At 46.8% G+C, this 57,671-nt stretch carries 46 protein-coding genes and 2 pseudogenes (1 of these 48 running past the window's edge); 35 read left to right on the top strand and 13 right to left on the bottom strand.

What is annotated here, in order from left to right; genetic code table 11:
• The 13 genes and pseudogenes from T538_RS0116175 to T538_RS0116120 form a co-directional block, all read left to right on the top strand.
• Positions 1–1,430: the 3' portion of a TonB-dependent receptor gene (locus tag T538_RS0116175; protein ID WP_031535747.1), read on the top strand. It extends 550 nt beyond the left edge of the window; the window shows 1,430 of its 1,980 coding nt (coding positions 551–1,980); its start codon lies beyond the left edge, outside the window; its stop codon occupies positions 1,428–1,430.
• 35 nt (positions 1,431–1,465) lie between these two features.
• Entirely contained in the window at positions 1,466–2,653 is a 1,188-nt protein-coding gene (locus T538_RS0116170; protein ID WP_081835058.1) for a dicarboxylate/amino acid:cation symporter, read from the top strand.
• Positions 2,654–2,666: 13 nt separating this feature from the next.
• Positions 2,667–3,842: an aminotransferase class V-fold PLP-dependent enzyme gene (locus T538_RS0116165; protein ID WP_031535743.1), complete on the top strand. Its 1,176-nt coding sequence runs from the start codon at positions 2,667–2,669 to the stop codon at positions 3,840–3,842.
• Positions 3,843–4,008: 166 nt separating this feature from the next.
• Positions 4,009–5,682, top strand: a pseudogene (locus T538_RS0116160) (Na/Pi cotransporter family protein); the annotation flags it as partial.
• Between the two features lie 3 nt (positions 5,683–5,685).
• A complete protein-coding gene (locus tag T538_RS19070; protein ID WP_231497135.1) occupies positions 5,686–6,000 on the top strand; it encodes a winged helix-turn-helix domain-containing protein in 315 nt (104 codons plus the stop codon).
• A 69-nt stretch (positions 6,001–6,069) separates the two neighbouring features.
• On the top strand, positions 6,070–7,548 hold the full coding sequence (guaB, locus tag T538_RS0116155; protein ID WP_031535741.1) for an IMP dehydrogenase: 1,479 nt from the start codon (positions 6,070–6,072) through the stop codon (positions 7,546–7,548).
• A 108-nt stretch (positions 7,549–7,656) separates the two neighbouring features.
• The gene (locus T538_RS0116150) at positions 7,657–9,339 is read left to right on the top strand and encodes a glycosyltransferase family 39 protein (protein ID WP_031535739.1); all 1,683 of its coding nucleotides are present in this window, start codon (positions 7,657–7,659) and stop codon (positions 9,337–9,339) included.
• Between the two features lie 126 nt (positions 9,340–9,465).
• The gene (locus T538_RS0116145) at positions 9,466–10,893 is read left to right on the top strand and encodes a peptidylprolyl isomerase (protein WP_031535737.1); all 1,428 of its coding nucleotides are present in this window, start codon (positions 9,466–9,468) and stop codon (positions 10,891–10,893) included.
• 54 nt (positions 10,894–10,947) lie between these two features.
• Positions 10,948–12,306, top strand: coding sequence for a peptidylprolyl isomerase (locus T538_RS0116140; protein WP_031535736.1), 1,359 nt, complete (start codon positions 10,948–10,950; stop codon positions 12,304–12,306).
• On the top strand, positions 12,306–13,991 hold the full coding sequence (locus T538_RS0116135) for an OstA-like protein (RefSeq protein ID WP_051656192.1): 1,686 nt from the start codon (positions 12,306–12,308) through the stop codon (positions 13,989–13,991). Before T538_RS0116140 ends, T538_RS0116135 begins: the two co-directional genes overlap by 1 nt.
• A 5-nt stretch (positions 13,992–13,996) precedes the next feature.
• Entirely contained in the window at positions 13,997–14,290 is a 294-nt protein-coding gene (locus T538_RS0116130) for a hypothetical protein (RefSeq protein WP_031535732.1), read from the top strand.
• A 9-nt stretch (positions 14,291–14,299) separates the two neighbouring features.
• Entirely contained in the window at positions 14,300–16,213 is a 1,914-nt protein-coding gene (gene mutL, locus T538_RS0116125; protein WP_031535730.1) for a DNA mismatch repair endonuclease MutL, read from the top strand.
• Positions 16,214–16,247: 34 nt separating this feature from the next.
• Positions 16,248–17,210 (top strand): glycosyltransferase, encoded by a 963-nt coding sequence (locus tag T538_RS0116120; RefSeq protein WP_031535728.1) that lies wholly within the window; start codon positions 16,248–16,250, stop codon positions 17,208–17,210.
• 369 nt (positions 17,211–17,579) lie between these two features.
• Here the strand turns inward: T538_RS0116120 and T538_RS0116115 are convergent, their stop codons facing one another.
• On the bottom strand, positions 17,580–19,175 hold the full coding sequence (locus tag T538_RS0116115; RefSeq protein ID WP_155993326.1) for a glycoside hydrolase family 28 protein: 1,596 nt from the start codon (positions 19,173–19,175) through the stop codon (positions 17,580–17,582).
• Positions 19,176–19,563: 388 nt separating this feature from the next.
• On the opposite strand from T538_RS0116115, the gene T538_RS0116110 reads away from it, so the two are divergent.
• From T538_RS0116110 to T538_RS0116045, 13 genes are all read left to right on the top strand, one after another.
• Positions 19,564–20,313 (top strand): NUDIX hydrolase, encoded by a 750-nt coding sequence (locus T538_RS0116110; RefSeq protein ID WP_051656191.1) that lies wholly within the window; start codon positions 19,564–19,566, stop codon positions 20,311–20,313.
• A gap of 41 nt (positions 20,314–20,354) precedes the next feature.
• Positions 20,355–21,842 (top strand): xylulokinase, encoded by a 1,488-nt coding sequence (locus T538_RS0116105; protein ID WP_031535722.1) that lies wholly within the window; start codon positions 20,355–20,357, stop codon positions 21,840–21,842.
• A gap of 51 nt (positions 21,843–21,893) precedes the next feature.
• Positions 21,894–23,210, top strand: coding sequence for a xylose isomerase (gene xylA / locus T538_RS0116100; protein ID WP_155993324.1), 1,317 nt, complete (start codon positions 21,894–21,896; stop codon positions 23,208–23,210).
• Positions 23,211–23,252: 42 nt separating this feature from the next.
• Positions 23,253–24,722, top strand: a complete 1,470-nt coding sequence (xylE, locus tag T538_RS0116095) for a D-xylose transporter XylE (RefSeq protein ID WP_031535718.1) — start codon at positions 23,253–23,255, stop codon at positions 24,720–24,722.
• Between the two features lie 768 nt (positions 24,723–25,490).
• Positions 25,491–25,712, top strand: coding sequence for a DUF6140 family protein (locus T538_RS0116085; RefSeq protein ID WP_031535714.1), 222 nt, complete (start codon positions 25,491–25,493; stop codon positions 25,710–25,712).
• 98 nt (positions 25,713–25,810) lie between these two features.
• A complete protein-coding gene (locus T538_RS0116080) occupies positions 25,811–26,233 on the top strand; it encodes a hypothetical protein (RefSeq protein WP_031541542.1) in 423 nt (140 codons plus the stop codon).
• A 9-nt stretch (positions 26,234–26,242) separates the two neighbouring features.
• Positions 26,243–26,587: a hypothetical protein gene (locus T538_RS0116075; RefSeq protein WP_031535710.1), complete on the top strand. Its 345-nt coding sequence runs from the start codon at positions 26,243–26,245 to the stop codon at positions 26,585–26,587.
• A 14-nt stretch (positions 26,588–26,601) separates the two neighbouring features.
• Positions 26,602–26,994, top strand: a complete 393-nt coding sequence (locus T538_RS0116070; RefSeq protein ID WP_031535708.1) for a hypothetical protein — start codon at positions 26,602–26,604, stop codon at positions 26,992–26,994.
• Position 26,995: 1 nt separating this feature from the next.
• Positions 26,996–27,274 (top strand): hypothetical protein, encoded by a 279-nt coding sequence (locus tag T538_RS0116065; RefSeq protein ID WP_031535706.1) that lies wholly within the window; start codon positions 26,996–26,998, stop codon positions 27,272–27,274.
• Positions 27,275–27,277: 3 nt separating this feature from the next.
• A complete protein-coding gene (locus T538_RS0116060; protein WP_051656190.1) occupies positions 27,278–28,606 on the top strand; it encodes an ATP-binding protein in 1,329 nt (442 codons plus the stop codon).
• Between the two features lie 34 nt (positions 28,607–28,640).
• Complete coding sequence (locus T538_RS0116055) at positions 28,641–29,048, top strand: hypothetical protein (RefSeq protein WP_155993322.1); 408 nt, start codon at positions 28,641–28,643, stop codon at positions 29,046–29,048.
• A gap of 114 nt (positions 29,049–29,162) precedes the next feature.
• Positions 29,163–29,774, top strand: coding sequence for a DUF2238 domain-containing protein (locus tag T538_RS0116050; protein WP_031535700.1), 612 nt, complete (start codon positions 29,163–29,165; stop codon positions 29,772–29,774).
• Positions 29,771–29,989 (top strand): hypothetical protein, encoded by a 219-nt coding sequence (locus T538_RS0116045; RefSeq protein WP_031535699.1) that lies wholly within the window; start codon positions 29,771–29,773, stop codon positions 29,987–29,989. Before T538_RS0116050 ends, T538_RS0116045 begins: the two co-directional genes overlap by 4 nt.
• A gap of 89 nt (positions 29,990–30,078) precedes the next feature.
• Here the strand turns inward: T538_RS0116045 and T538_RS0116035 are convergent, their stop codons facing one another.
• A complete protein-coding gene (locus T538_RS0116035) occupies positions 30,079–30,798 on the bottom strand; it encodes a TorF family putative porin (RefSeq protein ID WP_031535697.1) in 720 nt (239 codons plus the stop codon).
• A gap of 336 nt (positions 30,799–31,134) precedes the next feature.
• Here T538_RS0116035 and T538_RS17415 point away from each other — a divergent pair, with 336 nt between their 5' ends.
• Positions 31,135–32,523, top strand: coding sequence for a pectate lyase family protein (locus T538_RS17415; protein WP_081835056.1), 1,389 nt, complete (start codon positions 31,135–31,137; stop codon positions 32,521–32,523).
• On the opposite strand, the gene T538_RS0116025 is transcribed toward T538_RS17415, so the two are convergent.
• Positions 32,480–33,427: an acyltransferase family protein gene (locus T538_RS0116025; RefSeq protein ID WP_031535692.1), complete on the bottom strand. Its 948-nt coding sequence runs from the start codon at positions 33,425–33,427 to the stop codon at positions 32,480–32,482. The genes T538_RS17415 and T538_RS0116025 overlap by 44 nt on opposite strands.
• 99 nt (positions 33,428–33,526) lie before the next feature.
• Here T538_RS0116025 and T538_RS0116020 point away from each other — a divergent pair, with 99 nt between their 5' ends.
• From T538_RS0116020 to T538_RS0116005, 3 genes are all read left to right on the top strand, one after another.
• The gene (locus T538_RS0116020) at positions 33,527–35,500 is read left to right on the top strand and encodes an OPT family oligopeptide transporter (RefSeq protein WP_031535690.1); all 1,974 of its coding nucleotides are present in this window, start codon (positions 33,527–33,529) and stop codon (positions 35,498–35,500) included.
• Between the two features lie 1,158 nt (positions 35,501–36,658).
• Positions 36,659–37,444, top strand: a complete 786-nt coding sequence (locus tag T538_RS0116015; RefSeq protein WP_031535688.1) for a KilA-N domain-containing protein — start codon at positions 36,659–36,661, stop codon at positions 37,442–37,444.
• A 300-nt stretch (positions 37,445–37,744) separates the two neighbouring features.
• Positions 37,745–38,947, top strand: coding sequence for a TlpA family protein disulfide reductase (locus T538_RS0116005; RefSeq protein WP_031535686.1), 1,203 nt, complete (start codon positions 37,745–37,747; stop codon positions 38,945–38,947).
• A 133-nt stretch (positions 38,948–39,080) separates the two neighbouring features.
• Here the strand turns inward: T538_RS0116005 and T538_RS0116000 are convergent, their stop codons facing one another.
• Genes T538_RS0116000 through T538_RS0115970 form a run of 7 tightly spaced genes read right to left on the bottom strand, consistent with a single transcriptional unit; the run spans position 39,081 to position 46,624 of the window.
• Entirely contained in the window at positions 39,081–39,503 is a 423-nt protein-coding gene (locus T538_RS0116000; RefSeq protein WP_031535684.1) for an ATPase, read from the bottom strand.
• 33 nt (positions 39,504–39,536) lie between these two features.
• Positions 39,537–41,426 carry a V-type ATP synthase subunit I gene (locus T538_RS0115995; protein WP_197025810.1) on the bottom strand — a complete coding sequence of 630 codons (1,890 nt, stop codon included), beginning with the start codon at positions 41,424–41,426 and terminating at the stop codon, positions 39,537–39,539.
• A gap of 8 nt (positions 41,427–41,434) precedes the next feature.
• Entirely contained in the window at positions 41,435–42,049 is a 615-nt protein-coding gene (locus T538_RS0115990) for a V-type ATP synthase subunit D (protein WP_031535680.1), read from the bottom strand.
• A 12-nt stretch (positions 42,050–42,061) separates the two neighbouring features.
• Entirely contained in the window at positions 42,062–43,384 is a 1,323-nt protein-coding gene (locus T538_RS0115985; protein ID WP_031535678.1) for a V-type ATP synthase subunit B, read from the bottom strand.
• A gap of 1 nt (position 43,385) precedes the next feature.
• Positions 43,386–45,137 (bottom strand): V-type ATP synthase subunit A, encoded by a 1,752-nt coding sequence (locus T538_RS0115980; protein ID WP_031535676.1) that lies wholly within the window; start codon positions 45,135–45,137, stop codon positions 43,386–43,388.
• 22 nt (positions 45,138–45,159) lie between these two features.
• On the bottom strand, positions 45,160–46,029 hold the full coding sequence (locus tag T538_RS0115975; RefSeq protein WP_081835055.1) for a DUF2764 family protein: 870 nt from the start codon (positions 46,027–46,029) through the stop codon (positions 45,160–45,162).
• A 4-nt stretch (positions 46,030–46,033) separates the two neighbouring features.
• A complete protein-coding gene (locus T538_RS0115970) occupies positions 46,034–46,624 on the bottom strand; it encodes an ATP synthase subunit E (protein WP_031535671.1) in 591 nt (196 codons plus the stop codon).
• Between the two features lie 312 nt (positions 46,625–46,936).
• Here T538_RS0115970 and T538_RS17410 point away from each other — a divergent pair.
• The 3 genes and pseudogenes from T538_RS17410 to T538_RS0115955 all read left to right on the top strand — a co-directional run bounded on the left by T538_RS17410 (position 46,937) and on the right by T538_RS0115955 (position 48,949).
• Positions 46,937–47,286: pseudogene (locus T538_RS17410) on the top strand (type II toxin-antitoxin system RelE/ParE family toxin).
• Entirely contained in the window at positions 47,283–47,621 is a 339-nt protein-coding gene (locus T538_RS0115960) for a helix-turn-helix domain-containing protein (RefSeq protein WP_031535669.1), read from the top strand. Before T538_RS17410 ends, T538_RS0115960 begins: the two are co-directional and overlap by 4 nt.
• A gap of 35 nt (positions 47,622–47,656) precedes the next feature.
• Positions 47,657–48,949: a cytidylate kinase family protein gene (locus T538_RS0115955; RefSeq protein WP_031535667.1), complete on the top strand. Its 1,293-nt coding sequence runs from the start codon at positions 47,657–47,659 to the stop codon at positions 48,947–48,949.
• Between the two features lie 188 nt (positions 48,950–49,137).
• Here T538_RS0115955 and T538_RS0115950 read toward each other — a convergent pair whose 3' ends face one another.
• Genes T538_RS0115950 through dxs form a run of 3 tightly spaced genes read right to left on the bottom strand, consistent with a single transcriptional unit; the run spans position 49,138 to position 53,873 of the window.
• The gene (locus tag T538_RS0115950) at positions 49,138–50,604 is read right to left on the bottom strand and encodes a TrkH family potassium uptake protein (RefSeq protein WP_031535665.1); all 1,467 of its coding nucleotides are present in this window, start codon (positions 50,602–50,604) and stop codon (positions 49,138–49,140) included.
• Between the two features lie 3 nt (positions 50,605–50,607).
• Positions 50,608–51,957, bottom strand: coding sequence for a Trk system potassium transporter TrkA (gene trkA, locus T538_RS0115945; protein WP_031535663.1), 1,350 nt, complete (start codon positions 51,955–51,957; stop codon positions 50,608–50,610).
• Entirely contained in the window at positions 51,954–53,873 is a 1,920-nt protein-coding gene (dxs, locus tag T538_RS0115940) for a 1-deoxy-D-xylulose-5-phosphate synthase (RefSeq protein ID WP_031535662.1), read from the bottom strand. The genes trkA and dxs overlap by 4 nt, the downstream gene beginning before the upstream one ends.
• A 73-nt stretch (positions 53,874–53,946) precedes the next feature.
• Between dxs and T538_RS0115935 the strand changes: the two genes are divergently transcribed.
• Both T538_RS0115935 and T538_RS0115930 read left to right on the top strand, forming a co-directional pair.
• Positions 53,947–54,942: a GSCFA domain-containing protein gene (locus tag T538_RS0115935; RefSeq protein WP_031535660.1), complete on the top strand. Its 996-nt coding sequence runs from the start codon at positions 53,947–53,949 to the stop codon at positions 54,940–54,942.
• Entirely contained in the window at positions 54,891–57,356 is a 2,466-nt protein-coding gene (locus tag T538_RS0115930; RefSeq protein ID WP_031535658.1) for a bifunctional UDP-N-acetylmuramoyl-tripeptide:D-alanyl-D-alanine ligase/alanine racemase, read from the top strand. The genes T538_RS0115935 and T538_RS0115930 overlap by 52 nt, the downstream gene beginning before the upstream one ends.
• Positions 57,357–57,671: the final 315 nt, after the last annotated feature.

The raw sequence follows: 57,671 nt of genomic DNA, 5'->3' as shown, positions 1-57,671 counted from the left end.
ACTGGCGCGATGCCGACAACTACAAGGCCGGCGGCAAGGAGGTGCTGTACTCGCAGTTTACGAAAGTCAACCTCTTTGGCAACGTGGGCTTCAGACTGAAGGAAAAGAACATCGTCGAGGGCACGCTCATCTACGACAAGGCTACGGACGTTGGCTATCCCGCCTTGAACATGGACGTCTCGAAGGCTGAGGCTTTCATCACCTCGCTGTCGTACCGAAGGCTGTTTGGCGGAGATTTTCTCACTTCGTGGGAGACAAAGGCATACTACAATCACATAACACATATAATGGACGACACCACGCGCCCCGACGTCGAGATTCACATGGATATGCCCGGCGAGAGTTGGACGGCAGGTCTGTACAGTCTGCTCGTGGCAGGCAACAGCGTTCATGATGCGCAACTGAATTACGACTTGTACTACAACCGCCTCTTTGCCGACATGACGATGTATCCCGGAGGAGCCGCGCCAATGTACATGGTAACGTGGCCCGATGTGGGAACGCTTAACACCGGACTGGCTTTCTGCGACAGGATAACGCTCTCGGGCAAGCACGCACTCAGACTCTCGGCAAAAATAGCCTTTCAGACGCAGAAACTGAACAACGAGGAGGGCTACAAGGCGCAGAAGGTTTTCTTCCCTAAGATGACGGACGAATACAGGCAGACAACCGGAAGGGTGGCACTGGGCTACTCGTTCACGCCGAAAGACTGGCTTCTGTCGGTCGGCGCAGGGTGGGGCAGTCGCGCTCCAACGGTTACCGAGGCATACGGATATTATCTCAACAATACGTTCGACCAGTTCGACTACATCGGCAATCCGGCTCTGAAGAACGAATCGGCAGTAGAGGTGAACGCATCGGCAAAGTTCAGCGGAATAAAGCGTCTGTCGCTTCAGATTGATGCCAACGCCTTCTTCTTCAGCAACTACATCATAGGGCATTTCGAGAATCGCCTCAGTGCCATGACGATAGGCGCAAAGGGCGTTAAGGTCTACGGAAACCTGAGTGATGCGCGCATCATCAATACGAACTTTACTGCCAAGTGGCAGATTCTGAAAGAATTGGAGCTGAACGGCTCGCTAGGCTATGCCATCGGAACGGATGACAATGGCGATAACCTGCCGCTAATATCGCCTTTCAGTTACGGACTTAATCTGGCTTATATCAAGGGTGATGCCCGTGTTCAGTTTGATGTAAAGGGAAATGCACGCCAGACAAACTATGCTGCGAAGTATGGCGAGAGCGAGACTCCCGAATATGTTGTGCTTGGACTGAGCGGCTCGTATAATTTTTCGCTACGCAAAGCGTTACTAACTGTGAGGGCAGGCGTCGAGAATCTGCTCGACAAGAGATATTCGGCATTTTCAGACTGGTGCGACATTCCGCAGAAGGGACGCAACTTCTACCTTAATCTGGCATGGTCGTTATGACGTAAAGTTTAGGAAGCAAAAAACAATATAAAAGGATGAAAAATATAGTAATATGGATTGGTGCGCTCGTGTTGGGCGCAGTTCTTGGAGTTTTGGAGATTGAATGGCTCAACGCGCTGTTTAATTTCATTGCATCGTCGTTTACGCGGCTGTTTCAGTTTGTGGCCGTGCCAACCATCGCGCTTGCCGTGATAACCACGCTGGCATCGCTCGGCACAAAGAACAATGCCGGAAAGATATTCGCGCACACGCTTACTTACACGTTGCTGACAACCGTTTCGGCGGCTGCCGTTGGACTGATTCTGTACATCGTCATCGCTCCCGAAAATCTTCCCGAGGAGGTGGTGAAGATGGGAAGCGTAGACGTTCCGCAGAATCTGGAGTCGCTGTCGTACTACGACCACATCTTGAATGTTATTCCGAACAACGTACTTCAGCCGTTCATCAACGGAAACGTGCTGAGTATTCTCATCATCGCCTCTTCAGTAGGACTGGCTCTCGCCTTCATGCCGCAGAGCGAGAACAAGGAGGTGCTCGTAAAGTTCTTCTCAGCCTTGCAGGAACTTCTGTTCACCCTTATCCGTGCGCTGATATGGGCATTGCCCGTCGGAATCGTTGCGTTTGCCGCCCAACTCTCGGCTCAGATTACGGCAGGCGTAATCGTCGGCTCGCTTGGCAAGTATGTGGCGGTAATCCTTGGCGGAAACATCATACAGTTCTTCGTCGTTCTGCCGCTGTTCCTTCTGGTTCGCGGACTTAATCCTCTGAAGGTGTTCAAGGCAATGTCGCCAGCCGTACTGATGGCTCTCTTCACAAAGAGTTCGGCAGCCACTCTGCCTGTAACGATGCGTTCGGCCGAGGATAATCTGGGCGTGCGCCCCGATGTGGCGCGCTTCGTCCTGCCCATCTGTACTACGATAAACATGAACGGATGCGCCGCCTTCATCTTGGTTACATCGCTTTTCGTGATGCAGAACGGCGGAACGGTTCTCACGCTCCCAACGATGCTCTTGTGGCTTGTCATTGCGGTGATTTCTGCCATCGGCAACGCCGGAGTCCCGATGGGATGCTACTTCCTAACGCTCTCGCTGATGGCAGGCAACGGCTCGCCCGTGGGCATAATGGGAATTATCCTTCCTATTTTTACGATAATTGATATGGTTGAAACAGCAGAAAACGTGTGGAGCGATTCGTGCGTTTGTGCAATAGTTAATAAGAAATAAAAACAGTAAAGTTATGAGCAAACAGACAATAGCAACAAAGACAAACTACAGTAAAAAAGATCCATACGGCGCTTTGAGCATGCCGGTATACCATTGTGCCGCCTTCGAGTTCGACAGCGCGCAGGCAATGGCCGATGCCTTCTGCGGAAGGGTTCTCGAACCTGATTATTCGAGAGTTATGAACCCAACGGTTACTTTCTTCGAAGACAGGGTTAAGGAACTAACCGATGCGCAGAATGTCTTTGCCTTCAACTCGGGCATGGCGGCCATCTCTAACGCTCTTATAGCCGTGGCGCAGAGCGGAAGCAACATCGTAACGAGCAATCATCTGTTCGGTAACACGGTTTCGTTGATAAACAAGACTCTCGGCAGGCTTGGAGTAGACAGCAAGGCGGTAAATCTGCTCGACATTGATGCTGTTGAGGCTGCCGTAGACGAACACACCTGCTGCATCTTCCTCGAAATCGTTACTAATCCGCAGATGGAGGTTGCCGACGTTGCTGCTCTTGCCGAGGTGGCACGCAAGAACGGCATTCCGCTCATTGCCGACACAACCATGATTCCGTTTACCGAGTTCGATGCCAAGGCTTTGGGTATTGATGTTCAGGTTGTGAGCAGTACGAAGTACATTTCGGGCGGAGCAACATCGCTCGGCGGACTGATTATTGACTACGGAACGTTCGGTGTCTTTAATCAGCGCATCCGTTTCGAACTTCTGTTCAATCTGGGTGGATACATGACTCCCCATGCGGCTTACATGCAGACCCTCGGCTTGGAGTCGCTCCACGCGCGCTATGCCGTGCAGAGCCGCAACACGCTCGAACTTGCCAAGCGGCTTCGCGATGTTCCGCAGATTGTAAGCGTAAACTACATCGGCTTGGAAGATAATCCGTTCTACGAACTGGCTCAAAGGCAGTATGGCAAAACGGCTGGTGCGATGCTTACCATCGACTTGGCCGACCGCCAGTCGTGTTACAGTTTCATAAACAATCTGAAGGTGGTTCATCGTGCCACTAATCTGTTCGACAACAAGACGCTTGCCATTCATCCGTACTCAACAATCTTCGGACCTTTTAGCGGAAGTCAGAAGAAGGCTATGGATGTTAAGGACACGACAATACGTCTGAGCATCGGTCTTGAAGATGTAGATGATATTTTCGACGATATCGTTCAGGCTCTCAATGCCTGACTCTTGAATAAGCGAAGGGATTGGCTCGCGGCTTTTTTAATTAAGGCCGCGGGCCTTTCTTTTTTACGCTAATGATTATTTGTAACCGTTTTGTAACCGTGCCGATGTGGTCTTTTTCTGCATATTTTTGTAAATTTGTTGCGAAAATAAAAACAACAACTGAAAAATGACTATCGACATTATTTTTAAACTGCTCGGTTCGCTGGCTCTTCTTGTTTACGGAATGAAGATGATGAGCGATGCCTTGCAGAAAATGGCAGGCTCGAGTCTGAGACATGTTCTTGGAAGGATGACCTCGAACCGATTCAGCGGAATGCTTACCGGAACGTTTGTTACCTGCGCCGTGCAGTCGTCGTCGGCAACAACGGTCATGACGGTGTCGTTCGTTTCTGCCGGACTGCTTACCTTGGCTCAGGCAATATCCGTAATTATGGGTGCCAACATCGGAACAACTCTCACGGCGTGGATTATGTCGCTGGGATACAGCATAGACCTCACCTGCGTAGTCTTTCCTGCGTTCATTATCGGTATCTTTCTTATTTGGCAGAAGAAACATCGATTTGCCGGCGATTTTCTGTTCGGACTGGCATTCCTCTTCTGGTCGCTGGTGCTGCTTAGCGGAGTGGGCAAGAGCATGAATCTTGAGCACAATGCCGCCGTTGTAAGTTTCTTCTCTTCGTTCAATACCGACAGTTATCTCACGGTGCTCATCTTCCTTGCCGCCGGAACTGTCATCACCTGCATCGTGCAGTCATCTGCGGCGGTAATGGCAATAACCATTCTTCTCTGCTCAACTGGAGTGCTTCCTATTTATCTGGGCATCGCGCTGGTTATGGGCGAGAATATCGGAACCACGGCAACCGCCAATCTGGCCGCGCTCGGTGCCGGAACTCCTGCTCGCAGGGCGGCATTGGCGCACTTGGTTTTCAACCTCTTTGGCGTGTGCTGGATTCTGTGCGTGTTCTATCCGTTTGTCGATATGGTATGCCACATCGTGGGATATTCGGCTCACGATGGCGGTCAGCCCGAGCGTATTCCGGTTGTCCTTGCTCTCTTCCACACTTGCTTTAACGTGCTGAATACGGCTGTCCTCATCTGGTTCATTCCGCAGATTGAAAAAATCGTCTGCCGTATTCTTCCTGACAAAGCCAACGAGAAGAAAAAACTGTCGGCTCTGCATTTCATCAACGGCGGACTGATGTCAACGCCCGAGATTTCGGTATTGCAGGCGCAGAAGGAGGTTGCACACTTTGCCGAACGGATGCAGCGCATGTTCGGGTTGGTGCAGAGTCTGCTCGACGAGAAGGACAACGCTGAGTTCGACCGCCAGTACGAGCGCATCTGTAAGTACGAGGAGATTGCCGACAACATGGAGGCCGAGATTGCCGCATATCTTGGCGAGGTGAGCAACGAACGGCTTTCGGACGATACTAAGTCGAAGGTGCGCGATATGCTCAGGCAGATAGGCGAACTCGAATCGGTTGGCGATGCCTGCTCAAAGATTGCACGAACCATCAAGCAGCGCAAGGAAGGCCGCGAGGATTTCACGCCGCAGCAGTATGCCAGCCTGCATGAGATGTTCGCTCTCGTAAACGAGTCGCTTACGCAGATGATTGTGGTGATAAACGGTCGCCGTAGTGAACTCTCAATCGAAACCTCGCAAGAGATTGAACACGACATCAATGCCATGCGCGACCGCCTGAAAGCCGAGAGCATCCGGAACGTAGACGTGCAACACTATTCATATTTCATCAGTTCAAACTTCGAGGAGATTGTTTCGGACTGCGAACGTTTGGGCGACTATGTGATGAACGTCGTTGAGGCGCGCCTCGGAAAAAGACTTCTGTCGTATCGCGGACTTCAGGTAAACATCGACAAGAAGACGGTTACGGTCGATGGCGTTCAGGTTGGTTTCACCCGAACCGAGTTCGCCCTTCTCTGCAAACTTCTTGCAACCCGCGGAAATGTAGTGTCGCGCCAGCAACTTATGTCTGAAATCTGGGAGGGCGTTGTGGTTACCGAGCGCACCATAAATGTAAACATTGCGCGAATACGCAAGAAACTCGGGCAGTATTCGCAAAACGTGGTGAGCCGCCAGGGCTTCGGCTACTGTTTCGAAGAAAATCCTGAAAAGTTTAACCAAACGGAAAATATTTAGCCGGTTTATGCCATCTATTTGAAAAATTATCACTAATTTTGCGCGCAATAAATTTTATACTTACTATTTATGTCATCATTTATTGCAGATAAGATTGTAATGGATGGATTAACATTCGACGATGTTTTGTTAATCCCAGCCTATTCGGAAGTCCTTCCGAAAACAGTTGAACTTTCAACACGTTTTTCACGAAACATTGAGCTTAAGATTCCTTTCGTAACAGCCGCTATGGATACTGTTACCGAGGCTAAGATGGCTATTGCCATTGCTCGCGAGGGCGGTATCGGCGTTATCCACAAGAATATGTCTATCGAGGAGCAGGCTCGTCAGGTTGCCATTGTTAAGCGTGCTGAAAACGGTATGATTTACGACCCTGTAACCATTCAGGTGGGCGCAACCGTAAAGGATGCCCTCGACATCATGTCTGAGTATCATATCGGCGGTATTCCTGTGGTAGATGACAACAACAAACTCGTCGGAATCGTGACAAACCGCGACCTCCGCTTCGAGAAGAACCTTGACCGTCTTGTAGACGAGGTTATGTCAAAAGACAACCTTATCACAACCCATCAGCAGGCCGACATGGAGGCTGCCGCTACAATCCTTCAGGAGCATAAGATTGAGAAACTTCCTGTGGTTGACAATGATGGCAAGTTGATTGGTCTTATAACTTACAAGGACATTACAAAGGCCAAGGACAAGCCAATGGCGTGCAAGGATGCTAAAGGCCGTCTTCGCGTGGCAGCAGGCGTTGGCGTAACAGCCGATACTTTCGACCGCATGAAGGCTTTGGTTGATGCAGGTGTAGATGCAATCGTTATCGATACGGCTCACGGTCATTCAAAGTCGGTAATCGAGAAGTTGAAGGAGGCAAAGCGCTTGTTCCCAAATGTTGATATAGTAGTAGGTAACGTAGCCACAGGCGAGGCTGCCAAGTGCTTGGTAGAGGCAGGCGCCGATGGCGTTAAGGTTGGTATCGGTCCGGGTTCAATCTGTACAACCCGTGTCGTTGCCGGTGTCGGAGTTCCTCAACTTACAGCCGTTTACGACGTGGCTCAGGCTCTGAAGGGCACAGATGTTCCGTTGATTGCCGATGGCGGTCTGCGCTATTCAGGCGATATCGTCAAGGCTCTTGCAGCCGGCGGATATTGCGTAATGATTGGCTCGCTCGTTGCTGGTACAGAGGAGAGTCCGGGCGACACAATCATCTTCAACGGACGTAAGTTCAAGTCATACCGAGGCATGGGCTCGCTCGAGGCAATGGAGAACGGTTCTAAGGACCGCTACTTCCAAGGCAACGTTAAGGATGTAAAGAAACTCGTTCCAGAGGGAATCGCAGGTCGTGTTCCTTATAAGGGCACAGTTCAGGAGGTAATCTACCAGTTGATTGGCGGTCTTCGTTCGGGAATGGGCTACTGCGGTGCTGCAAACATCGAGAAACTTCACGATGCTAAGTTCACACGCATCACAAATGCTGGTATGCTCGAGAGCCATCCGCACGAGGTTATCATCACCAGCGAGGCTCCAAACTACAGCCGTCCACAGTAATAAATCTGATTGATAAAAATAGAAAAAGAGGGTGTATAAAAAGATGCATCCTCTTTTTACGCTTTATAAAACCGGAAGAATCTTTTAAATAAAAAAACAGATAAAGAAATGACGAAGTTTTTGAAAGTCCCATTGACGTTTTTTCAAGGCATTGCTGATTGCATAAACAAAAATGACAAGCTTGCGTTGCTCGTGATATTTGTTTATACAATCTGCTATAAACTTTATTTCATAACCGACGGAATTTCTGTCTTGGATTCGGCTTTTTATTTGTCATATTCGATAGACTTGGATAGTGCGATGAACTATTCGAGCTTGAAGACATCGCCATTCTATCTTACGGCTTTGATAAGCAATCTGTTTCTGAAAATGTTTTCTGCAAAATTGTTGGGACTGAGAATTTTGCAGATTCTAAACTATCTGTTTCTGTTCTATTGTGTTTTCAGGTTATTAAGAAACAAAATACCGAACATTTGTATTGTCGGTGGAACGTTGATGTCGCTGATGGTTTTGTGCAACCGTCCGATTGAGTTTTATTATGATGATTTGTCGGCTTCACTCTGTGTCTTGTCGATATTGTTGATGGTAAAGGCTGTTGAAAAAGCAAGCAAAGCATGTATTTTCTTCAGCGGCTTTGTCTTTGCCTTGAATATATTTGCTCGTGTGCCGAATGTGGTGTATCTTGCTTTTGCATCGTATGTCTTTCTGTTCTGTAATGATAAGCGTATAAGCATTCCAAAGTTCCTTGTTGTTGGTGTGTTGGGCTTCGTGGCTGGCATTCTGTCTTTCTTTTTGATAATATACACGAAAGGAGACTTGATTGAGCTTTATAACGGTTTCGTTGGCATAGCAAGACTTTCGCAGGATGCCGACGATTCGCACAATTTGTTTTCGATGTTGTCTGAGGCAGCGGTGCAGATAAAAAGCATTTTGGTTATAATGCTGAAAAATGTAGCGGTTCTTGTACTTGTGAAGTATGCCTACAAACTTAAATTTAAATGGATTGCATATCTTATAATCGTGGCATTTATTGCAAAATCTGTTCATACGTTTGTTGTAATGCCATTGACAATACGAACATATTTCTTGGCTTGGGCTTCGTTCGTTTTGTTGTATGTGGTAAAATATTCTAAACCAAACAGATTCTTGGCTTTACTATTGTTGGTGGTACTGTATGTGATGCCTTTCGGCTCAGACTATTATTTTAGAGTCTCTATTTCTTACATTTATGCAGCGGCAATAGCTCCGTTTGTATTTTATTCTTTAATACTTGTGAAAAGAAATAATGTTGCTTGTCGGCTCACTTTTTATTTATACACCGCTTCGTTGTGCGTGGCGATAGTGTATAATTGCTTTTCCTCGAACAATAATGCTTTTACCGAGTATACATCGAGAAGTGAAAGACGGTTTGAGGTCGCAAACTGCCCAATGCTGAAATACGCGTATACCGACTCGACGAAAGCCGCAGATTTCTCATACTACATTAAGGAAGTAAAGCCGTTGCTTAGTCAGAAAACAATATTGATTGGCAGCAAGTGGGACTTGATGCTTGCTGTCTCAATGGAAAAGGTTTTGTATAACAATTCTCCGAAGAACTGGGGAACTAACAGGACTGTTTATAATTCTATAATTTCAACTTACGAGAAAACAAAAGAAAAGCCCGATGTCTTGTTGAGAAAGAGCGATATGCAGGACAAAAATTGCCCTGAAATTAAGTTTATGAAAAAAGTTGGTGGCTATTCAAAAAAATGGGAAAATGAAAAATACACGATGTTCTCGCCCGTAAATTGATAGGGTGATATTTGCGCGATGTTAAAAACTTTTACTCCACAATACAAAGAAGAGAGCATTTTTATTGAATGTTCTCTTCTTATTTTTTTGTATATTTGCGCCCGAATATTGATTTAAACCTAAAAAATGACTTTGAAAAGTAGTCTTTTGTTTTTTCTTGTTCTTGTGGGCTCTGTCCATCTCTCGGCGCAAGACCCTGTGGTGATGAGGATTAACGGCAAGGATGTGCTTCGTTCGGAGTTCGAGTATTCGTTCAACAAAAATAACAACGGCGACATCCGCAGCCTTAAGGCTATTATGGATTATGTGCCGATGTTCGTCGACTACAAGCTGAAGGTGGCTGCCGCCGAAGATGCCGGCTACGATACTCTGACCACGTTCCGCAACGAATTCAGCATGTACCGAAATCAGCAGATTCGTCCGCTCATTGCCGACCAAGGCTTTGCTGAGCAGAGAGCCATTGAGTATTACAACAATCTCTATGCCGAGACCGAACCCGATGGAATGGTCAAGGTGGCTCACATCCTTCTGAGGGTAGGAGTGAACGAGCCTGAATCCAAACGAATTGCAATCAAGAACAGGGCCGATTCCATCTATCAGGCATTGCTGTGCGGAGCCGATTTCGCACAGATGGCGCGACGCTATTCGCAAGATGCGGCAAGCGCGGCAAATGGCGGCGAACTTCCGTGGTTTGGCAAGTATCGCACGCTCAAAGAGTTCGAAGAAGTGGCTTTTGCCATGACTAACGGACAACTCTCGCGCGTGTTCGTGACGCCGCTCGGTTTTCACATAGTAAAGAAGATAGGCTTCAAGCATCTTGAACCATACTCGCAACTCCGTTCGTCGCTCATAGCAAAGATGCTCGCCAGCGGACTTGCTGACCAAGGAGCCGATGCCCGCATAAATCAGATTGTTCAGGCATCGGGCTATACCCTTACTGCCGAGCAGGTTATGCAGCAACTCACCGACGAGCAGACGGCGCGCGACATCAATCTGAAATATCTTATTCAGGAGTATCGCGAAGGGCTCTTGCTCTTCGAGGCATCGCAGCGCGAAGTGTGGGACAAGGCCGCAGCCGACGAGGGTGCGCTCGACCATTTCTACCGTCTGCACGAGAGCGAGTATCTGTGGGTTTCGCCGCGATTCAAGGGCTTGGTTATACATTGCGCCGACAAGGATGTTGCAAAGCGCGTCAGGGAGGCTCTGAAGAAGCAGCCCGAAGACCTGTGGGAGAACATCATCGAGACGCAGATAAACACGCCTTCCGAAAAGTTGTGCAGGGTGGAGAAGGGCATCTTTCGGCAAGGCGACCATCAGTCGGTAGACAATGCCATCTTCAAGCAGAAAAATGCCGAACTGAAGAAGTACGAAACCTATCCCGAGGTGGTTCTCGAAGGGCGCAAGATTGCTCAGCCCGAAAGCTATCGCGATGTAAAGACTCAACTGGTAAAAGACTATCAGAAAGTGCTCGAAGAGGGCTGGATTGATGCTCTTAGAAAAAAATATCCGGTTGAAATAAAACAAGAAGCTTTAAAAACCGTTAATAATCATTGAAATAATTTTTTTTGTATTATCTTCGCACCGAAGATTTATTTATAGTAATAAAAAATGCGTAAAATATTTGACTTGAAATATTTGCTCTGCGTGGCATTGGCTTTTGCCGGCGTAACAGCAAATGCTCAAAAAAATGTAATTGATGAGGTCGTTTGGGTTGTTGGTGATGAGGCTATACTGAAATCAGACATCGAGGCAGAACGCCTCAGAGCCCAGTACGAAGGACAGAAGTGGGACGGCGCCCCAGACTGCGTGATACCTGAACAGATGGCTATCCAGAAACTATACCTGCATCAGGCGGCTATCGATAGTATCGAGGTCACAGAAAGCGAGGTTCAGCAGAGAGTTGAACAGCAGATGAACTGGTACATCCAGCAGATTGGCTCGAAGGAGAAGATGGAGGAATATTTCAATAAACCTTCTACTCAGATTCGCGAGCAATTGCACGACAACATAAAAGACGGACTCACGGTGCAGAAGATGCAGCAGCAGCTTGTGGGCGACATCAAACTTACACCAGCCGAGGTGAGACGATATTTCGCAAACATTCCGCAAGACAGCATACCTTATGTTCCTACAAGCGTTGAGGTGCAGATTATCACTCTCCAGCCGCGCATTCCGCAGACAGAGATTGACCGCATAAAGGATGAGATGAGAAGTTATACCGACCGCGTGAACAAGGGCGAGACTTCATTCTCAACTCTTGCTTTGCTTTATTCAGAAGACCAGGCATCGGCACGTCGCGGCGGCGAACTCGGTTTCATGGGACGCGGCGAACTTGTTCCTGAATATGCCAACGTGGCGTTCAACCTTACCGACCCAAAGAAGGTTTCGAAGATTGTTGAGTCTGAATTCGGATTCCACATCATACAGCTTATCGAGAAGCGAGGCGACAAAATCAATACCCGTCACATTCTGCGTAAGCCGAGGGTGGCTTCTGCCGACCTTGAGGCTGGCATCGCACGCCTCGACAGCATTGCCGATGACATCCGCAGCGAAAAGTTCCCATTCGAGGAGGCTGCAGCGGCTCTTTCTGCTGATAAGGACACACGAAACAACCGTGGTTTGATGGCAAACCAGAAAGACGGCACTCCGAAGTTCGAGATGCAAGACCTTCCTGCCGAGATTGCAAAGGTTGTTGACAAGATGCAAGTGGGCGAGATTTCGAAGGCTTTCACAATGGTAAACAGCAAGGGAAAGGAAGTCTGCGCCATCGTCAAACTCCGTCAGCGTGTAAACGGCCACAAGGCTACTCTGAAGGACGATTTCCAGCGTCTTAAGGACGTTGTTGTTGAGAAGAAGCGCGAGGAGAAACTCGAGCAGTGGATAAAGGACAAGTTGAAGAATACATACGTCAGAGTTAACGACGATTTCAAAAACTGTAACTTCAAGTATTCTGGTTGGATTAAATAATGAAATACAGAATAGACAGATATTTCTACGGGCACAGAATGCTAATTTTTGGTATTCTGTGCTTGTTTGGTATTAGTCTTCTGGCTGGCACATCGACTTTCGTGCCCAAGAAGAAAAAAACGGCGGCGCAGGGCGCAGACGACAAAAAGGTGTTTCTGATTCATTCCGACGAACTGTTTTACAACAAGTTCCAGAATCCGGAGGCACAGATTCTGCGCGGAAACGTAGCGTTCCGCCACGGCACGATGTACATGTATTGCGACAGCGCGTGCTACTACGAGGCTTCAAACTCGTTCGAGGCGTTCGGCAACGTGCGCATGAAGCAAGGCGACACGCTCTCGCTTCGCGGAAAGCATCTCTACTACGACGGAGAGGAGCAGTTGGCCCAACTTCGCGAGGACGTAAAACTTCGCCACAAGACAACGACGCTCACAACCGACAGCCTTGACTACGACCGCATATACAATCTCGGCTATTTCATGAACGGCGGAACGATGATTGACGGCGACAACGTGCTCACATCCGACTGGGGCGAGTACAACACGGGCACAAAGATGGCAACGTTCAATTATCATGTAAAACTCGTGAATCCAAAGTACACGCTTACGTCCGATACTCTGCGCTACAACACAACCAACGGAATTGCCAACATCGTTGGTCCGTCGGATATTTACAGCGACGACAATCACATTTATTCCGAACTTGGATTCTACGACACACGCAGCGACCGTGCCCGAATGTTCGGCCGCTCAAAGTTGAGCAACAACGACGGTAAGTCGCTCATCGGCGACAGCCTCTTCTACGACCGCAAGACAGGTGTGGGCAAGGCATTCCGCAATATCGTCTACACAGATACGGTTAATAAGAACGGATTCACCGGAAACTACTGCTACTACAACGAAAAGACAGGCTATGCCGTGGCATACGACAGCGCGGTGGCGATAGATTTCTCGCAAGGTCCCGATACGCTCTACATGCATGCCGATACGTTCAGACTTCAGACTTTCAACATCGAGACCGATTCGGCTTACCGTAAGATGCACGCCTATCACAAGGTCCGCGCCTTCAGAAAAGATGTTCAGGCGGTATGCGACTCGCTGGTTTTTAGTTCGAAAGACAGTTGTATGACGATGTACGACAATCCGATTGTGTGGAATAACAATCAGCAGCTTGTTGGCGAGGAAATCTCGGTTTACATGCGCGACAGCACCATCGACTGGGCTCACGTTCAGCGTCAGGCAATGAGTGTAGAGAAGATGGACAGCACGCACTACAATCAGGTTTCGGGCAAGGAGATGAAGGCTTTCTTCACCGACGGAAAGATGCATCAGGCTGATGTGCTTAACAATGTGCGCTCAATTTACTATCCGCTCGACGACGATAGTCTGATAATCGGTCTTAACTATGCCGAGACGAGCAAGTTGAGCCTCTTTATCAAGGAAAACAAACTGCAAAAGATTATAATGAGTCCGCAGTCGAACGGCGTTCTGTATCCGCTCGATCAGGCTCCCGAGAACAAACGCTATCTCGACGGGTTTGCGTGGTTCGATTATATTCGCCCTACCGACAAGGACGACATTTTTAACTGGCGCGGAAAGAAGAAAGAGCAGGAACTCGTTATTCAGAACCGACGCTCTGCACCGCTACAGAAACTGAAGAAAAAAAACAAAACTAAGGAGGAATAGAGATTATGGGATTTTTTATGTTCAACGCACGAAAGCCACGCGGCTTTCAACACAACTACATCTATGTAGACGAGCGTAAGGAGAAACTGAAGCAGATTGAGGAAAACGCCAAGCGCGACCTCGGAATGTTGCCTCCAAAGGAGTTCAAGCCAGAGGATTTGCGCGGCAAGTTCTCGGAGCATACCAAGCACTTGAAAAAGTACAAGAAACGTCACCTGAGTTTCCAGACACTTCTTGTGCTGCTTGCCATTGCTATATTCATTCTTCATTATTTGATGACCGGAAAATTTTCGTTTTAACTACACATCATGGCCGATATAATTAAGTTGCTTCCCGATTCGGTTGCTAACCAGATTGCTGCGGGAGAGGTTGTCCAGCGTCCGTCATCGGTCGTAAAGGAGCTTGTCGAGAATGCGCTCGATGCCGGAGCAACCCAGATAGATGTTTTGATTATGGATGCCGGACGCACCAGCATCCAGATTATTGATGATGGAAAGGGCATGTCTGAAACGGATGCGCGAATGTCGTTCGAGCGTCATGCCACTTCGAAGATCCGCAAGGCCGAGGATTTGTTCAACCTTCACACCATGGGATTCCGTGGCGAGGCGTTGGCATCAATTGCCGCTGTGTCGCAAGTCGAACTGAAGACGCGTCGCGCCGACGACGAACTTGGCACTCAGATAGTTATATCGGGCGGAATGCTCGAGCATCAGGAGCCGACAAACTGCGCCGAGGGCAGTAACTTCTGCGTAAGGAATCTTTTCTTTAATATTCCGGCTCGCCGTAAGTTTCTGAAAAGCAATCAGGTAGAGATGAACAACATACTTCAGGAGTTCGAGCGCATCGTCCTCGTCCATCCCGAAGTTGGATTCTCGCTCTACAGCAACGAGAGCGAGATGTACCGTCTGCCTGTCTCAACTTTCCGCCAGCGCATCACGGCTCTGTTCGGAAAGAAGATAAACCAGCAGCTGCTGCCGGTCGAGGTTGAGACATCGCTCGTAAAGATTAAAGGCTACGTCGGACTTCCCGAGGCTGCCAAGAAGAAGGGCGCGCATCAGTTCTTCTTCGTGAACGGCAGATACATGCGCCATCCGTACTTCCACAAGGCTGTTACCGAGGCTTACGAGCGTCTTGTTCCGCAAGGCGAGCAAGTGCCTTATTTCCTCGAATTCGAGGTCGAGCCGGAAAATATTGATGTGAACATTCATCCAACGAAGACCGAGATAAAATTTGAAAACGAACAGGCTATCTGGCAGATTATAGCCGCTGCCGTGAAGGAGAGTCTGGGCAAGTTCAACGCTGCGCCGAGCATAGATTTTGACCAGGAAGGCAACGTAGATATTGTTCCGCTGATGGGTAGCGATGCCGTAAGCGTTCCGACTGTTGATTTCGACCCAAACTACAATCCGTTCGATGCCATGTCAAGGCCGGCATCTGCGCCATCGTTCGGCAGTTCGCCGTCAAACCGTAAGTCTGTTCCCGACTGGGAACCACTCTACAATGGCTTCGAGAAGGGCGAGACGGTAGACCTTAATTTCGATGAGCCTCAGATGGATGCGCAGCTTTTCTCGCAAGAGGAGCAGACCTTCCGCTCGGCAATGAACGAGGAGGACGAGCCAGACACAGTCGCTTCGGTGCAGAAGGAGACGAAGAGCGAAGCCGCTTCGGCTGATTATCTTCAGATTCAGGGACAGTACATCATCACTCCAACGAGTGGCGGAATAATGATTATAGACCAGCACAGAGCCAGCGCCCGAATCATTTTCGACCATCTGATGAGCCAGTTCGAGACTCGCAAAAGTGCCACACAGAAACTCATCTTCCCCGAGATGCTTCGCGTTTCGGCATCCGAGGCGGTGGTGCTCGAAAGCATCATCGACGATATCGAGATCCTGGGCTTCGAGATAAACAATCTTGGCGGAGGCAGTTTCTCCATCGCCGGAATTCCAGCCGATATGGAAGGTCTCGATGCCGCCGGAATGATTCAGGAACTAATCCATACGGCTCTCGAAAAGAGCAAGGATGTGAAAGAGGAGGTTCGCGAGCAACTGGCTGTCAAGTTGGCAAATCGTGCGGCGATTCCGGTTGGCCAGTTCCTCACTCCGTATGAGATGCACGAACTTGTCTCAACCCTTTTCGTCTCAACAATGCCAAACCTCACGCCCGACGGCAAGCGCGTTTTGGTAATAAAGAAATGTAGCGAGATAGAGAAAATGTTTTGATATAGATTTTTGTAGAATGAATAATATTTAAAATATGTTGTTTCTGCATTATATTATCACAAGGTTTAATCTTCGTTTATTTCCTAAGGGAACAAACGGAAAATCATTAAATAATATCGACGAGGATTATTTGTCGAAAAGATTGGATTTGTTTGAACGGTATTGTTATCCTTCAATAAGAAAACAAACAAATCAGAATTTTAAGTGGTTCTTGCTGATGGATATCGATACGCCATCAGCAATAAAAAATAGAATCCAAGTGTTGGGAAACAATTATGAAAACTTGAAGATCCTGTATCTAAATTCCGAAGAATATTGTAATCGTGAAAATTGGGAGAATGAAGAAATTCAATATTATAATAAATATGCAAATCTTGTAAATCTTCCAGATTATTCAAAGATATTGTATGGTACGAAAATACAGTGTTTCGTAATGCCGAAATTCATAAACGAAATGATTGCTCGCAATTCTGAAGATACTGCAGATTATTATATTACTACTCGTATAGACAATGATGATGCTTTTCATTGCGATATGGTAGAAACTGTACAACAACAATTTCTAAAAGATAGAAAATGCTGTATGTATAATTTTCTGTATGGATATCAATATAATGTAAAAGATAACATTGTACAGAAGTATTATTATCGAAATAATCATTTTTCTTCGTTAGTTGAAAAAAATGACGGAACATTAAAGACAGTATATTATTGGGATCATAGATATGTTAAGAAGTTCATCCCTGTAATAGATATCAAGACAAAACCGTTGTGGGTTGAGTTGTTGCATGGAAATAATGTTGCAAATGCTTTTGTCGTAAGTCATAGAAATCGTTTGTTGTCGGCCGCTTTTAGTTTTAGCCCCGAAAATTTTGGATATGTTGCGTCAGAAATGAACCCTTCATTTTTGTGTGCCGTGAAGTTTTTGATTAAACCTTTTAATTTACGCGCATACCTTCGGAGTATTAAAAAGAGATTATTGTCGCAAGAAGATTAAAAGAGGGTGTGTCAAAATGCAAATGCCATTTTGAAAATCTTACAGATTGAAACATTTTAACCCAAATCGGTCGTTAGAAGTTCATAAATCCGTGGTTAAGTTTGTAAAGCCTTGAAAGTAAGGTGCTTGTAAAGTCGTTTTTCTAATGGCGGTCATTAGATAATTCAATTTGTAAAGTGTTTGTTATCAAACGGTTATGAAAGCAACCACGAAAATAGCCATCCTAATAACCGATTTGGGTTTAATAGGGAAAGCCATTTCTAAACTCATTTTATAGTCAAGAAATGGCTTTTTCCTTTACTCTTAGAGATACTCGGATTACAACTTGAAAGTAGTGAAGGCGCATTTTTGACGCACCCTCTTTTATTTCTACAAATCTTTTCCTTTCGAATCAATCTTTTTTATATTCTTGCCATTAACTTTCACGTTAGTGGCATTTTTTATCTTTATGGCAGGCGAGCCGTCTTTTGTCGTAACCGTTACATTATTTATGCTGATGTTCTCGCCTTGGCAGATTTCCGCACTTCTCTGAGCGTCGATAATCTTCACGTTGTCAAGATTGATGTTGTTGATTGGCATCTCTGGTAGACCGTTGAAGAAGAATGCGCGGTTGCCTCCGTGGCAGATGATGTTGCTGATGTATATATCGCGGAAGCAAGGCGTACCTTCGTTTACCTCAGGAATGGCCTCGTTTGTCGTTTCGCCGTTGCCTGCCGATAGCGGGTCTTTTCCGCCGTAATAAAGGTTGAAGATGATGTTCTCGCCGGCAATCTCGAACATGTTGATGTTGCGGCAATAGATGTTTCTTACCACACCGCCACGACCTCTCGTGCTCTTGAAGCGCAGACCGATGTCTGTGCCGATAAACGTGCTGTTCTCAATCAGAATGTTGTATGCACCGCCGCTCATCTCGCTGCCCACCACAAATCCGCCGTGACCGTGATAAACCGTATTGTTCTTGGCGATGACGTTCTTGCACGGAGCGTTGCGCTTGCGTCCTTCGGCATCCTTTCCTGATTTTATGCAGATGGCATCGTCGCCGGCATCGAAGGTGCTGTTCAGAATAAGCGCGCGGTCGCACGATTCAAGATCGAGCGCGTCGCCGTTCTGAGCGTTCCACGGATTGTAGACTGTAACATTGTTCAGAATCACATCTTGGCACATCATTGGGTGCAGACACCAACTTGGTGAGTTTCTGAACGTCGCGTCTTGGAAGAGAACGCGCTTGCAGCCTACAAAATCTACCAAAACAGGGCGCAGCCAGTCTCTAATGGCCTCCCATTCAGCCTTTGTCTTCAGACCGTCTGGATTGTTGAAGTTTGTACACATCTTATATCCCTTGTACGAAGCCTCGCTCGGAAACCACTGGCGGTCTTCCTGAATGTAGCCATATTTTCTCGCCTTGATTTTCTTCCATTCGCTCTCGGTGAGTTTGCTTTTCTTTACGGCTCTCCAAGTCCAGCCGTTGCCGTCGAATATTCCTTTGCCAGTTATGGCTATGTTCTCGGCATCTTTGGCAAAGATAGGCGACTGGCAGCGGAAGGTCTTTATTCCTTCGAAAATCGTCTCAACCACCTCGTATTTTGTGTGGTCGCCGGTAAACAGAACCATCGCGTTCTGCTCGGTGTAGAGATTTACGTTGCTAAGCATCTCGATAGGGCCGGTGAGCCACATTCCGGTAGGGATCACCACCACGCCGCCGCCATGCTTGTTTACGTCTCTTATGGCTTTGTTTATCGCCTCGGTGCAGAGAGTCGTTCCGTCTGCCACCGCTCCAAAATCCTTGATGTTTACTTTGTAATCGGGGAACGAAACGGTCTTAACCTGTTCCATTTCGAAAGGAATGTTGTCGTAGACCGATTTGTCGATGCTTCTGATTTCCTGTGCTGTTGCCGAAATGGCGATGAAGGCAGACAGACATCCTGCTGCGATGCTTCTGCCAAGTAGTGAGTTAATAAAGGTCATGGTTTTTTGTTACTAAAATAAAAGTTAGTTAATAAAAATCAGATGCAAATATAAAACAAAAATTGATATAAAGCAAGTCTGTTGCGAAACGCGGCTCGGCAGAAGGCTTTCCTGAGTTGGAAAATATTGCTGAAAATCGCTTTTGCTGAACGACTCATCTGATACTGTAAAATGTACAATAACCACCCTCTCAGGATGGCGCAAAATACTGTAATATAACATGTTGTACTTGTTACAATAAGCAGAATGTTTTGTTATTGTAAAAAGTACAAGTTTTAAAAAATTGAAAATAAGTGTTTTATAACATTGTAAAAAAAAGTTAAAAAGTTTGTTTTTGCTGAATTTATCAGATATATTTGCACCGTCTAATCAAATCAGTAATATAGAAGTGAACAAGGAAAGCGCGAAAATAAACCATAGCCTAAATGTTAACGTTTCGGTTGACTGCGTGGTTATAGGTTTTGATGACAAGGAACTAAACGTCCTGCTGATAAAACGATTGCAGGCGGGTGATGAAAAGGCTTATTCACCGTACAAACTACCCGGCAGCCCTATTTACATGGACGAGAGCCTCGACGATGCCGCAAAAAGAGTGCTTGTCGATTGCACCGGACTCAAGTACGTAAGCCTAGAACAGTTCCGCGCTTATGGTGAGATTGACCGCCTTCGCCGTGCCGAGGATGTGCAGTGGCTCGAGCGGACTCACGGCTTGGCTTCGACTCCGGAGCGTATCGTTTCTATATCGTATATTGCTTTTGTGAGACAGAAGAAATTCCGACAGTTAACCGAGACGTATCAGGCTACATGGATGCCAGTCTCGAAACTCGACGACATAGATTTGGCATTCGACCACCGGCAGATTATTACCGATGCTATACGAAAAATACGCCGCGATGTTGAAGTCCAGCCTTCGATAGTATTCGAGATTCTGCCACGCAAGTTCACCATGCTTCAGTTGCGTGCGGTTTACGAAACCATCCACGGCGAGAAACTCGACATCCGCAACTTCCACAAGAAGATGACAAATCTGAAGTACATCGTACAACTCGACGAGTTGGAAAAGGATGTACCGCACCGCGCCGCTCATCTGTACAAGTTCGACAGAGTGGTGTACAAGCGCCTAAGAGGTTCGATTTAAATTGTAAGGTATAACGATATAAACAAAAAGACATTTTAGCTATGTATCTATTAGGATATGATATAGGTAGTTCGTCAGTAAAGGCATCGTTGGTTGATGCTCAGACTGGCAAGTGTGTTTCAACAGCCTTCTTTCCAAAGAGCGAGGCCGAGATTATTGCCGTAAAGGCTGGATGGGCTGAGCAGAAGCCTGCAATGTGGTGGGAGAACCTGAAACTCAGCACAAAGCAGATTCTTCAGGAGAGCGGCGCAAATCCAAAGGACATCGCAGCAATCGGTATCTCTTATCAGATGCACGGACTTGTTTGTGTTGACAAGAACAAGGAAGTTCTTCGTCCTGCTATCATCTGGTGCGACTCTCGTGCCGTTCCTTACGGCGAGCGTGCGTTCCTCGACCTCGGGGCAGAGCAGTGCCTTGGTCATCTGCTTAACTCTCCGGGCAACTTTACAGCAGCAAAGCTTGCTTGGGTAAAGGAGAACGAGCCTGAAGTATTTGCTCAGGTTGACAAGATGATGCTTCCGGGCGACTATATCGCAATGCGACTCACTGGCGAGACATCTACAACAATATCTGGTCTTAGCGAGGGTATGCTCTGGGATTTCAAGAACAATCAGGTTGCCGACTTCCTTCTTCAGTACTACGGAATTGGCGAGACTGTAATCCCTACAATCCGTCCAACATTCAGCGACAGCGGTCATGTAACAGCCGCAGCGGCTGCTGAACTTGGCTTGGCAGAAGGCATTCCTGTAACATACCGCGCAGGCGACCAGCCTAACAACGCACTTTCGCTCAACGTATTCAATCCGGGCGAGATTGCTTCAACAGCCGGTACATCGGGCGTTGTTTACGGCGTTCTTGGCGACGTAAACTACGACAAGAAATCACGCGTAAACACATTCGCACACGTTAACCACTCTGCCGAGCAGGTTCGTCTTGGCGTTTTGCTTTGCATCAACGGTACAGGTATCCTCAACTCATGGTGCCGCCGTACGGTTGCTCCAGAGGGCATCTCTTATGCCGATATGAACGCTCTTGCCGAGACAGCTCCAATCGGTAGCGCAGGCGTAAGCATTCTTCCTTTCGGTAACGGTGCAGAGCGTATGCTCGAGAACAAGGAGGTTGGTTCAACAATCTACGGCGTAAACTTCAACTCTCACGGCAAGCAGCACTTGCTTCGTGCGGCTCAGGAGGGTATCGTGTTTGCATTCAACTACGGAATGAACATCATGAAGGATATGGGCATGAACATCAGCAAGATTCATGCTGGAAAGGCAAACATGTTCCTCAGCCCAATCTTCCGCAACACTCTGGCATCTGTTAGCGGTGCAACAATCGAGCTTTACGAGACCGACGGCTCTGTTGGTGCAGCCAAGGGTGCAGGTATCGGCGCAGGCATCTACAAGGATAACAAGGAGGCATTCTCAACTCTCGAGAAACTTGCCGTTATCGAGCCTGACACTGCAAACATCATGCAGTACACCGATGCTTACGAACTCTGGAAGGAGCGTTTGGAGAAAGCAATAAAATAAAAGAAACAGAAGTAATTAACAAAAATATTTTAACTTTTTTAATTTTTTAATATCATGGCAAAAGAGTATTTTCCTGGCGTGAAAAAAATCCAGTTCGAGGGTAAGGACAGTAAGAATCCGATGGCTTACCACTATTATGATGCAGAGAAGGTCATCATGGGTAAGAAGATGAAGGATTGGTTGAAGTTCGCTATGGCTTGGTGGCACACTTTGTGCGCTGAGGGCGCAGACCAGTTTGGTGGCGGTACTAAGACATTCCCTTGGAATCAGGGCGCAAATGCTTTGGAAGTTGCTAAGAATAAGGCTGATGCAGGTTTCGAGATTATGGAGAAGCTTGGTATCGAGTACTACTGTTTCCACGATGTAGACCTCGTTGAGGAGGCTCCAACTATCGAGGAGTATGAGGCTAATATGAAGGCTATCGTTGCATATCTTAAGGAGAAGCAGGCTGCTACTGGCAAGAAACTTCTTTGGGGTACTGCAAACGTATTCGGCAACAAGCGCTACATGAACGGTGCTTCTACAAACCCTGACTTCGACGTTGTTGCACGTGCTTGTGTTCAGATTAAGAACGCTATCGACGCAACTATCGAACTTGGTGGTACAAACTATGTATTCTGGGGTGGCCGCGAGGGTTATATGAGCCTTCTTAATACAGATATGAAGCGTGAGAAGGAGCACATGGCAACTATGCTTACTAAGGCTCGCGACTACGCTCGTTCAAAGGGCTTTACAGGTACATTCCTTATCGAGCCAAAGCCAATGGAGCCATCTAAGCATCAGTATGATGTTGATACAGAGACTGTTTGCGGTTTCTTGAAGGCACACGGTCTTGACAAGGACTTCAAGGTAAACATCGAGGTTAACCACGCAACATTGGCTGGTCACACATTCGAGCACGAGTTGGCTGCTGCTGTTGACAACGGTATGCTTGGCTCTATCGACGCTAACCGCGGTGACTACCAGAACGGTTGGGATACTGACCAGTTCCCTATCGACAACTTCGAGCTTATTCAGGCTATGATGCAGATTATCCGCAACGGTGGTCTTGGTAACGGTGGTACAAACTTCGACGCTAAGACTCGTCGTAACTCAACTGACCTTGAGGATATCTTCATCGCTCACATCGCTGGTATGGATGCAATGGCACGCGCTTTGGAGAACGCTGCTGACCTTTTGGAGAACTCTCCAATCAAGAAGATGGTTGCTGAGCGCTACGCTTCATTCGACAGCGGCAAGGGTAAGGAGTTCGAGGAAGGCAAGTTGAGCCTTGAGGACATTGTTGCTTATGCTAAGCAGAACGGTGAGCCTAAGCAGACAAGCGGTAAGCAGGAGCTTTACGAGGCTATCGTAAACATGTACTGCTAATCGAACCAATACTGTAACCTTTAATCCTACCATTACTTTATTATGCAAGATAAAGGAAGTAAATCATACCTCTTCAGCATTGTCCTCGTGGCAGTGCTGGGAGGTTTATTGTTTGGATACGATACAGCCGTTATTTCTGGTGCCGAGAAGGGCTTGCAGGCTTTCTTCCTTGGTGCTCAGGACTTTGTTTATACCGATTTCTGGCACGGCATCTCATCATCGAGTGCCCTCATTGGCTGTATCATCGGAAGTTCCGTTTCCGGATATCTGGCTTCGAACTTCGGCCGAAAGAAGTCGCTTGTTCTCGCAGGCGTTCTCTTCTTTCTCTCGGCTCTCGGCTCGTACTATCCGGAGTTTTTGTTTTTCGAATACGGAAAACCAACTTACTCACTACTCTGGGCGTTCAACTTTTACCGTGTGCTTGGCGGTGTAGGTGTGGGCTTGGCATCGGCTGTGTGCCCTATGTACATTGCCGAGGTTGCTCCGTCTAACATTCGCGGTACATTGGTTTCGTGGAACCAGTTTGCCATAATCTTCGGTCAGCTGGTTGTTTATTTTGTAAATCTTGTAATCCTTGGCGACCACGTTGCTCCTATTGTTGAGCAGGTGGGCGAGAATGTGTACAAGATTGTAAACGGTAATGAGGCCGAATGGTGCATGACCGTTGGATGGCGATATATGTTTGTGAGCGAGGCTGTACCTGCCGGACTGTTTGCACTTCTGGTGTGCTTCGTTCCCGAGACTCCTCGCTATCTGGCTCTTGTGGGCAATGATGACAAGGCGCTGCATGTGCTTTCGCGCATCAACGGAAGCGACAAGGCTGCCGAGATTCTTCAGGACATAAAGAATACCGCTACCGAGAAGACAGAGAAACTCTTGTCTTACGGATGGGTGGTTATCTTTGTGGGCATCATGCTTTCTGTGTTCCAGCAGGCTGTGGGCATCAATGCGGTGCTTTATTTTGCGCCTCGCATTTTCGAGTCGTGCGGATTTAACAATCCAATGTGGCTCACCGTGTTCATGGGTGTTGTAAACATTCTGTTCACGCTGGTTGCCATCTTCACAGTCGAGAAGTTGGGTCGCAAGCCTCTGCTCATCTGTGGTTCTATCGGAATGGCTGTCGGAGCGTTCGGCTTTGCGCTTGTAAACTTCCTCAGCCTGCCTCCTGTGATTGCTGCTGCAAGCATCATGATTTACAGTGCGTCGTTCATGTTCAGTTGGGGACCGATATGCTGGGTACTCATTGCCGAGATTTTCCCTAACACAATTCGTGGTGCTGCGGTGGCTATTGCCGTTGCTTTCCAGTGGATTGCCAATTTCATTGTTTCGTCTACCTTCGTTCCGATGTATAACATGGAACTGACTGCCGGCGACGGCTTCGGACACATCTTTGCATACGCTCTCTACGGTGCAATCTGCGTTCTGGCTGCCATCTTTGTTTGGCGCATGGTTCCCGAAACAAAGGGCAAGACCCTCGAGGATATGAGCCGTTTGTGGAGAAAGGAGAACTGATGTTTTAATTTTCTATATTTTGCAGTCCTGCCCGCTGTTCTGGTGGTTGGCAGGACTGTTTTTTTGTGTGTAGGGAAAACAACGTATCAAAAGAGTTGAATAACTTTTTTATCGTGTCTGTTAAGTTTTTTTAACATTTTGTTCTTGGCAATAAATATTTTTTCTATATTTGTCGAGTCTTATTCATGCTGAAAGCCCCTAAGGGTGGAAAGTGGGGTAAGGCACATATACATATAAAAGGCGTACCTTTACGCTTTGGTTTTGACTCTATAAGAACTTCGCAAACTCTAAGGATTGTCAAAAACAAAGCAACGGGAACGCCCCTTGGGATGTATAATATACGTCATCATTGGCTCATTGCTGAAAGGCATTGTGCCGTGTTGGTTTTATATATGCATCAACGTGGGGCTTTCAGCGTTGCTCGTTTCGACAATCCGGGCAATGCGAAGGCCTTTATAGAGTGGAACGAGTGACAGGACTGGCTCCACGTTTTTTTGTGTATATGTCGAAACTGAATAATGAATTAAAGAGACTATCCTTGGAGCCAATAGTCATAGAAAAAATTAAAATTCTATAACTAATGGGAATGTTTGGCATACATTATATATAAAACATTGCTCGTATTCTAATAAAATTGTTTGTGTATCGTATCGTATTACGTTATATAAACAAAAGGTAAATTCGCTAATGAAAAACAAATTTAAATATTGTATTCAGACTATAATCCCACACTAAATTTGTTTCAGACAACGAAAAATACATAAAATTATGGCAGTTTATAGAATAACCACCAAGAACCATAAGATGGTCAATGGTATTTGTATCGAACCGGGAATGTCGGTTCAGGTTGTAACTCAGAGTATGAGTAACCCTGTTGTGACAAATGGCGGACAGCCAGTAATTGATGCCTTCTATCGCCTTTACGGCATAGATATAAAGAAGGCTGGCTGCCTTAATATGGCAGATCTTCAAGTTGATAAAGTTGGATAAAAACTTGAGGGATTTTTTGTATGAAAACGTTAATGTTTTTATACAAAAATACAATGTAATAATGTGAAATTTCAGAGTATTAACTAATTTATAAGATTATGTTTTCTATTAGAGACGCAATTTTGGGTATTAAAGAACATTTGAGAAATGCTGGTAGTTTAGTAGATTCTACGCTTGTTGTATTGGCTGAAGAATTTACTAAGGTTTTGAATGTCTTGCTATGTGGTGCAGAGAATCCGGAACAGCAACTTCCAAAGAATATGAAAGTTTATGAGGTGGAAGTTGTAACTAAGGATAAAATTGTAGAGATTGCAAAGGAGTGTATGGTTCCTAACTGCAATGAGGTTGTAGCCATGAAAAAGAATGGCAAGGATTATGACAGCATAATATATCTTGCATATTCAAAAGATCGTGAGTTGTTGCCGCAAGAGAAAAATTTCTACGTAATAATCAATGCAAAGGAGATAACTAAGAGCGTTGATGAATTGTTCGGTGAAAAAAAGTTAATAATCTTAAATTAAACAAGTAAAATGGGAATATTAGAAGAAATTTGGGCCGGAATCGGCAACTTTTTTGAGCACGTTATTAATTTCATCTGTGATGTGATTGACGGTATTCTTAACTTCTTCAATGATGTCGTTGATTGGTTTAAGAAGAAATTCTTACAGAAGGGAAGGCACATCCCCTTCATCGGCGACAAGAACAAGATCAAGGATATGTTGAAAACTGCACCAGTCAAAGATGTCGGACTTTTCAAGGGTATCTACGACCAACAGACCGACGAGATTACCGACATGGCAGTTGTTGAGGCTGATGAACTTGATGCCCAAACGAAAGAAGTTCTTGGTAATGACGCATTAGTAGTTTTAAGTTAAAAAAAGTAAATTCAATGAGAATAATGAAAGTTTTTGCATTTGTTACTATAGTAGTAGCTGCTATAGGAGCGTATTTTTATAGCCAAAGAAAAAAATCAAAGTTTGAGTTTACATCAGACATTTTGGATGCGGAACTGTCTTTCGACGAGGTCATGGCATTCTTCAAGTCAAAGAATCTTGACAAGGATGTACACACACCGTTTATTGCAAATGGCGATTCTGCTGAACTCAAAGAAATGATACATCAGCCTTATCCAGAGAAAAAGGAAGGCTACGTATCGTTGCTGCTTGGAGTGTATAATAAAGATACTGACGAATTTGAGGATGCTAAGTTGATTTATGCTAAATCTATAGATGCTAAGATTTCTGATATATTGGGTAATGATCCACTGGTTGTTTTAAGTTAATATGTGGGGTATATTATTAGAGTTAGCTGGTGGCTTTCTGTTTGGAGCTGCTGTTGCTTTGATTGTTAGTACAATCATTGATGCGAGTGTAGTAAAAGATAAAGCCAAGGAAAAATACCCCAATAAATCCTTGAAATTGTTAATAAAAAGCAAGAATACTCGTAAGGTCGATGTTGGTATCTATAACAGAAAAACGGGAGAACATTATGATGATATACAAATTGAGTCAGAAAAAGGTGTTTCTGAATCTTTGTATGAAGGACAAGAATTATATGCATAAATAATGGAAATAACAGTACAAGTTACAGATGAACAGAGAATAGCGTTGGAGCAAATCAACGATGCTATTTGGTCGGTGATTCAATGTTCTGGCTATCCGCTTACTGTAAAATATGGTAGTCGTGTTGTAATAAAGAAGGGAGTTGAAGCCTTTTTGATTAATGATAACGCAAATTTTTCGCTTGTAGGAAGTTATGACATTAAAAACAAAGTCGTTGAGGTGTTAAAACGCGCCGACTTGGAGTCGATTATTCCAGATTATGCGATAATTGTGAAGTTGGTATTTGAACAGAAATCAGAATCCAACGAACAAACAACAACGGAAAAAGTTCCAGCAATGGAGAAGGCTTCCGCAGCGACAGCGCGTAAGTCCGAAGAGGTACAGCAGTTTTTCCCGGTAGATCCGAAATACAGTTTTGAACAGATTATTATTTCTGACGAACTGCGAAAAGACATTTACGATTCGATAAAACTTATCGAGTGTAAAGGCTTGATTTACGATCTGTGGGGTTACGGTGAAATTGAACCTGTTGCAAAAAGTATATTGAATATGCACGGTCCTGCAGGTACAGGTAAGACAATGTGTGCACATGCAATTGCGAAGAAGTTGGGCAAAAAGTTGCTCGCACTTAACTATTCAGAGATCGAGTCAAAGTATCTCGGTGATTCTGCCAAGAATCTTAAACGTGCGTTTGAAACCGCAGAAAAGACTGATTCCGTAATGTTTTTCGACGAAGCGGATTCGTTCTTGGGTAAGCGAGTGGAGAATATCGGCAGTAGTACCGACCAAGCGTTAAACTCGTTGCGTAGTCAAATGCTGATTTTGTTGGAGGAACATAACGGAGTAGTTTTGTTTGCAACCAATTTAGTTTCAAACTTCGACCCTGCGTTCAATTCTCGCATTCAAAAGCACATAAAGTTTGAACTACCAAACAAGGAAGCGCGTATCGAAATCATCAAGAAACAGATTCCGAAAAATCTGCCGCACAAAGAACCGTTTACTGATGAGAAGTTGGCTGAGGCAAGCGAATTGGCGGACGGTTTCAACGGTCGCGAAATCAAAAACGCTATGTTGAATATGTATCTGTCAAAGGCGGACTTGAATAATACGACGGAGATTGATTTCACTGTCGAGGACATCTGTAACGCGATGAAAGCCAAGAAGGACGAAAAGGAGAAACTCGAAGCAGAGCGTAAGGAGAAACTCAAACAGAAAATCATCAACAAACTTTCAGATAAAGCCGAGGAAGAACGTATGACTAAAGAGTATGAAGAACAGAAAAAAACGGCAAATACGGACGTGTCTGAACCAGAAGTGAACGAGGAGAAATAGAAGGATACCTGTAAAAAAAATAAAACAATCAATTATGGAAACAACAACCCTTGAATTTCCTCATAATGTCCGAGCAACATACACGGCAGTGAGGCATTTGTTCGAGATGAAGCGCACCAAATTTTCGAGCATTAAGTTCAACGACGACTTGTTCATCGTTGAGGCTCGGCATGGAGCGTGGATTTCGCCCTTCTCGGAAAACGTAAAGATGAAGGTTGTTGCAACGGGCAGCCAGACTTGCAAGGTGGTGGTTGAATCATCGTCACGCACATTTCTCAATCTTCTGAACTTTGGGGCAAACAAAGGCAACATATCTGATTTGAGCGACTACATTAACAACGAAGTGTACAAACTTTGTCAGCCTGGCGAGATTCCGATGACTCGTCAATCTGATGACCACTCAACCATCAGAATTGTGCCCCCAGACATAAAGTTCAAGTAATGATTTTAACTCTGCCCTGCCTTCTGCTTTTGTAGTTGGCAGGGCTTGTTTATTTATAAAGAATTGTGTTTTTACAAGAAAAACAATATTTTTGCGCTGAAAAAATCGAATGGTATGAACAGAACAAAACTCTCGCTGGTGCTGATGCTTGTGGCTGTAACGGTTGTGACGTGCATCAACCCCATATATCCGCAGGAACAGATTCTGCAACATGCCGGAACGCTTCTGCTAATGCTTCCGCTTGCCGCCGATGTGGTTAGAAACCGGATGCCATTTTCGGCATTCATCGGGATAGTGTGTTTCACGCTTCTGCACATTGTCGGAGCACGGTATATCTACTCGTATGTTCCTTACAGAGAGTGGTTTGCTGCGGTTGGAGTTACTGATGCCGCTTTCCTTCAAGGAACGCGAAACCATTACGACCGCTTGGTTCACTTTTCCTTCGGATTGCTGATGTTTCCTTGCCTCGTATGGCTTTGCCGCCGATGGATAGGGCAGAGGCAGATTATTCCGATTCTTGTGGCTTGGCTCATTGTACAGACAGGCAGCATGATTTACGAACTCTTTGAATGGACTCTCACCATCGTCATGACATCAGAAGAGGCCGACTATTACAATGGTCAGCAGGGCGATATGTGGGACGCTCAGAAGGATATGGCTCTGGCAATGGCAGGCTCGTCTGTTGTCGCCGTGTGCTATCTTGTAAAATCAAAGTTCAGGAGATGAAACGCATTTTATTCGTTATTGCGCTTGTTGCCATAGCCGTAATCGAGTTTCTGCTATGGATAAATGCGCTTGTAGACGGCAAATATCTGGTAGAGGGAAGTGGAGTGGAAGATGTTTACAACCTGCGTGTAGAAAGCCTTTCTGCGGCAATGTTCGTAAACTACGGAATAGTACTGCTGCTTGCCTTTTGTCTGCTTTTCAGAAAGAAGAAATGAAAGACCCCGATGCCCGAAAGCACCGAGGTCTGATTGCTTTTTTTGAGAACCGAGAAATTCTCAAGCAGAAAGAGTCAAGAGTCCACTCTTTATGGCTGTAAGGTAAAGCCGAAGGTCAGATAAGCCTTCTGTGAGCATGGATTGGCGGTTATGCCGGCAAACACTGGCACGCTGAACGAATCGGTAACCTTAATTTCTTTCGAAGCCTTTAGTGTAAGGTTGGTAATGGCAAATCTGTCGGCTCCGTAGAAGGTTGTTGCGTACGGAACGCATCCAGCTGTAGCCGTCCACTCAGCACCGCCAAAGGCAAATGGCACGTTCACCTCGGCATAGCTGCTGTAAGCTCGTTTTCCGCTCTTGTTTGCGCCGTCGTTACCGGCAAAGTTTGTGTACCACTGCACGTTAAGCACCTTGAAGTCGTAGCCTATGTTAGCCTCGAAAACGTGGTTTGTGCTGTGCGCGTTGTATCTGAAGTATCTGTTGCGCTCGTCCAGTCCGCTGTTAAACCAATAGTCTGTTATTCCAACGGTCAGTCCGCCAATGGTGTAACTTGCCGTGATGTCGAACTCCTTCGTGTCATCAGGATTTGTAAGACCTGTGCTTCCCCATGCGCTGAGCGAGAATCCGCCGCAGCCAATGCCGAGGGTTGGCTGGAATGATGTTCCGCCCAAGTCCTGACCACGCCAGATGTACTGGTTAACCACATCGGCCGAGATGCTGGTCTCTACCTTGCTTTCGTCTTGAGCTTTTGCGAATGTTGCTGCCAAGAGCATCATAAACAAGCCTGCAAATCTTTTTACTTTCTTCATGTTTCGTGTTTTTTAGTTTAACAATTTGTTTGTGTGTTGTGTTGTATCTCTCAGTCTGAAATGTTTACGATGCAAAAATACGGCATTTTGTAACTAAAACTGTAATAATTGTGTTAATTTGTTTATGTAAAAATAAAACTTGTTACAATTTGGTAAAATAAAGTACTTCTAAATATTAAAATGTAACCACTTTTGAAGAAAATGCTTTCAATATGAAATGCTGTACCCCATACAATTACGTTAAAAAAACATAAACGCAGAATAATAATGCCGTAACGCTGAATATTTAAAGAAAATTAAGTGTATATTTGCAGCCGTAACAAACAACGCAAAAAAATGTTATTATCAATTACTAACTGCAAACGTAAGGCTGTTTTTGCCGCCACGGTACTGATTGCCATGGCAGGCAATGCACAGACAAATCTTTCAACACTCGATCTTAATGCGCCTTTCGGATGGACAAACTGCTCGTCTATGACTGCGGGCGACGACTATTCGACAACAGGCGGCGAAGGCTCTTCGCAGAAGAGAACCATAACGCTCAAATCTACTGGGGCGGATATGAAGTCGGCCATTCAGAATGCTGTAAAGAACAACGACATCATTATTCTCGACGGCTCGGACGGCGATTTCATCGTGTCGTCGAACGTGGGCATCAGCGGTGCTCAGAACAAAACAATCGTGGGCATTAACGGAGCGCGAATCTGCTCAAAGTGGTATGTTACTCCAGAGATTATCAAACTGCTCGACGATAATAATGTTAAGTCTTATTCAACATCGTCTGGAACTGGCGGCAAGCTAACTAACGGCACAAGCGTGAGCGAAGGACGCGAATATATTACTCGCCAGTTGCTTATAAATTATACTGGCGACAGCAGCGAGGGCTACAGAAGTTCCGGCATCTTGTCGGTTAGCGGATGCAATAACCTCATAATCCGAAACCTTAAGTTCGTAGGTCCGGGAACTGTTGATATCAGCGGAAACGACCTTATCAGCTGCACCGGAACGACTCACTTGTGGGTTGACCACTGCGATTTTACCGACGGACTCGACGGCAACTTCGACATTACCAACGGTTCTAACTTCGTTACCGTTTCGTGGTGCTCGTTCAGTTATACCGACCGCGCTTACGACCACCGCAACACCAACTTGGTGGGCAGCAGCGACTCTTATACATCCGATGAGGACAATCTTAACATTACATACGCATTCAACAACTGGAGCACAAAGTGCAACGCCCGTATGCCAATGGCTCGCTTCGGTACAATCCACATGCTTAACAACTATTACGATTGCGAAGGAAACGGCTCGCCTTGCATCAATCCGCGAAAGAATTCGGAGTTCCTTATTGAAGGCAACTATTTCGACAGCGGCGTGCGAAACATCTTCTCGCAGTCGAGCGCAAAGCGTTGGACATGGACTTCGACAAACTACACCGTCGAGTCGTTCAGCCCAAGCAGCAGCGGCACAAACGTAACAATGCCATACAGCTACACAGTTGCAAACGTGCAGAATGTTCCGACAGAGATAAAGAAGTATGTTGGCGCATCGCTCGAAAATCCTCTGGTCTTCGGAAAGTCGGGCGAGACAAGCGTTTCAAAGACCGTAAAGAAGCAGAATGCCGAGCGCATCTACACTCCAGACGGAAGCAAGCACAAGAAGGCGCAGGAAGGCGTGAACATCATCGTAGGCGAGGACGGAAACGTGAAAAAAGTATTGCGATAAAATAGACGATAGTCAGACTTGCAGCCCACACTATGGCAACCCCAAGGTGTGGGCTGCATTGCGTTTGCCTGATGCCTATGCTCACAACCTGAGGCACGGCTGTGCTGAGCAGATAGAACAGAAGCGTGTGCTGCCCTATAAAGCAGAGCGGCTTAAAAGGCGGAATATTCTTGCAGATGCCTACGAAGGCTATTGTAGAAGCCAAGGCGATAATCATTCCGAAGAGAGTAAAATCCATTGCGCCTACGTCTATCGTCATCTGCCTGCCGAAGATGATTATCAGCACAGACGAAACAGTCATCGTTAGAATGCAGACGGGCAGTCCCGAATCTATCTGTATCTTATCCTCAAAATGGCAAAAAAGAGTCCCGGCGGCAAGAAAAATCATGGAATACATTCCAGAATTGAAGTGCATTATTGCATTTTCATCCCTGAAAAAGATTATTGCAACGGTAGCCGTGATGGCAGATATTGCCGTTATTTTGGCAAGTCTGAAATCCTTGCCAAGCAGAACTATTCCGCACCAGATTAGTTCGGCAACAATCAAGGCCGACGTGAACCAGAACGCCCCTCCGCCCACGGCATCGGGCAGAAAGGCGCGGAAGTCGAGCGCGCCGCCGTTTGCCATCATCTTGGGCACAAACAAGAACGATGCCACCAGCACCGACGGCAGATAAATCCTAAGCAGCGCATTACGGGCAATGTCCGATGCCGATTTTCCGCATCTGTAAAGCAGGAAGCCCGACACGAAGAAGAACACGTTTACATAGAACGGCGACCGCAGGTTGAACAGCAGTTCGCTCTCGCAGCCATACTTAACCTCGGCATGATACATGTAAACCAGAATCATGCCTATTGCCTTGGCGGTGTCAATCCAATGTAAACGTCCGTTGTCTCGCATCATATTAAATTTGTACAAAAATAAGAAGAAAAACTTATTCTGTATCTTGTATCTGTGGTTTTTTCTTTGTTCCTTTGTCGGGTGTAAAAATGAATATCAATAATTATGGAGGATTTTGAAAAGAAAGTCGGTCTGCCCGAGAACGCCATGCGCGAACTGAAAGAGGGTGAGACCTACGAACCGTTGATGTCGCCCGACAGCAATCCGCGCGAAGTTACCGTGTGGTCTGTAACGTGGGGCATCCTGATGGCTGTTCTGTTCAGCGCGGCCGCCGCTTATTTAGGCCTGAAGGTTGGACAGGTGTTCGAGGCTGCCATCCCTATAGCCATCATTGCCGTTGGCGTGTCGGGCGCAACGCATCGCAAGGGTGCGCTGGGCGAGAACGTGATGATACAGAGCATAGGAGCGTGCTCGGGCATGATTGTTGCCGGAGCCATCTTCACGCTGCCTGCTCTTTACATTCTTCAGGCCAAATTTCCCGAACTTACCGTTAATTTCTTCGAGGTGTTCTTTGCCTCTCTGCTTGGCGGAATACTTGGAATACTGTTTCTGATACCGTTCCGCAAGTATTTCGTTAAGGATATGCACGGAAAGTATCCGTTCCCCGAGGCTACGGCAGGCACTCAGGTGCTCGTGTCGGGCGAGAAGGGCGGCGATCAGGCTAAGCCGTTGCTTGTTGCCGGACTGATTGGCGGATTGTACGATTTTGTTGTCGCTACCTTCGGATGGTGGAACGAGAATGTTACTTCGCGATGCTTTGCGTGGGGCGAGGCTCTGGCAGACAAGGCAAAACTCGTGTTCAAGGTCAATTCGGGTGCTGCGTTGCTCGGACTCGGCTATATCGTCGGATTCAAGTATTCGTTCATCATCTGCCTCGGCTCTGCTGCCGTATGGTGGGTTATCGTGCCAGCCATTGCCTTTATTTTCCCCGATATGGAGGTTGCGGCAGGTGTTGCGGCATCATCGGCATCGCCCGAGGAGATATTCAAATATGCCAAGGATATTGGCATCGGCGGTATTGCCATGGCTGGAGTGATAGGCGTAGTTAAGAGTTGGGGGCTGATAAAGGGCGCTGTCAGTCTTGCCGGAAAGGAACTTCGTGGCAACAAGGATGTGGCAGCCAAGGCACAGCCTCGCACTCAGCGCGATTTGTCTATGCGTATTGTCTGCATAGGCATCATCGCAACGCTTATCGTTACGTTCTTGTTCTTCCAGTTTGGTGTTATGAATGGTGTTTGGCTGTTCAGCATCACAGCCATCTTGGTGCTTACCATTATCGCCTTTCTCTTTACCACCGTGGCGGCAAATGCCATTGCCATCGTTGGTACAAATCCTGTATCGGGAATGACGCTGATGACGCTCATCCTTGCGTCTGTCATCCTCGTAGCCATCGGTCTCGACGGAACAGCCGGAATGGTTGCTGCCATGATTATGGGCGGCGTAACGTGTACGGCTCTCAGCACTTCGGGAGCGTTTATAACCGACCTAAAGACGGGCTACTGGCTTGGCAGCACGCCGCAGAAGCAGGAAACGTGGAAGTTTGTCGGCGTACTTGTGTCGGCTGCCACCGTTTCGGGCGTGATAATGATTCTTAACAAGACTTACGGCTTTACCAGCGGACAACTTGCCGCTCCTCAGGCCAACGCCATGGCTGCCGTCATCGAGCCGCTGATGAACGGAAGGGGCGCTCCGTGGATGCTCTATGGCATTGGTGCGGCAATAGCCCTCGTGCTCACGCTGCTCAAAGTGCCGGCTCTGGCTTTCACCCTTGGAATGTTCATTCCTCTGGAACTTAATTTGCCTCTCATCGTGGGCGGCGCAATAAACTGGTACGTAACATCTCGCAGCACCGACAGCAAACTTAATTCTGCGCGCGGCGAGAAGGGAACGCTCCTTGCATCGGGCTTCATTGCCGGTGGTGCGCTGATGGGCGTGGTTAGTGCCGTGCTCCGTTTTGCCGGCGTGCAGATTGACTATTCTGAATGGTGGGCAAACAGTTGGAGCGAGGTGCTGTCGTTCGTTATGTATATCGCCGTCATCTGGTATATGATAAAGGCTTCGATGAAAGTTCATTGATTTCACCAATTCTTTAGTTGAGAATTGTAATTCGAAAGGTTTTGATTGGGAATTGACAACGGTTGGTTGCAATTCCCAATTTTTTTTGAGAGAGAATTGAAAAGTTCTTTTCAGAAATAAGAATTGTCAATTGTCCATTGTGCTTTGCCAATTATCAAGCAAGGGGGTGGTAAGCCGGAAGGTACGTTGAAGATACGTTCAAGATACGTTCAGGGTTCGTTGAAGATTCGGGCAGGGTACGTTCAAGGTTCGTTCTGGTAAGCCGATAGTAAGCCGATAGCAAGGGAGAAGCAAGCCGAAAGCGACGGGGTAGCTACGGGGTAGGTACGGAGTAGGTTCGGGGAAGCTACGAGGAAGCAAGGGGGAAGATATACGAACAGATGGTAGAGACAATTTTGTCCAAAACGAAGAATACATCTCCAAAAGCGGTGATTTTCTCTGATTTTATGCTTATATTTGTCATGTCATTGAATGAAATTCTTTTTTTTGTTTTGTTACACAAAATAAGTGAATTTTCTGACATGATATGTTTAACTAAAGTACTACGGAATTGGTGAAGAATTCATGTGGAAGTGTTTGTTACCTTTATAAGTATTTGTAATACAGATAGAAACAAATATACCCCGAAGTTGAAAGGTAGAAAAAAGTGCAATTTGCGATTTGCCGATTTGGGTGCCAAAGCAAGCAGTTTTTGTATCATAAGAACTGCACAAGATTTAACAAATCATTAAGATTATTTAATAGTCCGTTTTTAGTCATTTTGAGCTTTTGCCAACTTGGGTGAGCATAGAGAAGGTCTTTTGTCAGTCAAGAGAGAGAAGATAAAGCATCAAAATTGGGGCAGTTGTACCGTCATTGTATCTCGGTTTCTCTAAGTATCTGGGATTCAACGATGGATAATAATTCAAAGTCAACTATGGACAGAATTACTGATTGTCAATCGTACCTATGTTTATGTGTCGCCAGACAGGAAATCTTTGGTACAAAGTGAATCAAAAAGGTAGGGAAAAAAAGTTGTAAGTGACGTTTTGATGCCAAAATGCGGTAAAAAACGCCTTCTTCACTTTATTAATATGGCAAGTTATCTGTAATTGGTGGAAAAGTTGTAACTTTGCAACGCAAAGTTTGTAAAACAGCAGACAATATGGCAAAGATAACATACAGAACACGCAGATAACGGTCATAAAGCAGAACGAAGATGACTATATCAGCCTGACAGATATGTTGAAGGCGAAAGATGGTGAGTTCTTTTTTTCTAACTGGCTGCGCAACCGCAATACCATTGAGTTCCTTGGAATATGGGAGCGGTTGATGAATCCGAATTTTAATTGTGCCGAATTCGACATAATTAAATCTCAGGCAGGGTTGAACCGTTTCCGTCTCAGTGCTAAAGAGTGGACAGAAAAGACTAATGCCATCGGTATTATCTCAAAGGCAGGGCGTTATGGTGGCACTTATGCACACAAAGACATTGCCTTTGAGTTTGCCATGTGGATAAGCCCAGAGTTCAAGGTATATCTGATACGTGAGTTCCAACGTCTGAAAGATGAAGAGCAGAAGCAACTTGGGTGGACGGCGAAGCGTGAACTGTCTAAAATCAACTACCGCATTCACACGGATGCCATCAAGCAGAACCTAATTCCTGAAGAGGTGACGGCAGCACAGGCCAGCATCATCTATGCTGAAGAGACAGACGTACTCAATGTAGCCATGTTCGGACAGACGGCCAAACAATGGCGTGAAGCCCATCCTGAACTGAAAGGGAACATCCGTGACTATGCTTCCATCAACGAGCTTATTTGTCTGGCAAATATGGAGAACATCAATGCAGTTCTCATTGATGAGGGAGTGCCACAGGTCGACCGCCTTGTCCGCCTCAATCAGATAGCCATCAATCAGATGCGTGTGCTGGAGAACGATGATAATAGAAACCTCTTAAAATGACATGAGTGGATAGAACGTAACATAGAACGACATAAGGAAGCGTTGACTTTTTGATTCTTGGTTTCTGTAATTCGCCAAATAAGGAACGCCCAAGGATGATAGAAGTTGATGCTCACGCAAGATGGCGTGAGCTGATACTTGTATCTGGGCGTAAGGCGTTTGGCGATGCCTCAGAAACCGATGCGGAATCAGTTTCACGCCATTTCTTTGTCCGATTAGGAAAGTTTAACGCCCTCGGAGGCCATATTTCCGCGTGAACGGATATAATAATAGTAAGGACAAATATAAACGAAAAGAACAATGAAAAATGCGATTAAGAGAGAGCCATGCAAACTTGTTTGCAGATGGCCGAGCGTGAGCATTTTATGTAACAAAAAAACGATCATCACCGCACTGCTTGCCCTCGTTGCAATGGCGGGGCAGGCGCAGACATTCACTCCCATCGTGGAAGACAGCATCGATTTCGTCATCACTGGCACCACAACCAGTTCACATGACAATGTGGCAATGTTTCCATGTGCACCAATTGGCGAAAAAGTGAAATTTCCCATCGTTGATGGCAAGTTCAAGGTAACAGGCCGACAGCCTCGCCATACATTCATCCAGATTGGTGACTATGCTGGAAACGACCTGCGCTTCATCGTGGAAGAGATGCCGACAAACATCAATCTCGTCACAGGCGAAGTGTCAGGTAGCAAATTGCAGCAACGCTTCATCCGCTGCCAAATGCGTGAGCGAGAAATCCGTCGCGTTGTCCAGTCGTGGTGGAACAGCCTTAGCGACGAAGACAAAAAAAGGATCAACACCATGAGGATGGACGGACTGCCCGATGCTACGGCAAAGGACAGTGCGAATATGGAAAAGTACGACAGCCACATGGACGACCTTTTAGCCACTAACCGGCAGAACATCCGCGAAAACCTTGACAATGTTATCCCTGCATGGTATCTTTACACGGGTATGGGCAGCCTGACACTAGAGCAGATGAACGAGTTCATGCGAGAGGATGCAGCCTACGCCCACCACCCTGCTATGGAATGTCCATGGAAGGAGTATTGGGGCATACTTCAGCAAATGAATATCACTGGCAAGCCAGCTCCCGACTTTGAGGCCGAGGCTCCCGATGGCACAATGCACCGCCTTTCAGAATACACAGGTCATGACCAATACGTTCTGATTGATTTCTGGGCGTCATGGTGTGGCCCCTGCATCCGCTCCTTCCCGTTCATGAAGGAAATCTATGCTACCTACAAAGACCGTGGCCTCATCTTCTTTGGCGTATCGTGCGACAAGAACCGCGATGCATGGCTGAAAGCCCTTGAAAAGCATCAACTGCCTTGGACTGCTCTGCGCAGTCCTGCTCGCAAAGGCGATGCTTGCGAACTTTACGGCATCACAGGCATCCCGGCAGTCATCCTCATTGCCCCGGATGGCAAGGTTGTCTCCACCGACTTGGAGGGTGAGAAACTAAAAGCGAAGCTTGCAGATATTTTCGGACAATAGCTGTTCTATTACTGACAACAGCCTATATCGACATCCCTTGCTGGTATTTCTGTATTTAATGACTACAAAAAAAAGGCTGAACTCCAAATCTGGAATTCAGCCTTAAATTTATTTCTCTTTGTAAAAGAATTACTTACACCATAAGTGATGCAACCAATGCAAGAATTGCGTAGAACTCAGGAAGGGCTGCGTAAATCATGGTTTGAGTTGTAACATCGTGACCCTGTGCCAAACCCTGAATACCTGCTGCACATACCTTGCCCTGACGGATTGCAGAGAGCAAACATACAATACCTACGCCAAGACCGATACCAAACATAAGAGGACCAAATGCTGGGTCGGCAAGTTTGTCCTTTGTCATAAGAAATGCAACGAAACCGTAAAGACCCTGTGTTGCAGGAAGGGCAGAAAGCAACAGATATTTACTTTTCTTTGAAAGGTCTTTCTTCAATGCGCCTTCAGCAGCAGTACCTGCGATTGTTGTACCATAACTACTTCCAATTCCGGCAAGGCCCAACATAAGGCCCAAGCCAAGATAACCAAGAATTAAATCCATAATTTCTATTTTTTAATTTTGTTAATCAATTTTTTATTTTACCTCGAAAGGCTTGTAGCCCGTTCCCCTACCTTCGTATCCGGCATTCTTGAAATACTCTACGAAGTTTAGACGCAATGGGTGAACAAAGGCTGAAATTGCCGACATAAGCAAGTTGAAGATATGTCCGATAACGTATATTATAACGGCAAAGACAATCGTCCAACTCATCTCGTCGCCTCTAACCATGTCGCCAATCATATTGAACGCGCCGCCAAGCATACCGCCGGCAAGACAGAGGGCATAGATACGGATGTAAGAGAGAATGTCGCCCATCAGTCCCGAAGCCATGTTGTACGTGTCGTACAGTCCGGCAAGCGGATTGATGATGATACCTTTTATCGGGCTGTTTGTCATTCTGCCAACATCGTTAAGCAGATAGATGGCAACGGCTGCCACGGCTCCTATTCCGATGAGGACAAGCTGCATCTGCTCTTGCGACAGAGCTCCTGCGAGAGTAAGCACGCCAGTAATAACGCTGCCTACAAGCAGAATTACCCATCCCCAAGTGCTGATTTGCGACTTGAAGCCTTCTTTCTGAGTGTAGAGCAAGGCTTTGATAATCATGGCAAGGCAGATGTGGAATACACCGATGCAGATTGCACCTGCCATCTGTATTGAGTATCCTGTGCCTGGAACATTGCCCTGAAGCCATGCCAAGATGCCTCCCAAAGCGGTTGTTGCCGGAATCCAGCCAGCCTCTACAATGTTTATTCCGAAGAATGTGCCAAGGAAGAAACCTACAATCGTTGTGGCAACGCCAAGAACGAAAACTGTGGCTTCGTTGCCGGCAAGCATCTCGCCAAGGATAGGCACTTTCTTTGTCTTTCCTGCTATGCCGAACAAGCCATAGAGTGCTATCAGTATTCCATAGCCGGCATCGCCCATACAGATGGCGAAGAACAAAGTAAAGAACGGAGCGATTATTGGTGTCGGATCCCATTCGTTGTAACTTGGGAAACCGTACATCTTAGTCAGACCCTCAAACAGGCTGGTGAACTTGTTATTCTTTAACATAATCGGCACATCGTCCTCGCTCTGTGGCTCGCGGATGTCGTAGTAAGTGTCGGCCTTCTTCAGGAAAGATTCCACTTTAGCCTCCAGATTCACAGGGAACCAGCCTTCAACAACCATCACTTTGCCGTTGGCAGCCAAGGCGGTGTCAATCTGCGCCTTCTCAAACTCAATCTTGTTTATGAGCGAGTTCTCGTAAGCCACAACGTGTGGCAGCGCGTCGGCACTCTCCAACAACTGTGTTTTTAGAGACTCAGCCTCTTTCAATGTCAGAGAAAGTTGTTCTTCTGCCTCGCTTAGAGAGATGTCTGGCAACTGAATGTCGTCCAAATCAACCTCGTCGGCATCGTCGTTCTGTGTAAAACTTACGAAGTAGACGTAGCTCTTGTCTTGGCTTATTGCGCCCGACGTGTAAGCCTCGTACTGCTTCTTGAACACAGAGTTTGGAGCAGCATGGAAGTGGATGTGGATGTTGTTTGCCTCGAGCTTTTCAATCTGCTCGCGGCCGAACTGTCCCCAAGGGCGCAGCACGTCGGCATCGTGCTCATATCGCAGAGCATTTTGGCTTGCTGCACTTATCTTATCCTTTATCTGCTCGTATAAGGCTATGGCTTCGGCGGCTGCATCGGCATTTCCCGCAACTACGGTATCGATGTCTATGCCTTTCAAGTCAGCCATTTCCTTCTTAATGGCAGCAACGTGCTTCAACTCTTCCTCGAGTTTGTTCACCTCGCTGTATAGGGCAGCGTTGCGCTCGTCTCCGGCCGACTGGTCGTCGGCGTTCTGCAAGTGTACCACTCCCAGTTTCTGGAGTTCTTCGAGGAACTCTTCATATTCCTTATGGTATACAAGGAATGTGAGTTTTTTCATTTTCTGTATCATGATTCCTCTTCCTCCTTTCTCGCTCTTTTTTCTTGGAGCGACTTCAGAATCTTCTGTGATGATTTAGACAGATTCTCCTCGTCCTCCATAAATCGCTTAATCTTGCGCACAGCTTCCTGATATCCCGGAATCTGCACCTTCTCAAAAAGGTTCACCTTTTGGGTGGTCTTTTTTCTGGCATGGTCGAGCAGTCCAAGCTTAGCCATCACGAATTCTCGCTCAACGGCTGTCTTGGCAAGTCCCTGCAACAGTCTGATGCCGTCGAAGTACCATTTTGGTGAACTGAAAAGGCCAAAAGGTTTGACCTCAAGCTGGATGTTTTTGAGCACAGGCACGCGAACGCCTGCAATCTTCTTTACTTCGAGCTCTACATCCTTGAGTGCTACGAGATTGGCATCGAATTCGCCCCATAGGGCATACATCGACTCGTAGCCACCTATCTGGCTCTTCAGTTTCTCCTCAAGTGCCACGGCATCCTCCTTGCAGCGCTTAACCTCGAGGCGCAGCGCCGTCTCCTTGCTCTTGATGATAGGCAAGGTGCGCTGTCGCATCTTCAGGTTCTTCTCAATCTGCTGAAGCGATGTCTTGTTGTATTGAAACTTAATTGCCATAAGCTATAAAAATCACTTCCAGTAAATGTCTGTAAACTCTTTCTTGATGTTCACCTCTTCAATCTTGAAGTATTTCTTGAACAGCGACCATGTAACGTCGAGCATCTCGGTTGTGTCGAGGTTTACGTCGATGGCAAGCAGTTTGTTTGCATATTCCTTTGCGAAGTTCAGACAGCGGTTGTCGTAGTCTGTAAGGTCGAAACCGTTCTCGAGTTTTGTCTTGGCGTTAGCCGCATCTGAATACAGACGGATAGCCGCGTTCATTACCTGAGAGTGGTCTTTTCTTGTCTTCTTTCCTGCAACAAGCTGCTTCAGACGTGAAAGTGAGCGGAATGGGTCGATGATGACCTTACCGATGTCTGAGTCGCGGCGCAAGAAGAGCTGACCCTCGGTGATGTAACCTGTATTATCAGGAACGGCATGAGTGATATCGCCACCGTTAAGCGTTGTTACGGCAATGATGGTGATAGAACCGCCGCCCACGCTTTCTGGGAACTGAACAGCCTTCTCGTAAATCTTTGCAAGGTCTGAGTAGAGCGAACCCGGCATAGAGTCCTTAGACGGAATCTGGTCCATACGGTTAGACACGATAGACAAAGACTCTGCGTACGATGTCATATCGGTAAGCAGGACGAGCACTTTCTCGTGCTTCTCTACAGCGAAATACTCGGCTGCCGTAAGTGCCATGTCAGGAATAAGCAATCGCTCAACGGCAGGGTCTTCTGTTGTGTTCATGAAGGCGATGATACGGTCAAGAGCACCTGCGTTAGAGAATGTGTTCTTGAAGAAGTAGTAGTCATCGTTAGTCATACCCATACCGCCAAGGATAATCTTGTCAGCCTTTGCGCGGAGTGCCACCATAGCCATTACCTCGTTGAAAGGCTGGTCTGGGTCGGCAAAGAACGGAATCTTCTGTCCTGACACGAGTGTATTGTTAAGGTCGATACCTGCAATACCTGTTGCGATAAGTTCTGATGGCTGACGGCGTCTTACCGGGTTTACCGAAGGACCGCCAATCTCAACCTCCTTGCCCTCAATCTCCGGACCACCGTCGATAGGGTTTCCGTAGGCATTGAAGAAGCGTCCAGCCAACTGCTCGCTCACCTTAAGCGATGGAGCCTTGCCAAGGAACATAACCTCGGAGTTGGTTGAGATACCGCCAGTACCTTCGAACACCTGAAGTGTAACGTCGTCGCCGGCAATCTTTACAACCTGTGCAAGTTTGCCGTTAATGGTAGCCAACTCATCGTAGCCCACTCCCTTAGCCTTAAGCGAGCAGGTTGCCTTTGTAATCTGGCTTACCTTTGTATATACTTTCTGAAACGCTGTTGCCATATTATTTCTTGTTGCTTGCAAGCATGTCCTTAATCTGTTTAACAAAGTCGTAGTATTGCTCAGACTTGAATACAGAGTAGTTCATCTGCTTGCAAAGGTTAATCATCTTCTTGAAGAAGTCTACTACCTCAAGGAAGTCGTTAAACTCAAATTCGGTGTTGCAGATTTCCGTAACAAGGTTCAGAATCTCCTCCTGACGCTCAAGGCTTGTCACAGCATCAACATCGTCGAACGCATCTTGCTGAAGGATAACGAAGTCGATAATCTCCGATTTCCAGAATACAACGTGATAGTCAACAGGTACACCGTCGTCGCCAAGGATGTTAATCTGCTCGGCAATCTCCTTACCGCGCTGCATTCTTGTCTTCAGGTCGAGAACCTTTGGAATCCACTTGTCGTTGATTTTCTTAGAGATATATTCTGCAAACTCTGGGTATTCAAGATACTTTGAATATGAGTCGATAGGGTTTACTGCCGGATAGCGTTTCTTGTCGGCGCGGTCCTGCTCAAGTCCGTAGAAGCATCGTGCAACCTTCTTTGTATTCTCGGTTACAGGCTCTTTAAGGTTACCACCGGCTGGTGATACAGTTCCGATGAAGGTAATTGAGCCCACTTCGCCGTTGTTAAGATAAACATATCCTGCACGACCGTAGAAGTTAGAGATGAGGGCACCCAAGTCCATTGGGAACGCATCAGGTCCAGGCAACTCCTCCATACGGTTTGACATCTCGCGCAGAGCCTGTGCCCAACGTGATGTTGAGTCCGCCATCAGAAGCACGCGCAATCCCATTGAGCGGTAGTACTCAGCCATTGTCATGGCGGTGTATACAGATGCCTCGCGGGCTGCAACCGGCATGTTTGATGTGTTGGCGATGATGATGGTACGCTCCATCAACTTACGGCCTGTGTGAGGGTCTACCAATTCAGGGAACTCGGTGAAGATTTCTACAACCTCGTTGGCACGCTCACCGCAGGCTGCGATGATAACGATGTCGGCTTCGGCCTGCTTTGAGATTGCGTGCTGAAGCACGGTCTTACCAGTACCGAACGGGCCCGGGATGAATCCCGTACCGCCCTCGACGATTGGGTTGAATGTATCGATTGTGCGCACGCCTGTTTCAAGCAGTTTGAATGGACGTGGCTTCTCTTTGTAGTTTGTCATGGCAAACTTTACAGGCCAGTGCTGAACCATGTTCACCTCGATGTCGGTGCCGTCTTCTTTTGTAAGTACGGCTACTGTGTCGTAAGCCTTGTATTTGCCTGCCGGCTTTATCTCTTTAACCTTGGCCTTGCCCTCCATCTGGAAAGGCACCATTACCTTCAGTTTCTGTGAGTTTTCAATAACTTCGGCGAGCCATGCCGATGCTTCAACCTCGTCGCCCACCTTTGCGATAGGAGTGAAGTCCCATTCCTTGTCGCGGTCGAGCGGCTCGGTGCGTTGTCCTCGTTTCAGGAATACGCCGTCCATCTTGTCGAGGTCGTTCTGCAAACCGTCGTAGTTTTTGGAAAGCATACCCGGTCCTAACTCAATCTCAAGCATGCGTCCTGTAAATTCGGTTGGCGCGCCAACCTTCAGTCCTCGTGTTGACTCAAACACTTGCACGTAGGCATCAGTGCCAACAACCTTGATGACCTCAGACATCAATTTGTCGCCGCCTGTCTCGATGAAGCATATTTCACCCTGACGAACAGGACCGTCAACGCTGATGGTTACCATATTGGCAATAACGCCAGAAACAGTTCCTTTTGTCATACCTTATATAATTCTTTGTTTTTTATCTGTTGATTTTGTTGGAAGATGTCAAGAACTCTTCCGGAACTTTTGCCTCACCTCGTAGGTTCTCGATAATTGTCTCGAATCGTTCCTTGCCTCTTGCCGGGTCGAGTTTGTACCATCGCTCCAGCATCTGCGTCTTGCAAAGATAGGCATACACGGCATCGGTGCTGAAGGTGTCGAAGAATGTCTGGTCGTCGAGCCACAGCCACTTCAGAGCGTCGATGCGCCTTTCTTTCTCTACCGGATTCTCGCACTCTACAATCTGCATAAGCTGGCTTACATAGTCGTATTCGCGACCGAGGTCGAAGTCCTTTGCCTTGCTCGAAAGGATTGTTTCGTTAACCTCGTTCTCGCCCTTTATGTAGCTTGATATGTTCCAGTTCTGCTGGCGTGCGATAAGTGCGGTGAGAAGGTTTGATATGTTGAGGTTCAGTTTTGCCCATTCCGATACGAGGCTGCTTTTTGCCTTCTGTGCATATTCCCAGTACGAGAGCATTATGGCATCTTCGGCAAAGAAGTCCTTCTGTCCGTTCAGCGCGTTGTATTCGCGTACGAATTGTGGCATGAAGGCAGGGAATCTTGGGTCGTCCTCAAACATATCATCCTGTGCGTCCTCAATCATCTCGTTGAGTTCTTCGCGCGTGTAGTTGCCCACCTGAGGCAGTTCGAGTTCGGGGTGTTGCAATACCGACAGGAGGTTTCGGCAGTCGCCTTCGAGGAAGAAAGTGAAGATGATTTTGCGGTCTGCCTCCGACAGTCCTTGTTCTTCTTCAATAAGTTCCTTTATGCTGGCAACCGGCAATGCCTTCTCTGCCTCGTTGAGGCTGAGGGTGGGCAGACCTGTCATTAAGCAATAAAAGTTTCCCATATTTTTAGAAAATCATGTCCACGAGCTGCGGACGTAGAAAATTCTTGAAATAATTCTCAAATTCGGCTTCTCCGAAATTTACTTTATACGAGCCGTCGGCTGGCTGTATAGTGAAAAGAGTCTTCTGTCCGTTAACCTGTTCAATCTTTACGCCTGCGTCGAGCAGATTCTTTGCCTTTTGTGCAAAGAGAGCCTTTAGGCTTGCCGCATCGGCTGTTGTGATAACGATGTCTTCCTGTGCTCCCCATTTTTCTGCGAGTTTCAGGATGAACTCGTTCATAAACGCTTTGTCGCCTGCAACTTGTGCGGCCGCCTCCTTAACAATCTTGTCGCCAACTACATTTGTAACGTCGCTCTTCAGTGCATTGAGAGCCTGCGCTGCATACATCTTAATTTCAGACTTTGTGTTGGCATCGAGTGCCCGGGCATTCTTCTGTGCTTCAGCCTCGATGGCAGCAGCCTGAGCCTTTGCCTCCTCGATAATCTGTGCAGCTTTCTGCTGTGCTTCAGAGATTATTTTTTCAGCCTCGGCCTTACCCTTTTCCACTCCGTCCTGTAGGAGCTTTTCTGTAAGTTCTTGAATCTTATTCTCCATATTATAGTATTTTATAAGTATTTGCTTTATAGTGGCAAATCTAAAAAAATATTTTTAAAATGCAATATTTATTCTGTGAAATTGTAGAAGGATGGAGACAAATTGTGAAAAGTTGTTACTTTTTATTAAAAAAAGTATAGAAACATTAACAAAAACATTATATTTGCCGTGCAGAATGGTTTACGCACGCTTCGGATATGATTGTTTGTTGTAAAGTTTTAATGCATAGCGTGTTAATAAACAAACAAGAAATGCAAAAAGTTTCGTAGATAATAAACTTTTTTTATACCTTTGCACTAAAGAAACTAATGTATGAATAAACCTCGTTTTCGGTTACTTTTGACCAAGGAAGCAGATGACTTCATGCAATCCCTGCCGTTAAAAGCGAGGGACAAGATGTACTACAATATACGTAGAGTCCAGATGGGTGATTTGGATTCTGAAATATTCAAGAAATTGGAAAATTCTGATATCTGGGAGTTTAGCACATTGTTTGGCGGCATTGCCTATCGTTTGTTCGCTTTCTGGGACACCGAGACTGATACTTTGGTAATTGCTACGCACGGACTTGTAAAAAAGACTCAAAAACTCCCGCCAAGGAAATAAACAAGGCTGAGAGGATTAGGAAGGAATACTTTGAACTAAAAAGAAATGAGCAATGAAAAAAGTTGGAAATATGGAATTGATTGATTTCGAAGAGGTGCTGGACAAAAGAATCGGCAAGATTGGCACTCCTGCACGAGATGATTTTGAACATCAGGTTGAGGAGGCTGTCCATGCAGCAGAGATTGGAGCAGCTGTAAAAAAAGCGCGTACAATGCAGCATCTTACTCAACAACAATTGGGCGAACGAATTGGTGTGAAGAAGGCTCAGATTTCGCGCATAGAAAAAGGACATAGTGTAACAATACCAACTATAAGCCGCGTTTTCAAGGCGTTAGGGGTTGGAACGGCAACGCTCGACCTTGGGACAATAGGAAAGGTAACTTTGTGGTAGTGTATTATTCTCAGAACAGCAAAAAAAATACTTAGATGAAGAAAAAAGAATACGCAGAAAGATATTTTGTGTTTACCGTTGGCTTGTTTCTGATAGCCTTTGGTATCGCGCTTTCTATCAGATCGGGACTGGGAGTTATTCCGGTGCTTTGTCCGCCTTATATTGCGAGCCTTGTGTTTGGTTCGGTAACTGTGGGGCAGGCTGTTATTGTGTTGTATACTCTGTTTCTGCTTGTGCAGATGGCTATTCAGAGGTCACGGTACAGCAAAAGGCAGTATTTGCAGGTGTTCCTGTCGAGCATCATCTTCGGAATTCTGATTGATGCTACAAACGTGTTTACCCAGCATCTTGTGCCTACGCACTACTGGCACAGCGTTGTGCTTATTCTTACCAGCACGTTATTTATCGGACTGGGCGTGGTGTTCGAGGTCACATCAAAACTGTTGCTCCTTCCTGTCGAGGGGTTGGCGCTTGCCATATCCGGGGCGGCAAAGATTTCGTTCGGAAGGGTGAAGAGAGTCTTCGATATAACGATGCTTCTTGTTGCCGTGGCAATGGCATATTTCTTAGGGTGGCATCTTCTTGTTGAGCAGGGCGCGATGCGCGAGGGAACTCTGGTTTCTGTCTTGCTCGTCGGACTTATTGCCGGGAAGATTCAGTCGATGATTGGACCGCGCATCACGGCATGGCTTAACCGCCATAACGAGAAGGATGTTGTGCTCGACAATAATATTACGGTTATAACCATTGCGCGCGAGTTTGGCAGCGGCGGTCATGAGATTGGTCAGCGGATTGCCAACGAACTCGGATGGTCTTTCATAGACCAGCAACTTATCAACAAGGTCGTGTGCGATTCGGGCTTGCCAACGTCGTTTATCGCTCAGTACGAGCAGAATATGTCGGTGTGGCAGCGCATATGGAAGAATATGTGGATGGACAACATACAGCCGGTAGAGGAGAGCTTCTCGCCCGAAGACCGCCTGTTCGTGGCTCAGTCTAAGATAATCAGAGAAGAGGCGCAGAAGGGCGCGTGTGTAATCGTTGGTCGTTGTGCCAACTGGATTCTGAGAGATAGCCCTAACTGCTTCCATGTGTTTGTAACGGCTTCGATGCCGTTTGCCCGTCGCAGGGTTATGGAAGAGTTCAAGTACGAGGGTGAGAAGGCTTACGACGAGATTGTGCGCATAAATCAGGCTCGCGCAAACCATTACAATTACTATACAAACACACATTGGGGCGCGCCGAACAATTACGACCTATGCGTAAAGAGTTCGTCGCTCGGCATTGCAGGCGCGGTTACCGCCATAATGCGTGCTATTAAGAAATAATAATTGCAATTGACATTTGCAGTTGACAATGGGTAGTTGAGAATTTATGGAGACTGGGAGGTTTGCGTATGGTTAGTTGCGACAAACCTCCCAGTCTTTATGGGGCTGTGATGTCTATTTTGTCTGCAGTATCAGCATTTCATAATGCTGTAAGACAAAATTTGCTATCCCGAACTGGCGTTTGAAAATTAATGGTCTCTCCAGAATGATGGAGTGAAGATTATCATCACGGCAAATATTTCGAGACGGCCAATAAGCATAAGTATCGAGCTAATCCACAGCGTTGCGTCGGGCAGAGTGTCCCACGTGTAGGCCGGACCGCATTTGCCAAGTCCCGGACCTACGTTGCACAGCGATGTGATGGCTATGCTCTCGCTTTCCATAAAGTCCGTTCCGCAAAGCATCAGGGCTACTGTAGCCACAAGAATTATGGTAAAATAGAGGAAAACGAAGGCAAGAAGCTTTATCTTTGTTGAATTGTCGATAACCTGTGAGTCTATTCTCAACGGAAAGACTGCCGTTGGATGAAGCAGACGGTTAATCTCGTTTTTAACAAGTTTGACCAGCATCACGATGCGTACGCATTTCAGTCCGCCGGTGGTTGAGCCGGCGCACGCTCCCTGAATCATTATCAGCAGAAGAATAGGCCAGCATGCTTGCGGCCACAACATATAGTCGCATGTGGCAAAGCCAGTACTCGTCATGATAGACGTTACCTGAAACAGCGAATCTCTTATAGTCTGCTCCCAGTTTACGAATGTGTATTTTGATGGAATGAAGGCGAGAAGCAACGCGATTATTCCGGTTGTGACAAGGATGCTCGTTGCATACCACTTCAGCTCCTCGTTGTTGCGCAGAAACTTCAGGTGGCGTTTTACCATCAGATTATACATCAGCAGAAAGTTGCAGCCGCCAAGGAACATGAATACGATTGTTACGTATTCGCAGTAGATTGAGTTGAACTCGCCAAGGCTGCTTTGCTTTGTAGAATATCCGCCGGTAGATACGGTGCTGAGTGCGTGTGTAATGCTGTCGAAGAAGTCAATTCCGCCAAGGCACAGCAGAAGACAGTTCATGGCAGTAAGGGCGAGGTATATCGTCCACAGCCATTTTGCGGTGTTGCTTATTCGCGGTGTTATGCGTCCGTGGGTAGGACCTGTGGCTTCGGCAGAGAACAGTTTGATGTCGCCAACGCCGAAGGTTGGCAGAACGGCAACGGTAAACAGCACAATGCCCAGACCGCCAATCCATTGCGTGAGACTTCGCCACAGCAGTATGCCGTGTGGCTGACTGTTGATGTCGTTCATTATCGACGCTCCGGTAGTGGTGAAGCCCGACATCGTCTCGAAGAAAGCCTTCGTCACGCTCGGAATGCTTCCGCTGAACAGATATGGCATCATTCCCACCAGCGTAAATACAATCCATGCAACCGACACAACGAAGTATCCGTCGCGGCGCGTCATCGTATTGTTCGATTTTCGTCCTATGAAAATAAGCGTGAGGCTTGTAGGGATTGTTATGATAGCCGTGTAAACAAAGGCCATGGCCGACGGTTCGCCGTAGCATAGCGATACTACGGCGCAGATTAGCAGCCATATAGTCTCAAGGCATATTAGGTTGCCCATGAGTTTGGATATAAGCCTTATGTTTAGCATCTTTTATTTCTTGAAGTATTTTTCAATATTCTTAATCTTCATGTTTATGCAGAAGACAACGACCTTGTCGCTCGGTTCAATCTGCGTTGTTCCCTTAATCAGCATACCTTTTCCGGCTCTTACGAGTCCGCCGAGAGTCATACCCTTCGGCATACCGAGGTCTTTAACCTGCTTTTTCGTAATCTTCGAGCCCTCTTCTGCGCTGAACACCGCCACGTCGGCATTGGCGAGTGCAATCCATTTGAGGTTTGTCTTGTCGGCATCGAGCATTTCCTGATAGATGTGGCTCGCCGTAATGGTTTTTTTGTTTATGAGCGTGCCGATGTCGAGGCTTTCTGCCATATTCAGATATTCGAAGTTGTCTACCATCGCCACCGTCTTCCTCACGCCGAAACTTTTGGCTGTGAGGCACGCCAGAATGTTATGTTCCGAATTGCCGGTGAGGGCAACGAATGCCTCGATGTTCTGATATTCTTCCTTGAACTTGGAGATGTCGCGTCCATCGCCTCTGAATATCATCAGACGGTCGTTGCTGATGTTCAGTTTCTGGTGCAGCTCGTTTATGCGCTTCTCGTCAATCTCCACAATCTTGAAACGCATATATCCAGGGGCTTGCAGAACGGTGTGGTATGCCACTTTTCCGCCGCCCATGATTGCTATGTTCTTAACGTCGCGATAATCCTCCTTGCCAACCATCTGCTTTATGCGCGGAAGGTCTTGCTTGCTTGCCATGAAGTACACGATGTCGAGGTGTCTTATCATGTCGTCGCCGTGCGGAATTATCATCGAGCCGTTACGCTTTATTGCCACAACGTGGAACGGCATCTTCTGAATGCCGAGTTCCTTCAGCGAGGTGTCTATGATAGATGCGTTCTGTCTTACCTTTACGCCGATAAGCACCAGCGCGCCGTCTTCGACCTCCCACCATTGCCTAATCCAGCTTGTCTTGATGCTGTTGATAATCTCCTGACCAGCAAGCTGCTCGGGGTAGATGAGCGAACTTATTCCAAGCTCGGTAAACATCTCCTTGTACTCGTCTTGCATGTACTCGTAGTTGTCAACGCGCGCAATGGTTTTCTTTGCACCCAGCTTGTGCGCCATGGTGCAGCATGTTATGTTGTAATGTTCTTCTGTAGAAGTAGCAATGAAAAGATCTGCGTCAGCCACGCCAGCCTCTTTCAGACCTTTGATTGACGATGGCGAGATGTTGAGCGTAAGCAAGTCGAAGTTGTCGTCAAGCTCGCTGAGCTTGTCGGCATCCGAGTCCATCACGATTATGTCCTGTTCCTCTCTCGAAAGGAGTTCGGCAAGATGAATACCGATGGGGCTTGCGCCTGCTATTATTATTTTCATAAGCAGATGCTTTTTATTGTGTTAACTATATTTTCGACGTCTATTCCGACAAGATGCTGAAGTTCACCGACCGTTCCGTGTTCAACAAAAGAGTCGGGCAGACCGAGTCGGATAACGCGGTTTGTGAATCCGTTGTCGCTTATGTATTCGAGAATGCTGCTTCCGAATCCGCCGTTTCTCACGCCGTCTTCAATGGTTATGATGTTGTGGCAGTTCTCCAGAGCCTCTTTCAGAAGGTTGGTGTCGAGCGGTTTAAGGAATCGCATGTCGTAGTGGGCTATGTTCAGTTCCTTTCCGCTTGCCTTCGCCTCTTCTTCGGCAATGCTGATGGCTTTCTCGGCGTTTATTCCGATAGGGCCGAGCGACAGGATGGCGATGTCTTTGCCGTCCTTCATCTTTCTGCCCGTGCCTACTTTCACTTCCTCGAGCGGACATCTCCAGTCTATCTTCGAGCCTTTGCCGCGAGGGTAGCGTATCACGAATGCGCCCTTGTCGGGCAGTTGTGCCGTGTACATCAGTTTGCGCAGTTCGTGCTCGTCGTAAGGTGCAGCAATCGTCAGGTTAGGTATTGGGCGAAGGAACGCCAAGTCGAACGCTCCGTGGTGTGTCGGTCCGTCTTCGCCCACCAGTCCGGCGCGGTCGAGGCACAGAACCACAGGCAGATTCAGAATTGCAACATCGTGAATGATGTTGTCGTACGCTCTCTGCGAGAATGCCGAGTAGATGTTGCAGAAAGGCTGCAAACCGTCCTTTGCCATTCCGCCCGAGAATGTTACGGCGTGACCTTCGGCTATGCCCACGTCGAAAGTGCGGTCGGGCATCGCCTGCATCATTATGTTCATTGAACAACCCGTAGGCATTGCAGGCGTTACACCCACTATGCGCGGATTCTTCTCTGCCAGTTCGAGCAGCGTATGTCCGAATACATCTTGAAACTTTGGCGGCTGACCGTCGTTGCTGCTAACAAGACGCTCGCCTGTCTCGATGTCGAATTTGCCGGGAGCGTGCCATGTCGTGGCGTGCTTCTCGGCAGGCTCGTAGCCTTTTCCTTTTATTGTGTGGATGTGAAGCAGCTTCGGACCTTTCATGTCCTTTATGTCGTTCAGCACCCTTACGAGTTCCTCTATGTTGTGTCCGTCTACCGGACCTAAATATCTGATGTTAAGCCCCTCGAAGATATTCTGCTGGTTAGCCAGAAGAGCCTTCAGACTGTTGTTGAAGCGTATGATGCTCTTCTTGCGCGAATCGGTCATCAGTCCTGCGCTGTGAAGTGCGTTTGCCGCCTTGAATCTAAACTTGTTGTAGGTCGAATTAGTGTTCAGTTCGAGCAGATACTGCTTCATTCCGCCCACGCTTCGGTCTATGCTCATATTGTTGTCGTTCAGAATGATGAGCAGATTGTTGTCCGATGACGAAACATTGTTCAGCCCCTCGAAAGCCAGTCCGCCGCTCATTGCGCCGTCGCCGATAACCGCAACCACATGGCGGTTTTTGTTGTTGGTGTGTACGGCTGCCACCGCCATGCCCAAGGCTGCCGATACCGAGTTGGAAGCGTGTCCGCAAGTAAAACTGTCGTATTCGCTTTCCTCGGGACATGGGAACGGACGTATGCCCTTGAATTTTCTGTTAGTATAGAATTGGTCTTTGCGTCCTGTCAGGATTTTATGGCCGTAAGCCTGATGTCCTACGTCCCACACAATGCGGTCGTATGGCGTGTTGAATGTATAATGAAGTGCAACGGTCAGTTCAACGACGCCAAGCGACGAGGCAAAGTGCCCCGGGTTGCGCGACAACTCGCTGATAATGTCATCTCGTAGTTCCTTGCATAGTTGAGGTAACTGTTCAACGCTTAGTTTACGCAAATCTGAAGGGTCGTGAATACCATCCAGAAGACTATGTCGTTTATTTTCTTCCATTTTATAAATATAGTGTGCAAAAGTACTAATATTTCTTATAAGTTGACTAACTTTGTGCTGTAAAATTATCGTTATGAAGTTACAGACCATAGTAGATAAGCCCGTTTCCGACTGGAAAATCGTTCCCCAATCAAACATTTTGGTACTTGGCTCGTGCTTTGCCGAGCGCGTAGGAGAGCATCTCGCCACATCGGGACTGAGTTGCGTTGTCAATCCCTTCGGAGTGCTTTACAACCCTGCAAGCATCGCCCGAATCATAGATATTGCCGCACGCGGAGAATATTCGCCGAGTATAATATTCGACGAGCGCAGGGGAGTGTGGTTCGACTATAATACCGATACCGAGTTGGAGTCACCTTCTGAGGAAAAATGCCGTGCCATCGTTCGGGATGCCTTCGGGATTCTTAGCAGTCAGTTTGCCAAGGCTGATGTCGTTATCGTTACATTTGGAACAAATCATGTTTATCTTAACGAAGGTACAGTCGTATCAAACTGTCACAAGCAGCCGTCAGATTCTTTTTCTGAAAAACTTCTCGACGTTTCAGAAATCGAACGCCTTTGGAACGGAATCGTTTCTTCGAACCCCTCAAAGAAGTTCATCTTTACCGTCAGCCCTATACGATACCGCAAGTACGGATTTCACGAAAGTCAGTTAAGCAAGGCTACTCTGCTGCTTGCCGCCGATGCTGTTGTTGGCAGAAACGCAAACTGCTCGTATTTTCCGGCATACGAGATTATGAACGACGAGTTGCGCGACTATCGCTTTTATGCCGAAGACATGATTCATCCGTCCGAGCAGGCTGTAAGATACATCATCGATTGTTTTATTGAATCATTTTTTGAAAACAGCACGAAGGAGTTCGCAAAAGACTATTCCGAGGTGCGAAAAGCGCTCGAACATCGTCCTCTTCACCCCGAAAATGAGGCTTATAAACATTTTTTAACTCAATTATTGTTAAAAATTGACCGACTTTGCGTAAAATATCCGTACTTTGCATTCAATAAAGAAAAAAATATATGTCATACACTGTTGAACAAATTGCAGAATGGATGGGAGCCGAAAGAATAGGCTCTGCTTCTGCAAACGTAAATTGGATACTAACAGATAGTAGATCTTTGTGTTTCCCCGAGGAAACTTTGTTCTTTGCACTAAAGAGCCAGCGCAACGATGGCCACAAGTATGTGCAGGAATTGTATAAAAGAGGTGTACGTAATTTTGTAGTGTCGAGATTGCCACAGGACATGGTGGCAGATGATTGCAATTTCTTTGTTGTTGATGACACGCTTCATGCCCTTCAGATGCTGGCTGCCAGTCATCGTTCGCAATTCAACATCCCCGTTGTTGGAATAACCGGAAGCAACGGCAAGACCGTGGTGAAAGAGTGGCTCAACCAACTTCTCTCGCCTGTAAAGGTCGTTACACGCTCGCCTCGCAGTTACAACTCGCAGATTGGCGTTCCTATGTCGGTATGGCTCTTGAACGAAAAGACCGAAGTGGCTCTGTTCGAGGCCGGAATATCAAAGATAAACGAGATGGAGGCTCTTTATAAGGTCATAAAGCCAACCATCGGAGTGCTTACCAACATCGGAACGGCACATCAGGAGAACTTCTATTCGCTCGAGGAGAAATGTATGGAGAAACTCCGACTCTTCACCAGCAGCGACGTAATAGTATATAACGGCGACGACAGTCTTATAAGCAGTTGCGTTGCCAAGTCGATGCTGTCTGCCCGTGAGATTGCTTGGAGCACGACAGATTCAGACAAACCGCTGTTCATCAGTTCGATAGAGAAGAAGGAAAACGAGACGCACATCTCTTACCGATATATCGGAACCGACGGCAACTTCACCATTCCGTTCATAGATGATGCATCTATCGAGAACGCCCTCAACTGCTTGGGCGTATGCCTTTACATGATGATTCCGCAGGATGTCATCGCCGAGCAGATGAAGAGTCTTGAGCCTGTTGCCATGCGCCTTGAGGTGAAGGACGGCAACCACGGCTGCACGCTCATCAACGACAGTTATAACAGCGATATCAACTCGCTCGACATCGCGCTTGATTTCATGCGCCGTCGTCCAGATGTTTCGGGCAGAAAGCACACGCTCATCCTCAGCGACATGCTTCAGACCGGACTGAACGCCAAGAACCTGTACCGCAAGGTGGCACAGCTCGTAAACGGTCGCGGAGTAGACAAGATTATAGGCGTGGGCGATGAGATAAGCAGCGCGGCAGACCGTTTCGAGATGGAGAAATACTTCTTCCATACAACAGCCGACTTGCTCGAGAGCGATGTGTTCAAGAAACTGCACGACGAGGTTATACTTGTCAAAGGCTCGCGCGACTATCGTTTCGAGGAGATTATCGAGTGTCTCGAAAAGCAGGTTCACGAAACGATTCTCGAGATAAACCTTGGAGCGGTGGTAGAGAACCTTAACTATTACCGCAGTTTCATGAAGCCCGAGACTAAGATGGTGTGCATGGTTAAGGCAAGTGCCTACGGAGCAGGCAGCGTAGAGGTTGCAAAGACTCTGCAAGACCATAACGTAGATTTTCTTGCCGTTGCTGTTGCCGACGAGGGCGCAACGCTTCGCAAGGCTGGAATAACATCGAACATCATGATTATGAATCCCGAAATGACGGCTTTCAAGAAGATGTTCGACTATGGTCTTGAGCCTGAGGTATATAACTTCAAGCTTCTCGACGCGCTTATCAAGGCGGCAGAGAAGGAAGGAATAACAAATATGCCAATCCACATCAAACTAGATACAGGAATGCACCGCTTGGGCTTCAATCCCGAGACCGATGTGCCCGAACTTATCAACCGCCTGAAGAATCAGAATGCGCTGATGCCGCGCTCAATATTCTCTCACTTCGTGGGAAGCGACGACGATTCGTTCGATGATTTCTCTGAATATCAGTTCAACTTGTTCGACAAGGCGAGCAAGCAGATTCAGGCTGCGTTCCCTCACAAGATTCTGCGCCACATCTGCAACTCGGCTGGCATTGAGCACTTCCCGGAGCGTCATCTCGACATGGTGCGTCTCGGACTTGGATTGTACGGCATCAACTCGCGCAATAACAAGACGATACACAACGTGAGCACGCTGAAGACAACTCTTCTACAGATTCGTGATGTGCCTGCCGGTGATACGGTTGGCTACAGCCGAAAGGGTAAGATTACGCGTCCTTCGCGCATTGCCGCCATTCCTATCGGTTATGCCGACGGACTGAACCGTCATCTTGGCAACGGCAACGCATATTGTCTTGTAAACGGTCAGAAGGCGTATTACGTTGGCAATATCTGTATGGATGTCTGCATGATTGATGTTACTGATATTCCTTGCAAGGAGGGCGACAAGGCGATAATCTTTGGCGATGAGTTGCCTGTAACCGTTCTGAGCGATATCCTTGGTACAATCCCTTACGAGGTTCTGACTGGTATAAGCACTCGCGTAAAGAAGGTGTATTATCAGGATTAAAAGAATTGACAATTGACAATTCAAAATTCATAATTGATAATTCAAAATTGCTTTCATAATTGCTGAGGTTTTATAACGGACAATTTCGTCAGAAATTGTCCGTTTAGTATATACAAAATAGAAGGTAGGAAGAAGGTAGAAACATTCAAGGAATATGGAAGGTATATTGAAGATATACGGAAGCTATACGCAAGGTATATGGAAGGTATATCCAAGGTGTATCCAGAGTAGGTGATGAGTGAGTGTTGACTCTATTCATAATTGACGATTGATAGTCTGGAACTTGTAACGAACAATTTCGTCAGAAATTGTTCG

Origin of the sequence: Bacteroides sp. Ga6A2 (genome assembly GCF_000702225.1) — a bacterium.
Classification (GTDB): Bacteria; Bacteroidota; Bacteroidia; order Bacteroidales; family Bacteroidaceae; genus Ga6A1.
This window is presented reverse-complemented; position numbering and strand designations above follow the sequence as displayed.

Bases quoted from the DNA above. Each gene is read 5' to 3' on its own strand.
- T538_RS0116170 (WP_081835058.1), top strand. From the start codon at position 1,466: ATGAAAAATATAGTAATATGGATTGGTGCGCTCGTGTTGGGCGCAGTT.
- T538_RS0116165 (WP_031535743.1), top strand. From the start codon at position 2,667: ATGAGCAAACAGACAATAGCAACAAAGACAAACTACAGTAAAAAAGAT.
- guaB (WP_031535741.1), top strand. From the start codon at position 6,070: ATGTCATCATTTATTGCAGATAAGATTGTAATGGATGGATTAACATTC.
- T538_RS0116150 (WP_031535739.1), top strand. From the start codon at position 7,657: ATGACGAAGTTTTTGAAAGTCCCATTGACGTTTTTTCAAGGCATTGCT.
- T538_RS0116145 (WP_031535737.1), top strand. From the start codon at position 9,466: ATGACTTTGAAAAGTAGTCTTTTGTTTTTTCTTGTTCTTGTGGGCTCT.
- T538_RS0116140 (WP_031535736.1), top strand. From the start codon at position 10,948: ATGCGTAAAATATTTGACTTGAAATATTTGCTCTGCGTGGCATTGGCT.
- T538_RS0116135 (WP_051656192.1), top strand. From the start codon at position 12,306: ATGAAATACAGAATAGACAGATATTTCTACGGGCACAGAATGCTAATT.
- T538_RS0116130 (WP_031535732.1), top strand. From the start codon at position 13,997: ATGGGATTTTTTATGTTCAACGCACGAAAGCCACGCGGCTTTCAACAC.
- mutL (WP_031535730.1), top strand. From the start codon at position 14,300: ATGGCCGATATAATTAAGTTGCTTCCCGATTCGGTTGCTAACCAGATT.
- T538_RS0116120 (WP_031535728.1), top strand. From the start codon at position 16,248: ATGTTGTTTCTGCATTATATTATCACAAGGTTTAATCTTCGTTTATTT.
- T538_RS0116115 (WP_155993326.1), bottom strand. From the start codon at position 19,175: ATGACCTTTATTAACTCACTACTTGGCAGAAGCATCGCAGCAGGATGT.
- T538_RS0116105 (WP_031535722.1), top strand. From the start codon at position 20,355: ATGTATCTATTAGGATATGATATAGGTAGTTCGTCAGTAAAGGCATCG.
- xylE (WP_031535718.1), top strand. From the start codon at position 23,253: ATGCAAGATAAAGGAAGTAAATCATACCTCTTCAGCATTGTCCTCGTG.
- T538_RS0116085 (WP_031535714.1), top strand. From the start codon at position 25,491: ATGGCAGTTTATAGAATAACCACCAAGAACCATAAGATGGTCAATGGT.
- T538_RS0116080 (WP_031541542.1), top strand. From the start codon at position 25,811: ATGTTTTCTATTAGAGACGCAATTTTGGGTATTAAAGAACATTTGAGA.
- T538_RS0116075 (WP_031535710.1), top strand. From the start codon at position 26,243: ATGGGAATATTAGAAGAAATTTGGGCCGGAATCGGCAACTTTTTTGAG.
- T538_RS0116070 (WP_031535708.1), top strand. From the start codon at position 26,602: ATGAGAATAATGAAAGTTTTTGCATTTGTTACTATAGTAGTAGCTGCT.
- T538_RS0116065 (WP_031535706.1), top strand. From the start codon at position 26,996: ATGTGGGGTATATTATTAGAGTTAGCTGGTGGCTTTCTGTTTGGAGCT.
- T538_RS0116060 (WP_051656190.1), top strand. From the start codon at position 27,278: ATGGAAATAACAGTACAAGTTACAGATGAACAGAGAATAGCGTTGGAG.
- T538_RS0116055 (WP_155993322.1), top strand. From the start codon at position 28,641: ATGGAAACAACAACCCTTGAATTTCCTCATAATGTCCGAGCAACATAC.
- T538_RS0116050 (WP_031535700.1), top strand. From the start codon at position 29,163: ATGAACAGAACAAAACTCTCGCTGGTGCTGATGCTTGTGGCTGTAACG.
- T538_RS0116045 (WP_031535699.1), top strand. From the start codon at position 29,771: ATGAAACGCATTTTATTCGTTATTGCGCTTGTTGCCATAGCCGTAATC.
- T538_RS0116035 (WP_031535697.1), bottom strand. From the start codon at position 30,798: ATGAAGAAAGTAAAAAGATTTGCAGGCTTGTTTATGATGCTCTTGGCA.
- T538_RS17415 (WP_081835056.1), top strand. From the start codon at position 31,135: ATGTTATTATCAATTACTAACTGCAAACGTAAGGCTGTTTTTGCCGCC.
- T538_RS0116025 (WP_031535692.1), bottom strand. From the start codon at position 33,427: ATGATGCGAGACAACGGACGTTTACATTGGATTGACACCGCCAAGGCA.
- T538_RS0116005 (WP_031535686.1), top strand. From the start codon at position 37,745: ATGAAAAATGCGATTAAGAGAGAGCCATGCAAACTTGTTTGCAGATGG.
- T538_RS0116000 (WP_031535684.1), bottom strand. From the start codon at position 39,503: ATGGATTTAATTCTTGGTTATCTTGGCTTGGGCCTTATGTTGGGCCTT.
- T538_RS0115995 (WP_197025810.1), bottom strand. From the start codon at position 41,426: ATGAAAAAACTCACATTCCTTGTATACCATAAGGAATATGAAGAGTTC.
- T538_RS0115990 (WP_031535680.1), bottom strand. From the start codon at position 42,049: ATGGCAATTAAGTTTCAATACAACAAGACATCGCTTCAGCAGATTGAG.
- T538_RS0115985 (WP_031535678.1), bottom strand. From the start codon at position 43,384: ATGGCAACAGCGTTTCAGAAAGTATATACAAAGGTAAGCCAGATTACA.
- T538_RS0115980 (WP_031535676.1), bottom strand. From the start codon at position 45,137: ATGACAAAAGGAACTGTTTCTGGCGTTATTGCCAATATGGTAACCATC.
- T538_RS0115975 (WP_081835055.1), bottom strand. From the start codon at position 46,029: ATGGGAAACTTTTATTGCTTAATGACAGGTCTGCCCACCCTCAGCCTC.
- T538_RS0115970 (WP_031535671.1), bottom strand. From the start codon at position 46,624: ATGGAGAATAAGATTCAAGAACTTACAGAAAAGCTCCTACAGGACGGA.
- T538_RS0115960 (WP_031535669.1), top strand. From the start codon at position 47,283: ATGAAAAAAGTTGGAAATATGGAATTGATTGATTTCGAAGAGGTGCTG.
- T538_RS0115955 (WP_031535667.1), top strand. From the start codon at position 47,657: ATGAAGAAAAAAGAATACGCAGAAAGATATTTTGTGTTTACCGTTGGC.
- T538_RS0115950 (WP_031535665.1), bottom strand. From the start codon at position 50,604: ATGCTAAACATAAGGCTTATATCCAAACTCATGGGCAACCTAATATGC.
- trkA (WP_031535663.1), bottom strand. From the start codon at position 51,957: ATGAAAATAATAATAGCAGGCGCAAGCCCCATCGGTATTCATCTTGCC.
- dxs (WP_031535662.1), bottom strand. From the start codon at position 53,873: ATGGAAGAAAATAAACGACATAGTCTTCTGGATGGTATTCACGACCCT.
- T538_RS0115935 (WP_031535660.1), top strand. From the start codon at position 53,947: ATGAAGTTACAGACCATAGTAGATAAGCCCGTTTCCGACTGGAAAATC.
- T538_RS0115930 (WP_031535658.1), top strand. From the start codon at position 54,891: ATGTCATACACTGTTGAACAAATTGCAGAATGGATGGGAGCCGAAAGA.